Here is a 57,671-nt window from a genome sequence, read left to right as displayed (position 1 = left end):
AAGAGGTTCCGGCGGCATTTCGCGCAGGACATTCATGGGGCGCGCGGGGGCGGCGGTGGCCGCCGCAGCGGTGCGGCCGGCCTTGGGGGCGGCCCCCTCCGCGCCTGCCAGAAAACCGAACATCCTGTTCCTTATGGCGGACCAGATGCGGGGGGACTGCCTGGGCGTGTCGGGGAATCCCGTCATCCAGACGCCGCACCTGGACCGGCTGGCCGCCCAGGGCTTCCATTTCGCGCGGGCATACAGTTCGACCCCCTCCTGCACCCCGGCCCGGGCGGCGCTGCTTACGGGCATGTCGCCCTGGAACCACGGACAGCTCGGGTACGGCCGGGTGGCGGAGAAGTACCCGTATGAGAAGCCCCAGGCCCTGCGCGACGCCGGGTATCATTGTTACGCCGTTGGAAAAATGCACTTCACGCCCCAGCGGAACCTTCACGGCTACCATGAGACGGTTTTGGACGAGTCGGGCCGGGCGGAGTCGCCGGAGTTCCGCAGCGACTACCGGGGCTGGTTCCGGTCTCAGGCGCCGACGCTGGACCCGGACGCCACGGGCATCGGCTGGAACGACAACACCTCCGCGCCCTACGCCCTGCCGGAGGAGCTGCACCCCACGCGCTGGACGGCGGACGTGGCGGAGCGGTTTCTGGATTCCTATTCGGGAGACGCCCCCTTCTTCCTAAAGGTGTCCTTCGCGCGGCCCCACAGCCCCTACGATCCCCCGGCACGTTTCATGGACGCCTACCGCGACGCCCCCCTGCCAGAGCGGGCCGTGGGCGACTGGGCGGCGCGGCTCGCCACGCGCAGCGGCGACGGACCCAGCCTGTGGCACGGCGACCTCGGCCCGGAGGCGGCGCGCGCCGCACGGCAGGGCTACTACGGCTCCGTGTCCTTCCTGGACGAGCAGATCGGGCGGGTGCTGGCCGCGTTGGAGCGCCGCGGGGACTTGGAGAACACGCTGATCCTGTTCACCGCCGACCACGGCGACATGACGGGGGACCACCATCTCTGGCGCAAGACCTACGCCTACGAGGGCTCTGCGCGCATCCCCATGATCGTGCGCTGTCCTGCGGACTGGACCACGGCCCCGGCCGGGACGCGGCTGGACCACCCCGTCGAGCTTCGCGACGTGCTGCCGACGTTTCTCGATGCGGCGGGCGTCACCGGCGCCCCGGCGATGGACGGGAGCAGCCTGCTGCGGCTCGCCCGCGACCCGAAGGCGGACTGGCGTCCCTGGATTGACCTGGAGCACTGCCGGTGCTACGCGGAAAGCCACAACTGGACGGCCCTCACAGACGGGCGGATGAAGTACATCTACCAGTTCGAGGATGGCCGCGAGCAGCTTTTCGACCTGACGGAGGACCCGCGCGAGCTGCGGGACCTTTCCGGTGTCCCCGGCAGTGCCGGAGTGCTGGCGGAATGGCGCGGGCGCATGACGGAGCATCTGGCCCCGCGCGGGGAGGAGTTTGTGAAGAACGGCAGGCTCGTCACCCGGCCGCACGCGGTGCTGTATTCGCCGAACTACCCCGGAGGCCCACCCGCCCCGAAGGGGAAAAAGACCTGACGTCTTACCCGGCGGCCTCGCGCTCGCGGATGACCGGCGGGTTCTCCCGGAACGAGGCCACGCATTTCCGGATGAGGTCCACCGGGTCCGCGGAGAAGAACAGGCGCGATCCCGTCGGCTTCTCGATCACCGGGAGGATGTCGTCCACATGGTCCGCAAAACCGCCGGTGCCGGTGAGCACGCCGATCATGCGGCCCTCGTCGTAGGCGATGGCGAACTCGCCGAGGGTGCCGGAGCGCCCGCCGACGATGATGATGATGTCGCAGCTGCGCACGCCGACGATCTCGCGCCCCATGAGGCCCGCGCCGGTGTAGATCATGACGTCAATGTGGTCCGTGGGGCTGCCGTAGTGGTCCACATGCTCGCGCACGCTGAGGGCCGGGGATACGCCGATGGTGAGCCCGCCGGAAAGCTTGCAGCCGATGACGGCCTGGTGGGGAAGGCCCGGACATCCGCCGGTGAGGATGGCGCACCCCTCCTCCGCGATGGCCCGGCCCAGGGTGCGGCACCGCTCCTCAATCTCCGGGTCCATTTTTCCGCCCGCAGACCCCATGACGCCGATCTTGATCCTGCTGCAGTCCATGCCATGACTCCTTTACTTCTTTGATCCCATGTCCCGCAGCAGCGCGCGCGCGTGCTCCAGGGAAACGTCGGAAAGCGACCCGTCCAGCAGTCTGGCCAGCTCCCGCTCCCGCGCCTCGCCGTCCACGCGCGCCACGGCAGTCGCCGTGACGCCCCTGCGGACCTGTTTCTCCACCCGGTAATGCGCCTCCGCGGCGGCGGCGATCTGCGGCAGGTGGCTGATGCACAGCACCTGGTGCGACGCCGCCAGCGCCGCCATCTTCTCCGCCACGCGCCGCGCGACCACGCCGCCGACGCCGGCGTCTATCTCGTCAAAGACCAGCGTGGGGATGCGGTCCATCCCCGCGAAGACCGACTTGAGCGCCAGCATGATCCGGGACATCTCGCCGCCCGAGGCCACGGCGCGCAGGGGTTTCGGCTTCTCCCCCGCGTTGGCCGAAAGGAGAAACTCCACGCCGTCCACGCCGTGGGCGCACAGCGGGATGTCCGTGAACCGCGTCTCGAAGCGCGCGCCCTTCATGTCCAGGTCGCGCAGGGTCTCCGCGATCTTCTTGTCCAGGGCGGCGGCCGCCTTTCGGCGGAGGGCGGACAGGGCGTTCGCCGCCTCCGTCGCCTCGCCGCGCAGGCGCGCCTCCTGTCCGCGCATCTCCGCGAGCCGCGCGTCCCGGGAGTCGTACCCGGCCAGTTCGGCGGCGGCCCGGTCCCGGTAGGCCAGGATTTCGGCGATGTCCGCGCCGTATTTCCGCTTCAGGTCGTTGATCATCCCCTGCCTGCGGTGGAGCGCGTCCAGCTCCGCCGGGTCGTACTCGGCGTCGGAGAGGTTGCCGCGCAGGGTCTCCGCCACGGCCTCCACCTGCGCGCGCGCGTCTTGCAGGGGCGCGGACAGCTCCAGAAACTCCGCGCTGATCCCCCCCAACTCCGCGATGCCGGACAGGGCGCGGTCCAGCAGGTCCACGACGGAGGGCGCCTCGCCCTCGTAGAGGGCGGCATAGGCGGACTCGGACAGCCCGCGCAGTTTCTCCGCGTGGATGATGCGGTTCAGGCGGTTCCTCAGCTCCTCCTCCTCGCCGGGCTGGAGCCCCGCGGCGTCAATCTCCGCGATCTCATGGCGCAGAAAATCCATGCGCCGGGCGGTGTCCCGGTCGTTCGACTCCACGGCCGCGATCTCGCGGGCCAGCGCGTTGAGCGCGGCCACCTTCTCCGCCAGCGCCTCCGCCTGAGGGCCCGCGCCCGCGTAGGCGTCGAGCACCTCCCGCTGGAGGTCGGGGCGCAGGAGGGACTGGTGCTCGTGCTGTCCGTGGAGGTCCACCAGCTCGTCGCCGAGGGCGGCCAGCACCGCGACGGGCACCATGCGCCCGCCCGCGAAGGCCTTGCTCCTGCCGTCGGGCAGGACCGTGCGCGCCAGGATAAGGACGCCGTCCTCCAGGGGGATGTCGTGCTCCGCGAGCAGGGCTCGCAGGCGCGCGGAGGGCCGGTCGAGGGAGAACGCCGCCTCCACCCGGGCCGCGTCGGCGCCGGCGCGGACCAGGTCGGCCGAGGCGCGCGCGCCCAGCACGAGGTTCAGCGCGCCGACCACAATGGACTTGCCCGCGCCGGTCTCGCCGGTGAGGGCGTTGAATCCCGGGGAAAGCGCCACCTCCAGCCGGTCAATCAGGGCGTAGTTTTGTATGTGCAGGGCGTCCAGCATGGGGCGTTTAGGATACTCCGCCGGGCGTGTCGGGGGGCGCTGAAAACCGGTGGAGCCGCGCCAGAAACTCGCGGTTCCCCGAGGGGCCCAGCAACGGAGACGGTACCACATCCACGTCCCGGAATCCCAGCGCCGCCGCCGCCGCGCGCACGTCCTCCACCACCTCCGCATGGACGGCCCCGTCGCGGACCACGCCCCCCTTCCCCACCCGGCTGCGGCCCGCCTCGAACTGCGGTTTGATCAGGGCGACCCCCTCCGGATCGGGGCCCATCAGGCGGAGGGTGGCGGGCAGCACGAGCTTGAGGGAAATGAACGAGCAGTCTATGGTGAAGAAGACAGGGGGCTCTTCCAGCCGCTCCGGCTCCAGATAGCGGATGTTGCATCGCTCCAAAACCACCACCCGGGGGTCCTGCCGCAGTTTCCAGGCGAGCTGGCCGTAGCCCACGTCCACGGCGTACACCCTCGCCGCCCCGTGCTGGAGCATGCAGTCGGTGAACCCGCCCGTGGACGCACCGACGTCCATCGCGGTCTTCCCCGCCACATCGAGGCCGAAGGCCTCAAAGGCGCCCTCCAGCTTGTCGCCGCCCCGGCTGACGAAGCGCGGGGGCTCCCGAAGCACGAGCGGGGTGTCGTCCGGGTAGCGCGCGCCGGGCTTGTCCAGCGTGAGGCCGTCGGGAAGACACACCTGTCCGGCCTGGATGACCCCCTGCGCCCGCGCGCGGGTCAACCCGAACCTCGCCTGCACCAGCATGTCCAGCCGTTCCTTCGCCATGGGGGAAGTATAGCGGCATGCCCGCCCCTCCGGCCAGCGGCGGGGCCGCGAAAGGATGAAGCGGCCTTCCCGGTCTGCTATCCTTTCCCCATGCCCCACACGCACCGCTTCTACTGCCCCGGTATGGACGCCGCCGCCGGGGGGGAACTCTCCCTCCCCGATGCGGAGGCGCGCCATGCCGTGTCCGTGCTCCGGCTGCGGGCCGGCGACCCGGTGGAGGTGTTTGACGGCCGCGGGCTGGCGGGCGCGGGCGTCTTCCTGCGGGGAAGCCGCGCGGAGGCCGTGGTGGCCCTGGAGCGGATGACCCGGCGGGAAGCCCCGGCTGTCGCCGTTTTTCTGGCACCGGCCTGGCCGCACCGGGACAAGGTGGTGGATGAAATCGTCTGCCGGGGCACGGAGCTGGGCGTGGCGGGGTTCCACTTCTGGCGGGCTGACCGAAGCCAGCGGGCGCCGGGCGCCGTGGAGCGCTGGCAGAGGCACACCGTGGAGTCGTGCAAACAGTGCGGCCGGGACACCCTGCCGTTGCTGCGCGCCTGGGACTCTCTGGACGCCCTCCTGTCGGAGGAAACGGGCGCGGTGGTGGCCGCCGATCTGGACAGCGGCGCGGACGGGGCGGTTCTGCTGCCCCCCGAAACGACCCGCGTGCTGCTGCTGGCGGGGCCAGAGGGGGACTTCACGGGGCGGGAGCGCGGTCTAATCACCGCACAGGGGGCCCTCCGGGTGAGTCTTGGGCCGCTGGTTCTGCGGACCGAGGCGGCTTCCGCAGTGCTGGCCACGCTCGCCCTGAACGCGGCGGGGCAGCTCGGTGCCCGGCTGGCCTTTCCTTGAAGGCGGGAACGCGGAATGGTAGTCTGGGTATAGAACAGGCGGCGGGCGGTGTTTCCCCGTCCAACAAGGAGCGGTTTCATGGCTGAAGACACCATTTTCGGAAGGATCATCCGCGGGGAGATTCCCTGCGACAAGGTGTACGAGGACGACCGGTATTTCGCCTTCCACGACATCGACCCCGCGTCGCCAACCCATGTGCTGGTGCTCCCCAAGAAGCCGCTCCCCAAGGTGAGCGACGCGAAGGAGGCCGACGAGGCGCTGCTGGGGGGGCTGGTGCTCTGCGCCAACAAGGTCGCCCGCCAGCTGGGGATCGCCGAGGGCGGCTACCGCATGGTGATCAACTGCGGAAAGGCCGCCAACCAGGAAGTGTTCCATCTTCACCTGCACCTGCTGGGCGGCCGGGATTTCACCTGGCCTCCGGGCTGAGAGGGGCGCGGCATGGCCGAGGCGTTCGAAATCACCACGGAAACACGGCTCTGCGCGGTCATCGGCCACCCGGTGGCGCACTCCCTCTCCCCGGCCATGCACAACGCCGCGTTCCGCGCGGCGGGGCTGAACTTTGCCTATCTCGCCTTTGACGTGGAGGATGTTCCCGCCTTTCTCTCGGGAATGCGGGCGGCACCGTCCTTCCGCGGACTCAGCGTGACCATCCCGCACAAGGTGCGGGCGATGGCGTGCCTGGACGAGGTGGACGCGATGGCTCAGCGGGTGGGCTGCGTCAACACGGTGACCAACGAGAACGGCGTGCTGCGCGGCTCGGTCACGGACGGCACGGGGGCGCTGCGCGCCCTGGCCGAGGCGGGCGTCTCCCTGGCCGGCCGGCGCGTGCTGTTCCTCGGGGCGGGCGGCGCGGTGCGGGCGGTGGCCTTCGCCGCGGCCGAGGCGGGGCCGGAGCGCGTCACCATTCTGGGACGAAGCCGGGAGAAGGCGGTGGCCCTGGCCGCGGACCTTCGCCGCGCTGCGGAGGGCGTGGACGTGGGCGACGGGTCCCTCGTCTTCGAGCTGGACGAGGCGCTGGCCACCCACGATGTGATCATCAACGGGACCCCCCTGGGAATGCACGGGCACGACGTGGGGGCGAGCTGCGTGCCGCCGGAACGTCTCCGCCCGCAGCACGCGGTGTTTGACATGGTGTACCGGCCGCGCCGCACGCGTTTGTTGCAGGACGCGCTGATGGCCGGGTGTGCTACCATAGAGGGCATGGCGATGCTGCTGCATCAGGCGGTGCTTCAGTATGAGCTGTGGACCGGGCTTCCCGCGCCGGTGGATGTCATGCGCCGGGCGCTGGAGCGGGGTCTGGAATAGGAACGGCGGACGCCGGGTTCGGGAGCAGTGTGGCTGTTCCCGGCTTGCTGATAAAGAGAAGTGCGATGAGTGACGCAGACGCGAGGCCGGAAGAGCCGGCCGCCTTCAGCCTGGGATGCGGAATGGTCAACCAAGCAGAGAGGGGAAGCGCAATGATGAAAGTGCAGAGTTTTATCGGCAAGGTGAGCATCGGCGGCCTGCAGCAGATGGACCAGCAGATTAACGAGTGGATGAAACGGGCAAAGATCAAGCCGGCCTATGTGTGCCAGTGTTTTGGCACGGACATCCACCACGACGGGCGCGGCAACGAGCCCATCATCGTCGTCACGGTCTGGTATGAGGACACCGGCGATGTCATGAAGGACTTCTAGCCCTTCCCCCCCACACTCCGCCCTCCCCCCAAAAAGAAGAACCCTGCGCGTGCGGGCCGAAAGTTGGCGCGTGAACCTCATCCTCAGCAGGTGGGTGTTCTCACGGCGGCCGTCCGACGTCCACTCGAGGGAGGCATGCCGTAGGCCGCGCAGATATTGAACTCCCGTATCACGCGGAAAGGACAGGCGCATTACCCGGCGCGCACGGCAGGGAAAAAGCCATGCGTAAACCGTCCGACGGGAAAGCCCTGCCGCCGGACGCTATGTGCTGACGCCCAATCTTACCACACCCCGGAACAGCGCGCACAGCGTGGACAAAAAAGCACAGGAGTCTGCGGACGTTTGGGGGGGGGCGGAGCGGGAAAGGACGGCGAAGAATCCACCTTTTAGACCGGTTTCCGGGAAGAAACGGGGTTCCCGTGATGTTCCAAAGCGTGGAAAAGACGGCCTTTCCCCCGCTTCGTTGTTGCATTTGCGCCGGGAAGACCCCTATGATTCGGTCCCTGCAAAAAACCAGAACTTCGAGGTATGCCTGTGAGCAAGTGCGGTAAGACCGGGAAAGGCGGCCCTGAGGCCGCGGGCGGAACCAAGGAGCTGTTCGCCCTGACGCGCGATGTGCGGAAACGGCTCAAGGAGTGCTGCAAAGAGGGGGGCGAGAGCAGGCGCCAGGTGACGTACCTCTGGGTGTGCGTCTGCCCGCAGGGCATCGGTGAAAGCCCGGCCGGCGGCCATGAGTCCCAAAGGCTGACGCTCCAGGACTGGCTGAACGTTCTCGACGAGGCCGCCTCTCTCGGAGCTTGCTGGGTGGTGTTGTCCCTGACCACGCACCTTTCCCGCCACGAGGATGTCTGGGAGCTCTGCCGATGGGCGCAGGAAGCCCACGGCATGATGGTCGGCCTTCATCTGGTGGAGGACGATGTCACGCCCGAAGAGGCGGCGCGCCTCAAGGGGCTGGACGGGGACCGGCTCCGCCTGCTGGTGCGCCGCGAGTCGCTGGCAAAACTGAAGCCCCTGGAGGATCAGGGGTTTGTCCTGTGGACGGCGAACCCGCAGGAGGAGGACGGCGGGCGGCCCCGCTGCCAGGGTCCTGCCCGGATGATCTACGTGAACGCGGCGGGCGAGCTTTTCACCTGCGGACTGGTGGACGGGCTGGAGCAGTACCGGATGGGGAACGCGCTCCGCGAACGGCTGCATGACGTGGTGCGCGACCCCAGCCTGCCCCATGCCGTGGACGAATCCATCCACCGGATATGCTCCGGCTGCGACGGCTGCCCCTCCCTCATCGCGAACTTCTTCAGCGCCAACCTGTGACCCGCACCGCGCGCGACTAGTCCCGAACCTCCGGGATGCCGCCGAGCCCTATCTCATCCAGCACGCCGTTCAGGGAGTCCGTGTCGAGTTCCCCGGCCGCCGACCGCACCACGGCCTGCCGGTATTCCTCCTCCGAGAAGACGAGGCCTCTTTCCCCCGCCACCGCCACCAGCCCGGCCAACGCCTCCCTGCCGGTGAACTTGGCGAGCCTTCGCCGCACCCCGGGGCTTCTCCTGGCCAGGGCGAGGAACTTGAGCGCATTGTCCACCGACATGGGACACCCTCCGAAGATGTGGGCTGTTTCAGGCCGTTTCCGCCACGGCGGTCTGGGCCTGTTCGGCGGACAGCCCCAGGGAATACAGGGCATTCAGGCCCGCGTCGCTGATGTCCTCGTTAAAGGCGCCGTCCGGCCCCACGGACAACGAGGCGGCCAGGAGCAGGCAGGCCATGTCCTGATAATCCCCCGCCTCCTCGGGGTGCGTGTACAGGCGCACGCACTCTGAGATGATCGGGGGAATGCGCCACAGCACCAGCAGGCGCGCGCCCAACTCGTCCCCCCCGACACCGAACACCTGCTGTTCTGCCAGGGTGCGCGAGGCGCCGACAAGACGCCGGTCTATCTTCTTGGACTCCTCCGGCTCCAGAATCGCCAGCGCGAAACTTCCCAGGGAATGCAGGTATCCGGCGCTCTGAACGATGCTGGGCACGGAGCGTTCACAGGCCGCCGCGAGGAGGGCCGCCACGTTTCCCGTTTGGCGGGAATGACGGGCGACAATAGCCATCTGCTTCTCTGTCTGCGGGTTCGCCTCGCGCATGTTGGAGCAAAGCAGGCCCACGCCCTGGTCCCCGAGCAGGGCCGTGGCCAGGGCCAGGTTGTCCACCATGCCCGGCATCCCGTAGGCCGCGCTGTTGGCGGCGGAGAGCAGGGTGGCGACCAGCGGGGGGGACCAGGGGGCCAGTTCGCTCATTTTGCGCAGCCCCTCCCTGCCGTAGCCGACAAGAGAGGATATCTGCGTGGCGACACGGGGCGAGATTTCAAGCTGATCCAACTGTTCCATCCGGTCTGCGATGGAGGGCGGCGCCTCGACCGGCGCGGGGGGCGGGGCGGCCTCCTCCCTCGCAGCGGCTTCTTTTGCGGGCGCGGCCTTTTCCCCCTGCGCCGGCGGCGCCTGCGCCGGCGCCGCAGGGGCCCCGGCCGCAGCCTTGGCGCTTCCGGAGGCAGAAGACACGCCCGTCACGCCGTCGGGATTCCGCTTGATGTGGTAGTACTTTTCCACCACCTGGTAGAAATCGTCCAGGGAGCAGAGCACGGGCTTGACGCTCAGCCCCGTGTGGTTCTGGATTTCCGCAATGGCCTCCATGTCCAGCGGACAAACCATGGCGGCGGTCATCAGCTTCCCGAGGCGGTCAATGGGAAAGGCGAAATTGCGCAGGGCGATCTCGTGCGGCAGCAGGTTGACCATGTCCCGGTCCATGGCGATGTTCGCCAGATGGACCGCCGCGATGCCCGGCTGCCGGGAGAGAAGGCTGTGCAGGTCCTCGGCCTTCAGATGTCCCAGACGTATCAGGATTTCGTAGAGCTTGCCCCCCTGGGCCGTCTTGACGGCCAGCGCCTCCTCCACATGCTCCGGGGCCACCTTGCCGGACTGGCGGAAAAGCTGCATGAGCGGGTCAGAAACCTTGGCGCCGGGAGACTGGTCCCCACCGCCGCCCTCCTCCATCGCGTCCGGGTGGCCCGTGTCGCTTGCGGGAATGAGTCCGCCGCACTTCGGGCACTTGAAGAAACGCGCCGTGGCGACCTGGGGGACGCGCATGCGCTGTCCGCAGTGCTTGCAGGACACAATTCTGGTTGCGTTTTCCGATGCCAAAGCAGACCTCCTGACTCGCCAAGGCACTTCCACCCCCCTCATGACCGTCGGGGATGCGCCGCCTGACGTGTTATACTCGCATTTTGCCGAGATGGGAGTCAATTATGCACACCGAGGGCCACGAAACCGGGCAGGACAGCAGGATGGTGGACATTCCGCACCCCCCGGTCATTGAAAAGGCCGTCGCCGTGCGCGTTGTCCTGTCGCAGGAAAGCCCCGCGGAGGCCGAGGAGGCCCTGCACGAGTTGCGGGAGCTCGCGCGGACCGCCGGGGCCGACATCGTCTGCACGTTCGAACAGCACCGCTCCAGCCCCGACCCGGCCACCTACATCGGCGGCGGGAAACTGGAGTCCATCAAGGCGGCGATCGGGGAACTCGGCGCGGAGACGGTCCTTTTCGATGCGGACCTGGGCGCGGCGCAGGGCGTCAAGCTGGAAAAAGCGCTTGGTGTCAAGATCGTGGACCGCACGCAGCTGATTCTGGACATCTTCGCCGGGCGCGCGCAGACGCGCGAGGGCCGCATGCAGGTCGAGCTTGCCCAGCTTCAGTACCTCCTGCCGCGCCTCACGGGACGGGGCTCCATCATGCGGCAGCAGGGCGGCATCGGCGTGCGCGGGCCGGGCGAGCAGAAACTGGAGGTGGACCGCCGGGTCATCCGGGAACGGATCACCCGGCTGAAGGCCGAACTGGAGGAGGTGCGGAAGCACCGGCGCATCCAGCGGGACCGGCGGACGGCCCAGGGCATCCCCACGGTGGCCCTCGTCGGGTACACCAACGCCGGGAAATCGTCGCTGCTCAACGCCCTCACGGGCGCGGACGCCCTGGCGGAGGACAAACTTTTCGCCACCCTCGACCCCCTGGTGCGGCGCTGCTCCCTGCCCGGCGGCGGCGAGGCCCTGTTCGCCGACACCGTGGGCTTCGTGCGGCGGCTTCCCCACACCCTGGTCGCCGCGTTCCGAGCCACGCTGGAGGCTGTCAACGAGGCGGACCTGCTCCTCCTGGTCCTCGATGCGTCGCATCCGGCCATGGAGGAGCACCTGCGGACGGTGCGCAATGTGCTGGAGGAAATCGGCGCGGCGGCCATCCCCTTTGTCAAGGTGTACAACAAGGCCGACCTCCTCGATGAGGGCCTGCTGGCGGGCCTGACAACGGACCGGGCGCCGCACGCGGTCGTTTCCGCCCTGCGGGGCGACGGCCTCCGCGCACTGCTTGAGATGACCCAGGACCAGTTGCGGCGGGGGCGCACGCTGCTCCGGCTGCGGGTGCCGCAGAACCGGGCCGCCGTCCTGTCCCAGTTGCGCGCGCGCGCCCGCATTCTGGAAATCCGGTACGAGGGAAACGATGTGCTCGTGGACGCCGAGGTGGAGTCGGGCGCTGCCGGACGCTTCGCCGAGTGGGCGGAGATCGGCGAAGGAAGCGGGGCATGAGCGCGGACGGACCCAGGCTGCGCGTCGCGGCGCTGGTCATCCGGGACGACCGCGTTCTGCTGGTGCGCCATGTGAAAGACGGCGAGACACGCTGGCTCCTGCCCGGCGGCGGGGTGGACCGGGGGGAAACCCTGGCCGACGCCCTGCACCGCGAACTGCGGGAGGAGACCGGGCTGCAGGTCGCGCCCGGCCCGCTGGTGTCCTTCGAGGAGGCGGTGTCCCCGGACGGCGCGCGGCACGTGGTGCAGTTGGTGTTCCGCGCGGAGATCCTCTCCGGGGCGCCCCGCGCCACGGGGGACGACGCGCGGGTGGCGGAGGCGGTGTTCGTCCCTGTCGCGGAGCTGCCGAACCTGCGCCTGCATCTGTGCGCCGCAGGCCGACTGGCGGAACTGGCGCGTGAAAAGGAATCGCCGGGCATCCCCGGCGCGGGAAACCTCTGGAAACCCTGAGCACCGGAAGGGAGCATGTCATGAAGAGAACACGGGAATGTGCCGCTGTCACGCTGTGCCTGATTCTGGCCGCCGCGGCGGGAGCCGCCGCCGCCGGAGAAGGCGCCCTGCCTCGGGATGAGGCCAGGATCGCCGAAGTGGCCGCCGGTCAACGGACGGAGGCGGCAGCGTCGTGGTGGGGATTTGATCCCGCCGACGCCACGGAGTCCCTCCAGGCCGCGGTGGATTCGGGGGCGGCCCGGATCGTGGTGCCGTACACCGGCGCGCCCTGGGTGATCCGCCCCGTCCGCCTGCGGGGAAACCTGGAGCTGGTCTTCGAGCCGGGCGTGGTGGTGCTCGCCAAGCCCGGGGAGTTCAAGGGCGGGGGCGACAGCCTCTTCTCCGCGAAGGACGCGCAGAACATCACCGTGCGCGGGTACGGCGCGCGGCTGCGGATGCGCAAGGCGGACTACCAGTCCGACGCCTATGAGAAGGCCGAATGGCGGACCACGCTGACCTTCTCCGGGTGCCGCAACATCCGCGTGGAGGGCCTGTCGCTGGAGAACAGCGGCGGCGACGGCATCTACCTCGGCGCGACGGAGGCGCTCCCCCGCTGCGAGGAGGTGGTCATCCGGGACGTGCTGTGCTGGAACCACCACCGCCAGGGCATCAGCGTGATCAGCGCGAAGAACCTGCTGATTGAGAACTGCCGCTTTTTCGGGACCAAAGGCACGGCGCCGCAGGCGGGGATAGACCTGGAGCCCAACAGCGCGAACGAGTGCCTCGTGAACGTGACGGTGCGCAACTGCGTCATGGCCAACAACTGGGGCGCGGGCATCCTCGTGTACCTCAAGCCGCTCCGCAAGACCTCCGAACCCCTCTCCATCCTCTTTGAAAACTGCCATGTGCGCAGCGGGAACGACCAGGGCATCGGCGTGGGGGCGGTGGGCGACGACGGCCCCTCCGGCCTGATCGAGTTCCGCAACTGCACGGTCGAGAACACCCGGAACGGCGGCGCCTACGTCTACGACAAATCGGCGGAGGCCGCGCTGGTGCGCTTCAGCGGATGCAATTTCCGCAACACGGCGACGCGCTCCACGGAAAAGCACCCGTGGTGGCCCCTGGTCCTCTCGCTCAACCGGGACAGCATCACCCGGCGGCACGGCGGCGTGGAGTTTGTGGATTGCGCCGTGTATGACTGCCTGGACCGCGCGGCGCTCAAGACGGAGGAGGACCAGGGCGAAAAGGGCGCGGTGAATGTCACAGGAAACATCCGGCGGCGCGGCCCGGGCGCGGCGCGCGCGGAATTCACCCCGGAAAGCCAGGGCTGCACCCTGGAGGTGACGCCCTTCTAGTCCTCCTCCCCCTGCGCGGGGGGGGCGCCGAACACGTCGCCGATGACGGCGAGCAGTTCGCGGCGGCCCTGCCCCGTCTCGGAGGAGAACGGGATGATCAGGGCTTCGCGGTCCAGGCCCAGCTCGCGGCGGATGGCGGCCACGCCGGCGCCCTGCTGGTTGCGGGACAGCTTGTCCGCCTTGGTGGCCACGAGGACGGTCGGGCGCTCGTAGGATTCGAGCATCTCCACCATTTCGGCGTCCTGGGCGGAGGGCTTGTGCCGGATGTCCAGCAGCAGGGCGGCCAGTCTCAGGGACTCGCGCCCGCCCAGATAGTCGCGCATGAGGACCACCCATTCGTCACGCATGGACTTGGGGGCCTTGGCGAAACCGTAGCCCGGAAGATCCACGTAGTAGAAGCGGCCGTTCACGTCGAAGAAATTGACCAGCCGCGTCTTTCCGGGGGCGCTGCTCGTCTTGGCCAGCCCCTTGCGGCGGAGCAGGGTGTTGAGCAGGGAGGATTTGCCCACGTTGGACCTTCCCACGAAGGCCACCTCGGGGCGGCCGTCGCCGGGAAAGTGCTCCGGCAGGGAGGCGCTTTTCAGAAATGTGGCGCTGGTGATCTTCAAGAGGCTTTCCGGGGCTTCGCGGCGCGGCGTTTGGCCGGCGCGGCGGGAAACGCGGCCTTCAGCGCGTCGTTGACGTTGTCCACGAGCACGAAGCGGACCTCCTTGAGAACCTCGGCGGGCAGGTCGGGGAAGTCTTTCTCGTTGTCCCTGGGGAGGATGATGGTGCGGATGCCCGCGCGGCGCGCGGCGAGCACCTTTTCCTTGACGCCGCCAACGGGCAGCACCCGGCCGCGCAGGGTGATTTCACCGGTCATGGACAGGGCGTCCGCGGGGGCGCGGTTCACCAGGGCGGACATCATGGACACCAGAATGGCGACGCCTGCGGAGGGCCCGTCCTTGGGGATGGCGCCCTCGGGCACGTGGACGTGGAGGTCGTATTTCTTGTGGAAGTCCGCCGGAACCCCCAGCGCCTTCGTGTTCGCGCGCAGGTAGGTGTAGGCGGCGGCGGCCGACTCCTTCATCACCTCGCCCAGCTGCCCCGTGAGGGCGAGGCCCCCCTTGCCGGACATGACGCTGGTCTCAATGCGGAGAATGTCGCCCCCCGCCTGGGTCCACGCCATGCCCACGGCGACGCCCGGCTCGGCCACGGCCTCGGGGTGCACCGCGGAATAGATGGGCGGCCCCAGAAGGTCCCCGACGACTTTGGCGTCCACGGAGACATGGCCGCGCGCCTTTTCCTCGACGACACGGCGGGCGGTCTTGCGGCAGATGCCCGCAATGGAGCGCTCCAGCTCGCGGACCCCCGCCTCCTTGGTGTACCGCTGGATGATCTCGTCGAGCCCGGCGTCCTCGAAGGTGACCAGCCCGTCCGGAATGCCGTTCTCCGCGAACTGCCGGGGAATCAGGAAGCCCCGCGCGATGCGCGCCTTCTCCTCGTGCGTGTACCCGGGGATGCGCACGATCTCCATGCGGTCGTGCAGGGCGTGGGGGATGTCATACTCGCTGTTCGCCGTGGTGATGAAGAAGACCTCCGACAGGTCGAAGCCGACCTCCAGGAAGTGGTCGCTGAAATTCTTGTTCTGCGCCGGGTCGAGCACCTCCAGCAGCGCCGCCGAGGGGTCGCCGCGGAAGTCCATGCTCATCTTGTCTATCTCGTCCAGCATGAACACGGGGTTCCGCACGCCGACGGTCTTTATGCCCTGGATCACGCGCCCGGGCATGGAGCCGATATAGGTGCGCCGGTGCCCGCGGATTTCCGCCTCGTCGCGGACGCCGCCCAGGGAAATGCGGATGAACTTGCGGCCCATGGCGCGGGCGATGGACTGGCCGAGGGAGGTCTTGCCCACGCCGGGGGGGCCCACCAGGCAGAGGATCGGCCCCTTGGCGTTTTTGCTGAGCTTGAGGACCGCCAGGAACTCCAGGATGCGCTCCTTCACCTTCTCCAGCCCGTAGTGGTCCTCGTCGAGCACTTTGCGGGCGCGCTTCAGGTTGAGCGCGTCCTTGGTGCGCTTTGCCCAGGGCAGCTCGCACAGGGTCTCAAGATAGCCGCGGATCACGGCGCTTTCGGGGCTCATGAAGGGGAGCTTCTCGTAGCGGACCACCTCGCGCTCCGCGCGCTCGGCGATTTCGGCCGGCATCCCCGCCTTCTCAACCATCTCGCGGAGCTCGGCGGCCTCGCCGCCGCTCTCGTCGCGCACCCCCAGCTCCTGCTGGATCGCCTTGAGCTGCTCCTGGAGATAGTGGGACCGCTGGCCCCGCTCCATCTGCTCGCGCACGCGGCCGCGCACCTTCTGCTCGATGCGGGCGAGGTCTATCTCGCGCTCCAGGAAGACCGCCGCCATGTCGAGGCGGGCGCCCACGTCGAGGCACTCCAGCAGCTCCTGCCGCTCCGCCGTGGACACGAACAGGAAGGCGCAGATCGTGTCCGCGAACATGTCGGGGTCCTGCATCCCCTGGATGGCCATGAAGATTTCGGGGGCGATCCGCTGGGTGAGGCGGACGTACTCCTCGAACTGGTGGAGCACGGCGCGCGTCTTGCCCTCAAGCTCGATGCCCTTGGGAACGGACGACTCCACCTGCTCCACCATCGCCTCCCACGACTCGCCGCGCAGGTTGAAGCGCCGGACCCGGCCGCGGCCGAGCCCCTCCACCGCGATCTTCATGGAGCCGTCGGGCATGCGCAGGGCGTTGATGATTTTCGCGCCCGTGCCCACCCGGTACATTCCGTCGGCCTTCGGCTCCTCCTCCTCGCCGTTTTTCTGGGTGCAGAGGAAGAGCGCCGTGCCCGTGCGGATGCTTTCCTCGACCGCCGCCAGCGAGGCCGGGCGGCCCACAAACAGCGGCACGGTCATCCGGGGGAACACCACCGCGTCCTTCAGCGGCAGCAGGGGCAGCAGAACGTCTTCCGTCTTCTTTTTTCGGGTGATTTTGGGCATCAGCCAAGGGCTCCGTTGATTCCTGGTACGCGCGGGGGACGCCCCGTTGCGGCGGGCGCGCAGACTGCGCCGCCCCCCCGGGTCCCCCTTATGGACATTATACCGGTTTGGGCCGGTGTTCACAACGCCGCGCCGCCGCCGGGGATCACCCGGCGAGCTCCTCCCACTCCTCGTAGAGCCCCCGGAGGTCCTCCTTGAGGCCGTTGTACTCGTCCGTGAGCGCCTGGGCCGCCGTGAAATCCGCCGGGTCCAGGGCGGCGAACTTGCCCGTGTAGTCCGCGAGCAGGGCCTCCATGGCCGCGATGTCCGCCTCCACCTTGGCGAGGCGCTTCTGGCCTTTCCGGTCCTCGCGCAGGCGGGTCTTCTTGGCCTCGCGCTCCTTCTCGACGCGGCGGATGCGGAGAACCTCTTCGGCCGTCTTGTCCGAGACGTCCTCCTCGGCCTGGCCGGACTGGCGGTGGAAGTCCGCGTAGTTCCCCAGGAAGACCCGGGCCCTGCCGTCGCGGATGATGACGAGCTTCTCCACCAGCCCGTCCACCAGGGCGCGGTCGTGGCTGGCCAGCAGGATGCTCCCGCCGAAGGCGGCCAGCGCGCCCTCCAGCGCCTCGCGCGACGCGATGTCGAGGTGGTTCGTCGGCTCGTCGAGCAGCAGCAGGTTGGCCCCGCCGAGGATCATCTTCGCCATGGCCACGCGGGCCAGCTCGCCGCCGCTGAGGGTGGACACGGGCTTGAACACGTCCTCGCCCGTGAACAGCAGCCGGCCGAGAAAGCGGCGCGCCTGCTCCGGCGTGAAGTCGGGCCGCACCGAAAGCACCTCCGAGAGGATGTCGTTCGCCCGGTTCACGTTGTCGTGGTTCTGCTCGAAGAAGGACAGCGACACCTTGTGCCCCAGGGTCACCGCGCCGCCCGTGCCCGTGTGCATCCCGGCGATCTGGCGCAGGAGCGTCGTCTTGCCCGCGCCGTTCGGGCCGACAATCCCCACGCGCTCGCCCCGGCGCACGGTAAAGCTGATCCCGTCGTACAGGGTCAGGTCGCCGTAGGCCATGGCGGCGTCGCGCACGTCCAGCACCACCTCGCCGCTGCGCTCCACCTCGCCGAGGCGGAAGGCCGCCGTGTCCGCCTCCGGCGGTGGGGCCTCGATGCGCTCCATCTTGTCCAGCCGCTTGAGGCGGCTCTGCATCTGGCGCGCCTTGGTGTTCTTGTAGCGGAAGCGCTCGATGAGGGCCTCCTCCTTGCGGATGAAGTCCTCCTGCCGCTCGTAGGCCTTCTGGTACTGCTCGCGCACCAGCGCCTTCTGCTTGTGGTAGAAGGCGTAGTTCCCCGAGTAGTCGAAGAGCTGGCCCCGCTCCACCTCGACGATCCGGGTGGTCGCGTTGTTGAGCATCTGGCGGTCGTGCGAAATGATCATCACGGCCTCGCGGCAGCTCGTCAGGTACGACTCCAGCCACTCCCGGGCCTCCACGTCCAGATGGTTCTCCGGCTCGTCCAGCAGCAGCAGGTCGGCGTCGCGCAGCAGCGCCAGCGCCAGGCGCAGCCGCGTGCGCTGCCCCCCGCTGAGGGCGCGGAAGGGCAGCGAGAACTCCTCCGGCCGGAAGCCGAGCCCCTGGAGCACCTGCTTCACCCGCGTCCGGAACCCGTAGCCCCCCATCGCCGTGAAGGCGTGCTGCGCGTCGCTGTACTCCGCCAGCAGGGCGTCCCCCTCCGCCGCCATGCGCTCCTCCAGCCGCGCCAGCCGCGCCTCCAGCTCCAGAATCTCCGGAAAACTCTCCATCACGATGTCCTGGATCGTCTTCTCCTCCGCCACCCTCGGAAGCTGCTCCAGGCACGCCAGCCGCAGCCGCCGCATCCGCTCCACCACCCCCGAATCCGGGTCCACCTCCCCCGTGATCACCCGGAACACCGTGGACTTCCCCGTGCCGTTCCGGCCGATGAGCCCCACCCGCTCCCCCGGCTCAATGCGCAGGCTCACCCCGTCCAAGACAGGGCGTCCCAGATATGATTTGGTGATGTTTTCGAGACGGACAAGACTCATGACGCGCGTGCAATGCCTCTCGGAATGGAAGAATCGCGCGAAGTATAGCCAATTCCGGGGCCACCGTCCAACACCGCACCGGCTCACGCGGACCGACGCGGCAATTCCCGGCGCAAAACAGGGCCGCCTGGAGACCGGCGCCGCCCGCTTTGGTTTTCCGCATTTCTTGCAGTATCCCGCCGCGGGTTGCACGGGAGGAAATGCGCGGCTATACTACAAGCCTCTCCCGGGCGGGGCCTCAGGCACGCCGGGAGGGGTGCATTTCTGTCGGGTTCAAGGGCGCGGCGGTCCCCGCGCGGGGTCAACTTTTTCAGGAAAGGAATCAGGGCATGATGGAGTTCTGGCACGATCCCGGATGCGAGTTTCATCCGGCCAGCGCGATGGATTACCTGCCGGTGGAGCAGCTCCGGCAGCTGCAGCTGCACCGGCTTCATGCGGTGGTGCGGCGGGCCTACGAGAACGTGGCCCATTTTCGCGCGCGGATGGACGCGCGGGGCATGACGCCGAACGACATCCACTGCCTCGCGGACATCGCCCAGCTTCCGTTCACCGTGAAGACGGACCTGCGGGACACCTACCCGTTCGGGCTGTTCGCCAGCCCGATGAGCGAGGTGGTGCGGCTGCACGCGTCCAGCGGCACGACGGGGAAGCCGATCGTGGTGGCCTACACGCAGCAGGACCTGAAGGTCTGGGCGAGCGTGATGGTGCGGGCGTTTGCGGCGTGCGGGCTCCAGCGCGGCGACGTGATCCAGAACGGCTACGGGTACGGCCTGTTCACGGGCGGCCTGGGGGCGCACTACGGCGCGGAGGCGCTGGGGGCGACGGTGATCCCGATCTCCGGGGGCAACACGGACCGGCAGATCATGGTGATGAAGGACTTCGGTACGACGGCGATCTGCTGCACACCGAGCTACTTCCTGCGGATCATCGAGCGGGCGCGGGAGATGGGGATCGAGCTGCGCGACCTGCCGCTGAAGGCGGGGGTGTTCGGCGCGGAGCCGTGGACCGAGGAGATGCGCAAGCGCGTTGAGGCGGAGTCGGGCATCAAGGCCTACGACATCTACGGCCTGTCCGAGATCATCGGGCCGGGCGTGGGCAACGAGTGCGCGCACCAGAACGGGCTGCACATCTTCGAGGACCATTTCTACCCGGAGATCGTGGACCCGGAGACGCTGGCGCCGCTGCCGGACGGGCAGGAGGGCGAGCTGGTGCTGACGACGCTCAGCAAGCAGGCCATGCCCATGATCCGTTACCGGACCCGCGACATCACGTCCATCTTCGCCGAGCCCTGCCCCTGCGGCCGCACCATCCGGCGCATCCGCCGCATCTCGCGCCGCAGCGACGACATGCTCATCATCCGCGGCGTGAACGTGTTCCCGTCGCAGATCGAGGAGGCGCTCCTGTCCGTCGAGGGCACGGCGCCGCACTACGTCATCGTGCTGACGAACGACGGGACGATGGATGACATCGAGGTGCATGTGGAGATGACGCCGGAGATCTTCAGCGACCGGATCGCGGCGGTGGAGGGGCTGGCGAAGAAGATCAGCGCGGCCATCGAGCGCATCATCAACATCCGCGTGAAGGTGCGGCTCGTGGAGCCCAACACCATCGCCCGCAGCGAGGGCAAGGCCAAGCGCGTCATAGACCAGCGAAAGAAGTGACCCGCCGCGCCGCGCGGCCGGCGCCCGCGGAAACCCCGGCATTGAGAAACAAGAGCAAGGAGGTGACATGAAAATCCCGCAGTTGAGCATGTTCATGGAAAACAAGCCCGGCCGCCTGAGCGACCCCTGCCGGCGCCTCGCCGAGGCGGGCATCAACATCGTGACCCTGTCCCTGGCCGACACCCAGCAGTTCGGCATCCTGCGCCTGATCGTCCGCGACTGGAAAAAGGCGCGCGAGGTCCTCTCCCAGGCGGGCTGCGTGGTCACGGTCACCGAGGTGGTCGCCACGGAGGTCGAGGACAAGCCGGGCGGCCTGGCGACCATCCTGGAGGTGATCGAGAAGGCCGGGCTGAACATTGAGTACATGTACGCCTTCACGTTCCGTTCCGGGGACCGGGCGGTGCTGGTGTTCCGGTTCAACGACGCCGACGCGGCCATCCAGGTCCTGAAGGACAACGGGATCAACGTCATCGGCGGCGTGGAGCTCTACGACCGCGCCGGGGGCTGACCCCCGGCCCGCCGCCGTCCAAACCCGTCCGGCATCCCGGCCGGACCGGAGGTTGTTTCATGAGCACCGAGTTCGCCTACGAGAACCGCATCTTTGACCCCGCCGAAACCATGCCGCGCGCCGACCTGCACGCGCTGCAGCTCCATCGGCTCCGGGAGACTGTCGCCCGCGCCGGTCAGGTGCCGTTCTATGCCGCCCTCTTCAAAAAGGAGGGGATCACGCCGGAATCCATCAAAACGCTGGACGACCTGCGGCGGCTGCCGTTCACGAACAAGTCGGACATGCGGGAAAACTATCCCCTCGGCCTGTGCGCGGTGCCCCGCGCGGAGCTCGCGCGCATCCACGGGTCCTCCGGCACCACGGGCATGCCCACCTTCGTCGGCTACACGAAGAACGACCTGGACATGTGGGCGGGGCTCTGCGCCCGGTTCCTTGTGGCCGGGGGCCTGCGCCCCGAGCACACCGTGCAGGTGTCCTTCGGCTACGGCCTGTTCACCGGCGGGTTCGGCCTGCACTACGGCATTGAGCGGGTGGGCGCGGCGATCATCCCGGCGTCGTCGGGCAACACGAGCCGCCAGATCATGCTCATGCGCGACCTGCAGCCCGAGGTGCTCATCTGCACGCCAAGCTACGCCCTCAACATCGCCGAGGTCTGCCGCTCCATGGGCCTCGACCCCCGCGGGCTGAGCCTGAAGTTCGCCCATTTCGGCGGCGAGATGTGGACCGAGGACATGCGCGCCCAGATCGAGCGCGAGCTGGACATCCTCGCGTTCAACAATTACGGCCTCAGCGAGATCATCGGCCCCGGCGTCAGCGGCGAGTGCGCCGCGCGCTCGGGCATGCACCTCCAGGAGGACCACTTCCTGGTCGAGTGCCTGGACCCCGATACCCTGGAGCCCGTGGAGGACTATTCCTACGGGGAACTGGTGATCACGGCCCTCACCCGCGAGGCGCTTCCCATGATCCGCTACCGCACCCGCGACATCGCCGCGCTGGACACGTGCCCCTGCCCCTGCGGCCGCACGGGCCGCAAGATGGGCCGCGTGGTCGGCCGCACGGACGACATGCTCATCATCCGCGGGGTCAACGTGTTCCCCTCGCAGATCGAGGAGGCCCTCCTGGCCGTCGAGGGCACCGCGCCGCACTACCTCATCGAGGTGAGCCGCCCCCAGAACCTCGACGAGGTTTCGGTGAAGGTGGAGGTCCGCCCCGAGTTCTTCTCCGACAAGATGAGCGAGATGCAGGCCCTGCGCGACCGCATTGACCGGAAAATCCAGGCCTTCACCGGCATCCACGTCTCCGTGGAACTGGTCGCCCCCAAGACCATCGAGCGCTCCGTCGGCAAGGCCGTCCGCGTCGTGGACAACCGGAAGCTGCGGGCCTGAACCGGATGCCCCCTCGCATTCCCTGAAACTTCGCAAGGCCGGCCGCTGTGGATAGTCGTCAGGAAGCGTTGGGGGGCCGCCGAACGCGCCAAGATGGCGCGTCTACGTTTGTGCTCCCACCCCCTCTTTGCCCGATTCCTCACGCAAGTTCCCGGTAGGCTTTCGCAGTGAGCGCCGCCGTGCGCTCCCAAGTGAAGTGCGCCGCGCGTTTCACGCCCTCATTGGACAGCCGCTCCCGCAACGCCGCATCCCCCGCCACACGCCGCATCACGTCGCAGAGCGCCTCCGTGTCCAGCGGGTCCACCAGCAGGGCGGCGTCCCCGGCCACCTCCGGCAGGCTGGAGGTGCCGGACGTGACCACCGGCACGCCGCAGGCCATCGCCTCCAGCACGGGCAGCCCGAAGCCCTCCATGAGGCTCGGCCACACGAAGGCCGCCGCGCCGCCCAGCAGGGCGGGCAGATCGGCGTCGGGCACATGGTCCAGCCGCCTCAGCCGCTCCGGACACCGCACCCCGCGCAGGGCCGCCTCGATCGGCCCGGTCTTCCAGCCACCGCGCCCCGCGACAACAAGCCCCGGCATGTCCGGCTCCCCGGCGATGCGGTCCCAGGCCTCCACCAGGCGCGCCACGTTCTCGCGCGGCTCCAGGGTGCCCACGAAGAGGAAGTAGCGGTCGGGGAGCCCGAGACGCGTTTTCAGACGCGCGATGTCTTCCGGGTCGGGCGGGCGGAACCGCGCGTCGCAGCCCAGGGGCGCCACGCGGACCCGGTCCTCCGGCACGCGGAGAAGGTCGCGCACATCGTCCGCCGTGGCCTGGGAGTCCGCGAGAATCAGGTCCGCCCGCGCGGCGGCCCGGGCAATGAACACGCGGTAGTAGAGCGCCTTCGCGGCGGGGAACCATTCCGGGTGGCGCAGGAAGCACAGGTCGTGGACCGTGACCACGAGGGGGCGGGTCCGGGTGAGCGGTCCGGTGGAGGCGGGGTAATGGAGCACCTGCGGGCCGAAGCGCCGCACAAGGTCCGGGAACCCGCGCGCCTCCGACAGAAAACGGCCCGGGCCGCCTTCGGGAAAGGGCACGGCGGTCACGCGGGGATGCGCCGGGGGCGCGCCCGCCCCGGCGGGCCAGGCCAGCACCAGCTCCAGGTCCGCGTCGGCCGCGGGCAGGGCGCGGCAGAGTTCGGCGGCGTGGCGGCCCGTGCCGCTGCGGTTCCCAGCCTGGAGGGCGTTCAGCAGCACCCTCATGGCGCGAGCCTCCGGTAGACGTCCCCCGTGCGGCGGGCGGCTTCGGCCCAGGTGAACCGCGCGGCCTGCGCGGGGCCCATTGCCCGCAACCGCGCCGTCAGGTCCGGCGTGTCCAGCACCTCGCTGATCCGCTCCGCGAGGGCGTCCGCGTCCGCCGGCGGGAAATACAGCGCGGCGTCGCCGCCCACCTCAGGCAGGCAGGAACTCTCCGACGCCACGGCCGGGCAGCCGCAGGCCATCGCCTCGGCCAGCGGCAGGCCGAATCCCTCGTAGTGCGACGGCAGGACGAAGAGGTCCGCCGCCGAGTACACCGCCGCCAGATCCCCCCGCCGCGGAAGGTAGCCCGCCATCACCAGCCGGTCGCCGATGTTCTCGCGCGCCGCCGCGGCGTGGAAGGCGTCCATCCCCCAGCCCGGCGCGCCCACCAGCACCAGCCGGTGCGGGCGGCCCTTGCAGGCCTTCGCGAAGGCCCGCACCAGCGTTTCCAGATTCTTGCGCGGCTCCACCGTGCCCACATGGAGGACATAGGGGGCGTCGAAACCGAACAGCGCCGCCGCCCGCGCGCGGGCCGCGCCGCGCTCCATGGGGGCCAGCGCGGGGTCCGGCGCGCCGTGGGCCACGAAGACCTTCTCCGCGGGCACCCCGCACAGGCGGACAATGTCGTTCCGGCTGTGCTCCGAGCAGGTGATCACCGCGTCCGCCCGCGCCGCGAAATCCGGCACCCGCCGCGCGAACAGGTCCACCACCTTCGGGCTCGCCCAGCGCGGCTCCACAAGGAAAGCCAGGTCGTAGATGGTCAGCACCCGCCGCGCCCGGCGGACCGGCGGCAGGAAATAGTTCGTCGCGTGGAAGACGTCCAGCCCCCCCAGCAGCGTGTCCGGACACGGGAGACCGGCGGTGCCCCAGCAGGCATACACCGCCCGCGTCGGCAGGGGAACATGCCGGACCCGCATCTCCGGCGGCGCGCCGCACGGCGCATGGAGCCCCGTGGCCCAGCCCAGCAGCGCGTCCCCCGGCGCCAGCAGCGGCGGCAGATGCGCCAGCACCTGGCGGACATAATTGCCCACCCCCGAGGAACGCCGCGTCAGCGGCGTGATGTCCATACCCAAGCGCATGGCGGAAAGACCGCTCCTGTCCGCCGATGACTATACCGGAGGGGTTTACATTGGTGCCAGTCGCGCGGGATACGGCGGGGGGATGGGAGGTATGGGAAGTATGGGGGGAACGCTGTGCGGGGAGAAGACGGGGCCGGGTGCGTCTACCAGTTGAAACGCTCGAGAAGCGAGAACACCCGTTTCTCTTCCAAGAGATCACCGAGAAGGTTGTGAAAATCATTCTCACAAGCCTTGGTCGCGCGAAAAAACACCTTGTAACGCACAGGAAGAAGGGCGTTGCCGCCGTTTCTGAAGGCCATCATGCAGAAGTCAGATCGAGCCTGTATCTTCAGCAGGTCTCCCCACTGATGCGCAACCATTTCGTGTCCGTGCCGGACAACCACGAGCCGCTCGCGCTGAAAATGAAGCGCTCCGCGCCCCGGAAACCAGAAGGCCAGATATTTCATTCCGAAATACCCATTCCATGTGAGAAAGAACAGGCCAAGAACCCCAAAGGGTATTGCCATCGTGCATGGAAACCTTTCGGTCAGCATGCCGTACAGCACCAGGAAGAGAAACAGAACCATCAGAACCATACCAAGGGCGTGCCCCCAATATGTGAGCCGCGAAAGGGGAAGCACGATCTCCTTGACGTGTCCGTCATCATTACGGATTACCCGGCATTGTCTGCCATAGGTCTCTTGAAAGTCGTCCTCAAGTATCTTTTGGCCCTTGTCCATAGTCCGCCGGAAGACACCGTCTTCTGGGAGACGGAAGGGGGCTTCGATGAGGCGGCCAAAAAGCTGGCGAAAAGACTCCTTGTGGAAGGGGTATTCTCTCGTCCAGAAGAGCATGGGGAGGTGGACCCTCCGGCCTCCCTTGAAGACAAGGCATCTTCTGTCCGAACGGACCGACTCCAGCTGATCCCAGGGCAGAACCACTGAATCACACCCCTCGGGAGAGATGACCATGCGGTCGGAGCAGAAGGTTATCGTGGTCCTCCGGCGAAGGTAGGGCCATTGACGGAACGCCTCCACGGCAACCATTTCCGCCAGGACAACCAAGGTGGGCAACAAGATAACGGCGATCGCCAGGGATTTCCATATCCAAGCCTCATCGTAGGTGCTGGTGCCCGCAAGAGGGACGCTGCAAACTTGGGATACAAACCAGTACACTACGAGGATTCCCATGGCCACGACCGCGAGGTACGGGAACACCAGCAGGGCTTGCCATCGGCTTGGACGGTACCGGATGGCGACGCACTTCCCCTCCTCATCAAGCACCGGGCGGATGCGGGAGGGATGGTTCTTCGGTAGATTCATGCCATTATCCCTCGACCCATATTCTCCGGGAAAAGACTATAGCGGACATGGTTCTTTCCGCGCCAGTCGCGGGGGCAATGACCATCCGCGCGCGGCAGCCTGTTTGCGCGGTCGCGGTCGGATGGTGCATGATGTCCCCACCAGCCGCGCCCCTCCGGCGTGTGTTTTCCGGCGCGGGAAGCGGCCTGGCCCACCACTGAAAGGAACCTCCCCATGAAAGTGCCCCAGTATGTGCGCGGCGCGATTGCGCCGGTCTTCAGCGTGTTCCAGGAGAACGGCGCCCTGGACGAGGACGGCCAGCGGACCTTCCTGAATTTCCTGCTCCAGTCGGGGGATATCAGCGCGCACTTCGTGCGGTCGGGCATGGGGCTGATGTACACGTACTCAATGGAGGACACAAAGCAGATGGCGCGGGTGGCGTGCGCGCATCTGCGGGGCAAGGCGGCGGTGGTGGTGGGCTGCAGCGGGATCTGGGACCGCAACCTGGACCGGCTTCCGGACCCGGACACCTATCTCGCCCAGGGGATCGAGCTGGGGCAGTACGCCCTGGACCAGGGCGCGGACGGCGTGGTGTACACCGTGCCGGAGTGCCTGAAGCCGGCGGCCGGGCAGACGGAGTCAGACGTCATCCTGCGGTATTTCGAGGCCGTGTGCGCCCAGGTGAAGGGGCCGGTGCTCATCTACCAGCCGCCGGTGACGCCGAAGAACTATGAAATGTCGCCGGAGGTGATGGCGCGGCTGGCGGACATGGACAACATCGTCGGCGCGAAAATCTCCAGCGTGGACGGGTACTACCTCTACGAGCTGCTGCGGGCGGTGCGCGGGAAGGAGTTCGGGTTCATCATCGGCTGCGAGATGCTCTACTACGCGGGGCTCTCCCTCGGCGCGCGGGCCTGCATCGGCCAGGGCACGACGGTCAACCCGCAGCTCATCCGTTTCATGCTGGACGCCCATGACCGGAACGACTGGCAGGGCGTGCTGGAGGCGCAGGACGCGGTGAACCTGATGGTCCGGAAGAGCCCGAGCCCGGTGGACTTCCTGAAGACCTACGCCACGGAGAAGGGCTTCCCCACGCCGCTGCACAACCGCTCGCAGGCGAGCAACCCCTACATGAGCGACCGCGCCCCGATGACGCGGGAGGAGTACGACCGGTTCAAGCCGCTGTTTGAGGAGACGATCGCCCGTTTCTCCTGAGAGACGGGCCCTAACAGAAAGAAAACGCGCCCCGGCACCGGCCGGGGCGCGTTCCGTTTCAAACGGGGGACGGCTCAGCCGCCCATGATGCCGCCGACGAAGTCGGCCACGGTGCCCATGACCGGGGGGAAGGACCCCTGCATGAGCTGGGTCGCCTCCACGGCGGACCCGGCGGTGGCCAGACTGGGCACCGGCACATAGCGCAGGAACTCCACATGGCCGTCCATGTAGAGGACATTGCAGCCGCCCGGGATGTGGTTGAACAGGGGTTCCGACCCACCCGCGGAGATGGTGTCGGACATGATCCACAGGGTGCTCTGGGCCATGTTGGACGCGCCGGGGTTGTTGATGTCGGTGATCAGGAAACGCTCAATTCCCTCGCGGAGACGGTAGATGGTGCTTCCGCCGCCGTTCCCGGCGTAGCCGGCAAAGGCCGGCGTGAGGGGCGAATCCTGGTCCAGCACCCGGGCCAGCCCGTAGGGGTCTTCGGCCAGACCAAAGAGGCCCGCCCCCTCCTTTGCGGCCAACCCGTCGAGGGCGGCGCCGATCTGGACCGGCACCCACGGGTCGCCGGTCATGGTGCCGCCGAAGGCATCCAGGATGGCGGTGATGGTGAAGACGCTGGACCGTTCCGTCAGCTTGAGGTTGTCAAAGCACCAGCCAAGGTACATGTAGCTGGCGTCAATCTCCTCCGGCTCAAAGGAGAGGCGAGGCGTTCCGGGGACGCCGCCCTCGTTGTTGTCCGGCTGGAAAACCTGTTTCTTCTGGTGCGAACCCAGTTCCGGATCCGAGGGGCACAGTGCGATATTCGGGTCCGTCAGGTATTCGGGATAGATGGCATAGACCGCCGGGCCGGCCGCCAGCTCCACGGAAATGCCGTCGCTGTTCCACTGGGTGCGGTCGCGCACCACCTGCAAGGGGGGAAACGAGCCCTTGGCCTCGTTGCTGTACATTTTGAAAACGAGGCCCCACTGTTTCAGATTGTTCTGGCAACTGGAGCGCCGGGCCGCCTCGCGGGCGCGGGCGAGGGCCGGCAGCAGGATCGCCGCCAGGATGCCGATGATGGCGATGACCACCAGTAGCTCGATGAGAGTGAACCCTTTTCTGGACCTGCTCATGAATTCATTCCTCCTTCTTGGCCCTGCCGGGCCCGGGTTGAACGCCTGCCTACTTCCCACTACAGGAAAAGTGTATCCCTTTTCCATTGATTTGACAAGCCCTTCATGGGGAAGGTTTCACCTTTTTTACAGTATGAAACCGGGGTGCGAGGGCGCACAGTGCCGGGAAATGGACAGGGGAAACGAATCAGGCGAGAATGCCGGCGAGGGCGTCCCGGTGGTCGGTGATCCAGCGGCACAGGTCGCCGACAATGTCCGCCACGCCCTTCTCCGGCCGCCAGCCCGTGGCGGCGGTGATCTCGGCGTTGTCGGTGACATACCACGGCACGTCGGCCGCGCGGGTCTCCGGCACGGACCCGACGGGGATGCTGTTGCCCGTTGCCTCCCGGCACAGGCCGGTCAACTCAAGCAGCGAGGCGCAGGAGCCGGGGCCGCCGCCCGCGTTGAAGACCTGCCCGGCCCGGCGGCCGGGGTTTTCCGACTGGAGAAGCACGAGCCGGACCAGGTCGTCCACGTGCAGCATGTCGCGCACCTGCTTCCCGGCGCCGCCGTAGCCGATGTAGGCGAGGTTTCCCCCGTAGACATGCCGCGCGGCCCACAGCCCCGCCACCCCCTGGTCCACCCGGCCCATCTGCCAGGGCCCGGCGATCACGCCGCAGCGGTTGACCACGGCGGGCAGACCGTACATGTCCGCGTACTCCGCGATGAGCAGCTCGGCGCACAGCTTGGTCGCCCCGTAGAGGGACCGCGGCCCGTCCAGCGGGAAGGCGGTCGTGACGCCGTCCGGGGACACGCCGGGGAGCGCCTGCTCCGCCGCCGCCTCGAAACGGGTCTCCCCCTCGGAAAGCGATATCTGGTTCAGGCGCGCCACGGGGTACACCCGGCTCGTGGAAAGGAAGACCATCGCGGCGCCGTGGCGGCGGGCGTGCTCCAGACAGCGCACCGCCCCGGTGAGGTTTGTGTCCAGCACATAGTCGGGCGACCCGTCGTAGCCCGCGAGGACGGACGGCTCCGCGCTGCACTCGACCACAAGGTCCACGGGGCCGCAGGCCTCCAGGTCGCCGGGGGAGCGCACGTCGCCGTGCACGAACGACACGCCGCCCGCGGCGAGCCTCGGCAGGTTCAACTCCGACCCGCGGCGGCGCAGATTGTCCAGCGCGGTGACGGACACGTTTTCGCCGCCCGCCTTGAAGGCCAGCGCCAGCGCGCTTCCCACGAACCCGGCCCCGCCGGTGACGAGTATCTTCCGCACGGCTGCGTCCTCCGTTAACTGCGGCGCGAATGGAAGTCGCGCGCCCGTGTAGGGTACCATACACGCAATCACAAACGAACGCGCCGCCCCCGGCCTGCGCCCCGGGCACGCGCGGAGAGAGGCATTATCCATGAGCAGGATTCTCGTCACGGGCGGCGCCGGGTTCATCGGGTCGCATGTGTGCGACGCGCTGGTTGAGGCGGGGCACGATGTCGCGGTGGTGGACGACCTTTCCTCCGGGTGCGGGGACTTCCTCAACCCGAAGGCGTCCTTCTACGAGATGGACATCCGGGCGGCGCAGCTCGCCGAGGTCTTCGAGGAACGCCGCCCCGAGTATGTCTACCACTTCGCCGCGCAGATTGACGTGCGCCGCAGTGTGGAGGACCCGCTCTACGACGCGGACGTGAACGTCCGCGGCTCCCTCAACCTTCTGGAGATGTGCCGGGCGCACAACGTGAAGAAGTTCCTCTTCGCGTCCACCGGCGGCGCGATCTACGGCTCGCCGGAGAAGCTGCCCGCGCCCGAGACCTGCCCCGCCCTGCCCGAGTCGCACTACGGGGTCAGCAAGTACTGCGTGGAGCAGTACATCGGCCTCTACGGGCGGCTGCACAAGCTCCCGTACACCATCCTCCGGTTCCCGAACGTCTACGGCCCCCGGCAGAACCCCCACGGCGAGGCGGGCGTCTGCTCCATCCTCGCCGGGCTCATGCTGGACGGGACCGCGCCGGTGCTCTACGGCCAGGGCGAGCCCCTGCGCGACTATGTGTACGTGGGCGACATCGCGCGCGGCTGCCTGCTCGCCCTCAAGAAGGGCGACCGGGACATCCTGAACCTCGGCTCCGGCAAGGGCACCTCCGTCAAGGAGCTTTTCACGATCATCCAGAAACTCACCAAGTTCGAGGGAAAGCCCGCGCTCAAGGATTTGCGCGCCGGCGAGGTGCAGAAGATCTTCATCACCGGCGCGCGGGCCGCCGAAGTCCTCGGCTGGAAGCCCGAAGTGCCGCTCAAGGAGGGCCTCGAGCGGACCGTCGCGTTCATCGTGGAACAGCGCGCAAAGGCCGCCGAAGAAGGCTGACCGCGCGCAGGGGGCCCCATGGCAGACCGCCGCAAAGCCGCCGTCCTCGTTGTGGACCAGAATGCCAGGGCCGGCCGGGTCCTGGCCGACTGGCTCAACGACCGGGGCCACGCCGCAGTGGCCGTGGACAGCGGGGAGAAGGCCTTCAACCGTCTCGACGCCCAGCCGTGGGACGCCCTCGTCGCCGAGTTCGGCGCGCAGCGCGTCAACGGCGAGCGGCTCGCCCGCGTGGCCCTCTCGCGGTACCCCGACATGTGCGTCGTGCTCTCCGTCACGGAGGCGCAGGCGGGCCGCGCGCTGGCCCTGCTCGCCGAGGGGGTGCAGGACTACCTGGTCAAACCGGTGGACCTGCCGCGCCTCGACGCGGCGCTCCGGCGCGGATACGCGTTTCAGGACCTGCGGCGCGAGCGCGTCGAGCTGCAGCGCCGGCTGGACGAGCAGTTCGGCCTCATGCGGCTCACGGGCCGGTCCGGGCGCATGCTCGACGTCTACCGGCAGGTGCGCCACGCCGCCCCCCTCTCCACCCCCGTGCTGGTGTGCGGCGAGCCGGGCTCGGGCAAGGAAATCGCCGCCGGGGCCATCCACACCACCGGCCCCCGCCGCGACGCCCCCATGGTCAAGGCGGACGCCGCCGCCCTCCCCCCCGCCGAGCAGGCGCGCGCGCTCTTCGGCGAGGGGCACCGCGAGGGGCTCATTGAGACCGCCGAGGACGGCACCTTCTTCCTCGACAACGCGGAGGCCCTGTGCCCCGAGGCGCAGGAGCGCCTGACCCGCTGGCTGGCGTGCGGCAAACTCCAGCGGGCGGGAACGGCGCGGGAGGTTTCCGCCAACGCGCGCCTCATCGCCGCCACCCGCCGCAGCCCCGCCGGCCTGCGCGGCGGGGACGGCCTCTCCCCCGCCCTCGCCGAGGCCCTGTCCGCGCTGGTCGTGGAAATGCCGCCCCTGCGCCGGCGTCCCCAGGACATTCCCCTGCTCGTGCGCGAGATTCTCGACCGGCGCGCCCGCGCCGCCCAGTCGGAGCCCCGCACGGTCTCCCCCGCCCTGCTGGAACTGCTCGCCCGCTACGACTGGCCGGGAAACGTGCGGGAACTGGAGGCGGTGCTGGAGGGCATGGACCTGAGCGCCGCCCCCGGCCCCCTGGGCCTGGACATCGCCCCGCCGTATCTGAGGAAGGCCGCACGCCCCGCCAAGGGGGAGCTCCGCGTGCCCCTCGGCGTGCCCATGGCCGTCATCGAGCGCGCCGCCATCGAGGAAACCCTGCGCCACTGCGACTACGACAAGGCCGCCTGCGCCCGCATGCTCGGCATCGGCCTGCGCACCCTCTACCGCAAGCTCGCCCAGTACGGCGAAGACGACACCCGCGCCTGAAGACGCCAACCGATGAAGGAGTGTTCCGCATGAACCGTCGCGCGTTTCTTGCCGGAGTCAGCGCCCTGTCCCTGGGGCTTCCCCGCCTGTGCCGTGCCGCGGAGGACGGACCCCGTCTCCGGGTGGCGACCTACAACATCCACCACGCCGAGGGCACGGACGGCCGGCTGGACCTGGACCGGATCGCGGGAATCCTCCGGGAGCTGGACGCGGACGTGGTCTGCCTCCAGGAGGTGGACCGCAATCAGCCGCGCACGGAAAAGCTGGACATGCCCTCGCTCTTCGCGGAGAAGCTGAAAATGACGTCCGCCTACGGCGTCAACTACCAATTCTCCGGCGGCGACTACGGCGTGCTCACGCTGACCCGACTGCCGCTCCTCGCGCAGAAGAACACCCCCCTCGCCAACCCGGAAGGCGTCGCGGAACCGCGGGGATGCCTCACCGTGACGGTCCGCTGGCAGGACCGCGAGGTGGACATCCACAACACGCATCTGGGCCTGAGTCCGAAGGAGCGCGCCGCGCAGGTGGAGGACGTCCTGCCGCTTTTCCGTCCGGACACCCCCACCCTCCTGCTCGGCGACCTCAATGAAGGGCCGGACGGCCCCGCCGTGGCTCGGCTCCGGGAGAAACTCGCCGACACCTTCACAGGGCCGAAGGACGAGGGGTCGCTCCCGGGCGCGAAAAAGGCGCGCCGGATTGATTTCATCCTCGCATCCCCACATTTCCAGACCGTGGAGTCCGTAGTCCATGTGACCGGCACCACCCGCACCGCCTCCGACCATTTCCCCTGCCGCGCCGCGCTGGCGTGGCGCGACCCTGTGCCCGCAACGCCCTGAGAGGCCCGCCATGAAGCGCAGACTCGTCCCCGCTCTGTTGGCCGCCCTGGTTCTGTCCGCCGCCCTGCCCGCGCTGGCCGACACCCTGTCCGCGGGGCGCGGCCTGATCGCACGGGTGCTGCCGGAGAAGGCCGCCCTCTTCACGGTGGAGGAAATCCCGCAGGAGGCGGGCCGTGATGTCTTTGAGATCGAGTCTGCGGGGGGCACAGTCACCCTGCGCGGCTCGTCGGGGGTGGCCGTCGCGTCCGCCCTGAACTGGTATCTGAAGCACCACTGCAACGCGAATGTGTCGTGGCGCGGCACACAGACCGCGCTCCCGGACCCTCTCCCCGCCGTTTCGCCCAAGGTGCGCCAGTCCACCCCCCTCGACTGGCGCTACTGTTTCAATTACTGCTGTTTCAGCTATTCCCTGGCCTGGTGGGACTGGGCGGAGTGGGAGCGCATCATTGACTGGATGGCGATGAACGGCGTCAACATGCCCCTCGCCGTCACGGGGCAGGAGTCTGTCTGGGCGGAAGCCGGAAAGTCTTTCGGCCTCACGCAGGCGGACATGGACGCCTTCTTTGTCGGTCCGGGCTATCTGCCTTTCGGCTGGATGGGCTGCATGGACGGATGGGGCGGGCCGCTCCCGAAGGACTGGACCGCCCGCCACGCGGAGCTCCAGCGCCGCATTGTGGCGCGCGAGCGGGAGCTGGGCATGAAACCCGTCCTTCAGGGGTTCACCGGCCATGTCCCCGCCGCGCTCAAGGGCAAGTTCCCGGACGCGAAGTTCCAGCAGCTCCCGAGCTGGTGCGGGTTCCCCGGCACGCTCTTCGTGGACCCGCAGGACCCGCTCTTCGTCACCCTGGGCAAGGCCTTTGTGGAGGAGCAGACCCGGCAGTTCGGCACGGACCACCTCTACGCCGCGGACACGTTCATCGAGATGTCGCCGCCGAGCGACGACCCCGCCTTCCTCGACGCCATGGGCAAGGCCGTGTTTGAGGCCATGCGCGCGGGCGACCCGGAGGCGGTCTGGATCATGCAGGGCTGGCTCTTCGTGAACAACGCCGCCTACTGGAAGGCGCCGCAGACGAGGGCGCTCCTCACGTCGGTGCCGGACGACCGCATGACGGTGCTGGACCTCTGGTGCGAGGAGCGGCCCGCCTGGAAGGTCACCGAGTCCTTCCACGGCAAGCCGTGGATCTGGTGCGTCATCCAGGACTTCGGCGACGTGGTGGGCATGCACGGCGGCCTGCCCCGCATCGCTGCGGACCTTCCGGCGGCCCTCAACGACCCGGCGCGCGGCAGCCTGCGCGGCGCGGGCATCATCATGGAGGGGCTGGGCTACAACCCCGTGGTGAACGACCTCCTCAGCGACCTGTTCTGGGACCCCGTGTCCCCGGACCTCAATGAGTGGGTCACGGGTCATGCCCGCCAGCGCTACGGCAAGTCCCTGCCGAAGGCCGAAGCCGCCTGGACGGGATTCCTGAACACCGTGTACCGGCAGTCAGGCCGGGGCAGGTCGGTTGTCTGCATGCGGCCGGCACTGGACCCCAAGGAACTCTGGGGCGGCGGCCCCACGGCCTACGACCTCCCGGCGCTCGCCGCGGCCTGGGGCGACCTCGCCGCCTGCGCCCCGGAACTCAAGGACGTGGACGCCTACCGGTACGACCTGGTCCTCGTCACACGGCAGGTCCTCTCCGACCTCGCCGGAATCCGCCTCGCCCGCGCCATGAAGGCCCACGCCGCCAGGGACGCCGATCTCTTCCGCAAGGAGGCCAACGCCTATCTGGAACTCCTCGACGACCTCGACCGGCTCCTCGCCACGCGCGGCGAGTTTCTGCTGGGACGCTGGCTGGAGGACGCGAAGCGCTGGGGCGCGGACGACAAAGAACGCGCGCTGCTGGAGTGGAACGCCCGCACGCAGATCACCCTCTGGGGGCCGCCCGAGGGCGTGCTGCACGACTACGCCCAGAAACAGTGGGCCGGACTCGTCAGGGACTTCTACCGGCCCCGCTGGGAGCAGTTCCTCGCGCGATTGGAGGAATCGCTGGCGAACGGAAAGGACTTCGACGGGGAGGCTTTCACCAGGCAGATGCAGCTATGGGAGGACGCCTGGACCCGAAGGACAGACCCGCACGCATCAACGCCTTCGGGCGATCCCGTGACGGTCTCCCTCGAACTGTGGGAAAAGTACCACGCGGAGGTATCTTGGTCCCCCCTTGAGGGGGGTGGTTCGCGGTAGCGAACCGGGGGATGTTCTTGGGGTTTGGCATAGACCCATGTCGTGTTCTTGGAAAGCACCTCTAGATGTGATAGCTTGCAGAAGGCACCGAAATTCCGCTCTCTTCGCGCGCGCTATATACCGGAAGACACACACATGGCCGGACCACGAAAAAATCTTCCCTACCAACCGCATTTGAATGCCCTCGCGCGGGAACTGCGAAAGCATGGAACTCTGGGCGAGGTACTGCTCTGGCAGGCCCTAAAGAAGAAAGTTCTCGGCGTCGAGTTCCACCGACAGGTGCCTGTCATGGACTACATCCTGGATTTCTTCTGTCCGGAGAAAATGCTGGCGGTGGAGGTGGATGGAAGCACACACCGACACCCTGATGTCGGAGCACGGGACGTGGAACGCCAAGAGCGTCTGGAAGCCCTTGGCATCAGAGTGATCCGTTTCACCGAGACAGAGGTACGGCAAGATGCCGCTCGGGTGGTCGCCGCGATTGCCATCGCGTTGGAAAATCCGGAGTGAAGAACATCCCCCGGTTCGCTCCCGCGAACCACCCCCCTCTAGGGGGGACCAAGACAGGCGCCCCCTCATCCCTTTTAGAACTTCCCCGACTTGGGCGCTGAAACCGTGAAAACCACGCGCTCCCCCTGGGTGCCGAAATAGCCGCCCCAGCCGATGCGGATGTCACGGAGCTGCGCGAAATCCACCGGCCCCGCAGGACCGCCGCTCCAGCCCGCCCGCTGGAAGGCGCTCAGGGGCGCATAGACCCGCGTACGGCCCGCCCCGCCGAGGGGGACGCCCGTGTCAGCCAGCGCCTCCACGCCGCGCGCGTCGCGGACCACCACCAGCATCGTTGTGGCACAGGTCTGGGCGGCGGGCACCTCGGCGTCAAACACCAGGCATGCGGCTCCTGAAAGATCGACATCGGCCTGCCAGGAGAAGCACAGGAACTGAAACACGTCCACGCCGGACTTCGTCACGTCCGCCATCACGGTCCACGGGCCCCCGTCGGCGAGGCGGTGAATGTCGCCCCGGACATGTTCCCCGCCCAGCGCCACGGGCTCCGTGGGGGGCAGCGCCGCCACGGTCATGCCCGGCAGCCCCCCGTCCCGCGGTTCCCGCCATTCGGGTTTTTCGGCGCGGGAAAAGGTGAAGAGCATGCCGCCATAGGGGCCAAGGCTCAGGGAAATGTCCCGCGCGTCGGGCTCTTCCGCGCTCTGGCCGGTGGCGGGGTCCCAGCGCATCCCGTCCCCCTCGGCGCACAGGGACACGACTCCCGCCCACGCCTCCGGCCCGTCGTTGATGAGGAAGTACACCTCCTGGCCGTCTATCCGCCGGTGAGTCATCCGCAGGGGCGCGCCCGCAGGCATGGAAAGGTCCGGCGCCAGCACGCCGTCGAGCGCGCGCACCAGCAGCCCCTCCTGCCCCGCCGCTAGATGCAGCGCGAACCCGCCCTGGCCGTTCGTGCGCACTTCCCCGGACACGCCGTTGCCGAACAGTGCGTCCCGGATCTCTCCCGTCCGTTCGCAGGGGAACCCCTTGTCGCTGTTCACGGGCAGCGCGCCCAACGCCACCACACCGCCCCCGGCGCGCCAGAGGGCGTGCAGGTTCTCCCACGCCTTCAGCGGCAGGGTGTCCACGGCGGGCAGCACCACCACGCGCCACGCCAGCCCGTTCACGCGCAGCGCCCCGCGCCGCACGCGGGCCTCCGCCAGCGCGCGGCCGTCCACATAGGTGAAATCGCGCCCGGCGGCGAACAGCGCGCGCGACGCCTCGTTGTACACCTTTTGGATGCGCTGGACCCCGGCGGGCAGGTCGCGGGTCCACTCGCGCGACGGCGTAAAATGGGCCTTCAGCGTGTCCGCGGGGTAGGCCACCGCAAGGTCCGTCACCTGCCGCCCGCCCTTGAGCGCCATGCAGCAGCGGCCCGTCCACTCGTTCAGCCGGACCAGCGCGTCGTCCGGGAAATCCTTGAACCGGTAATAGCTCGTGAAGGTCGTGATCCCCGCGACCATCTGCCGGTTCAGCGAGCCGCGGATTTCGTCCTCCGTCACGGCATAGACGGGCCGCGTGTCTCCCGCGGCGCGCCAGCGCTGGCTGTGGTCCGACGCCTCGCTCATCGTGACCGCGCGCCCCTCCAGGTCCGCCGCGCTGGACACCAGCCGCGCCACCTGCCACGGCACCTCGGACGGGACGCTTGTCAGGCAGTCCATGCTCGGCGCGTCCAGGCGCCGCAGGCACTGGAAGAAGTCGCCGTAGAGCGGCGGGTGCGCCAGAACGGACTCCTCGCACAGCAGGTGCCCGCCGGACAGCACGTCATGGCGGTCGCACCAGTCCTGTATCTGGCCGAAATAATGCTCCGAAACGAGGTCGCCCACGGTGCCCCAGAAATCGTGCCGCGCCTTCTCCGCCGCCGGCCCCGCCCCCCACACCAGATGCGGCAGCACGGACGAGACCGGGTAGCCGTTGCGCTTCTCAAAGGCCTCTGGCAGGTTCGGCGACCACGGCAGCACCGACCACGGCTGTTTCCGCATGAAGATGCTCATGAGCGACGGCTCGTCGGTGAACGTGGAGACAAACCATTTCCCGAGGTCCTTGCCCAGCCGCGCCGCGTAGGCGTCGTGGTTCACCTCCAGAAAGCGCGCCGTCGGCTCCGGCATCAGCAGGTTGATGTACGGCAGCTTGTCCGCCAGGCTCACCGCCGCGTGCGTGCCCTCGTACAGCCGGTCCTCCGTAAGCACCAGCACCCGCCACGCCCCTGCGGGCGCCTCCCACGACAGTTTCCCGTCTTGAATCCGCGCGGAAAGGTCCACCGCCCCCGGCAGCTCCAGCGCGCCCCCCGCCACCGGGTACGCCGCCACGAGGACCGGCGCGCCCGGCGGACAGTCCAGCGACACCGGCCCGCCCGCCGTCTCCACCTGCGCGATCAGCAGCCCCCGGGCCTCCCATTCCGGATGCCCCTCCAGCGTCTGCCCGCCCGCCAGCCCCGACGGATACCCCCGCTCGTCATACAGCCACAGCGACATCCCCCGCCGCTGCGCCGCCTCCAGCCCCCGCCGGAACGCCGCCCAATGCTCCTCACTCTTCAGATAGTCCTTGAAATTCACATTCGTGGCCACCCCGCCGAAGCCCCGCGCCGCCGCCTGGTCAAACCACGCCTCCTGCCCCTCCGCCTCCCCCGGCATCGTGTGCAGGATCGGCAGAATCCGCTCCTCCGCCGGCGGCGAGGCAAACCGCTCCGCAAACGGGCGGTCCGCCCCCGGCAGCGCCACCGGGGCACCCCCCTCCCCTGCCACCGCCGAAACGGAACATCCCCATCCCAGCACCACGACCGAAGCCCAACGCAGCACGCTCATGAGAACCTCCATCAACCATGTGTCTGCCCCCCATTCTACGCACCCCGCCCCCGTTCAAGCGAACCGCAGGAAGCGTGCGATGGATGTGGGCAAACGCACCCTGGGACCACCACGCTCCAGCGTGGCATTCCTCGGGCCGAACGCATGCCCCTGATCCGCCACGCAGCGAGGCATTTAGAGCCCTGATTGCCGGATAAGGTGGGCGCGAGCCGAAGCGGCGGCGGGCACGAGATTGCTTCACTTCGTTCGCAATGACGCGGAAACACACGTCATTGCAGTGACGCGAAAACACACGTCATTGCGAACGAAGTGAAGCAATCTCGTGTCAGAACGGCCCAAGCCTGCCGCATCCCATGGGTGAACGGACATCTTCGCCGCCCAAGAGGCATTCGGCGTGAATTCACAAGGCGCGTTTTCTCTCACGTTAATCAACAGTCATTCCTTATCCGGCGATTCGGGTTCGGGGACGCTGCTTGAAAGCGCGCACTTGTCCCTTCGCACATACGGAGGTGTATAGTGCTGGCCGGAGTCGCAGTCAACGTAAGAGGCCACAGGGACGGAGCGCAGCATGAAAACGCATATCTGGACCGTACTGGAGAGTCTGGACAAGAAAAGCCGTGTTGCGCGGTTCTACGGCCTTTTCATGACAGCCCTGATTGTCTTGAATGCTGCGGCCGCCGTATTGGGAACGAATGGCGGTCTTGAAGCGCGTTATGGGACGTTGCTCAAATGGTTTGAATGGGGCAGCGTACTCATCTTCGTCATCGAGTACGCCGTGAGGGCTTGGGCCTGTACGTGCGACCCCCGTTATGAGGAAAGGCATGGCCGTCTCCGATACCTCTTTACCCCGCTGGCCCTGATTGATCTTCTGGCGATTGCCCCGTTCTTCTTCACATTCGTTTCCGTGGACCTGCGCACCCTGCGCCTTGTCAGGCTGATTCGGATTGCCCGCCTGGTCCGGCTGAAGGGATACCGCGTGGCTGCGGACGCCATACGGAACGTGGTGCTGGAACAGCGGGAGGAGTTGATCCTCTGCGTGGTTCTCTTTCTCATGCTTACCCTCATCAGCGGCTCCGCGATCTACTACTGCGAGAACCCGGTGCAGCCGGAAAAGTTCCCGGACGTCCCGACCTCCCTCTCGTGGGCCATTGGAACGCTGACCGCCTCCGCCTCTGCGGATGCGCAGCCCGTGACGACGGCGGGAAAATTCTGCGGCTACATGATCTCCATTCTGGGCATCCTCATGTTTGCCCTCCCCACCGGCATTGTCAGCGCCGGTTTCATGGAATACGCGAAGAAATCCAGGCGCGTTGAAAAAAAGCGGTGCCCCCACTGCGGCGTCTCGCTGGACGGCGATGGCAAAGTATAGAAGGATTCTAATCATGCGGTTTCTATTGAAAGGGAGGGCGCTCTGGAACTACACTCCCCTCAGAAGCGTGTCGCAATAGGAGGGTTTCGAATGCACCCCAGATACAGCCAGCGCGAACTCGACCATCTCCTGGAAAGGGATCACACCCTGTACAGCGGGGTTCTTTGGGGCCTGGAAGGCAGGCGCGTAGAACTTCGTGCCCGCGCCACATCCGTGCTGCCCGGCCCCTGTGACGTCATGTCATGCGTTCAGATAACCGGCATGGCAAAGGACATTATCAAGGAAAGCGCCCGGAGGATTGACGCCGCATTCAAAAAGCTCAAGATTCCGCAGTCACATGTCAAAATCTTGGTGGATCTGTCTCCGGCGGACCTTCCCAAGGGCGGGACTTGGCTCGATCTTCCCATAGCCATCATTTCATTGCAGGCCGCAGGGATTCTGCCTGACCTTAGAGAAGTCTCGGAAGAGCGTTTTCTGGTGATTGGCGAAATCGGAATTCATGGTGACGTCCGCCGCGTTCCGGGTGTGCTCTCCCTTGCAGGGCTTACCACGGCGGGTCAGGCGATTATCCTGCCCGCAGGCAACGAACGGGAGGCCTCTCTTATCACGGCCGCAGCCGGTCACGAGGGGACCGCTATCTGTCCGGTGTCCTCGTTGGAGCAGGTCGTGGATTACTTCAAGGGGGTGCACCCCCTTCCAAACGCATTGGCGCAGAAGATTGACTATGACGCCGTCGTCGAAAAAGCCCCAGACATAGGAAGGGTGAAGGGACAGAAGGAGGCCAAGGATGCGGCTCTGATTGCCGCGGCGGGGGGCCACAACATTCTTCTCATCGGCCCGCCAGGGGAAGGAAAAACCCTTCTGGCAAACGCCATTTCTGGAATCCTTCCAAGATTGTCCCGCAGGGAAGTCGTTGAAATCACCACCATCTATTCGGCCTGTGGCGAACTGAAAGAAGACGGCATGGTGGTGCATCGACGCCCCTTTAGAACCGTTCACCATACCGTCACCAAACCCGGCCTCGTTGGTGGCGGGGCGGGGGTCCCTGTCCCAGGGGAAATCACACGGTCCCACTTGGGGGTGCTGTTTCTTGACGAGTTGCCGGAGTTCTCTCCGTCCACCCTGGAAGCTCTCCGCCAACCGCTGGAGGATGGAGTCGTCCGCATTTCCCGGGTCGGCGCCAGCGTTGAGTATCCCAGCCGTTTCACGTTGGTCGCCGCAATGAACCCATGCCCCTGCGGATACTACGGAGATGAGCGCTGCCGGTGCTCCGAAAAGGATGTCAAGAAGTACCAGAGCCGGATAAGCGGTCCCATTCTCGACCGCATTGACCTGAAGGTGGAAATGCAGACGCTGAGCACGGAGGAACGCTTCGCCGAACCAGCCAAGGACCTTTCCACCGAATTCCGGGCACGCGTTGAAATCGCACGACGGCGGCAGGACAAGCGCTTTGAGGGAACCACCATTCCCTTCAACGCGGCCATTCCCGGCGGCCACATCATGGACTACTGTTCCTTCTCAGCATCGGCCGCGACCCGGTACAAGGAGCTTGTGGACAGCCATCGCATTACCACAAGGTCCATGGACCGGCTCGCGCGGGTGGCCCGCACCGTTGCGGACCTCTACAATTCGGACTCCGTCGAACCGCCCCATTTGGACAAAGCGGCCTCCTTCGTTTTGCCGGGGCTTCTCAAGGTGCTCTTCTGACTGCCAGTTGCCTCCCCCGCGCCGTTCCCCCGATGCTTCGCCTGCCAAAAAGACCCGCTTAAAAAGAAAATGGAGCGGGACACGGGGTTCGAACCCGCGACATCCAGCTTGGGAAGCTGGCCGCATGGAGATGTAAACGAATATCTATCAGTAACTTGCGCGGATGGAACACCCACACCTGCCCCACAACTTGCCCCAGATTTGGAGAAGGGGGCAACCACCGACCCCAAACAGGCCGCGCTCGCACTGTTTCGCTCACTTGACAGGGAAACGCTTCTCGCCGTCCTGGCGGAGGTACTGACAGGGCAGCCTCACGGGGAGGTTGGCAAGTGACTGCCCCATCCCGGATGTGTCTCCCCTATTCGCCCGCTGTCCGGCAGCCCTCGGGCCTCCGGCCGGGTGGCAACCCCCTGTCCAGATTCCAGGACGGCCTCACCCACGCCTCGTCGGGACACGACGCGCCCCCCCCGGGGGGGGCACGGGGGGGGAAACGGCAGGGACATCGCAATCAATCACCCCCGCTCACCGAGCACACTACTTTTTTTCACCCCCCACTGAAAGGATCCAAGAAATGAAGAAGCGACAGAATGAAGATCGTCCCGGGTCCCTGCCGACGACCCGCAGGCATGACGCCCTGATGGTGACGGAATCCGGGCTCAACGACCACAAGCGGGAAATCGCCCGCTTGTGCGCCATAGGACTCTCCTCCTCGGCCGTGGCCCGGCGGTTGGGCATGTCACCCGCCCTGGCGGCCCGGGTCATCGAGTCCGAGGACGTGCAGGAGGAGGTCGAACGCATCCTGGTGGAAAACGCCTGCGCACTGCTCGAGTCCCAGAAGATCCTCGGGATTGACGCCGTGACGGCCGCAGTCAATCTGCTGTACAAGGTGACCATCGGCGAGATAGACGCGCCCATCGAACTCCGGGTCCGGTGCTCCACGGCCATCCTGGACCGGGAACCCAGCCGCCGCTTCGCAAAAGGCACCAAAGTGGAGGTCACCTACAACCCGGCCAACCACTTCGACGTGGAGAAAGAGGCCGCCCTCGGCCGCAGGGTGTTCGGCATGGACCTTCCCCCCTCCGCCGCATTCGAAACCCTCCCGGAACCGGAGGTTCCCCGGGAACCCAGTGAAACCCCCCTCGGGTTCTACGCGCCGGACTTCGATCCTTCTTGAAAGGACACCCCGCCGTCCCGTTCTATGGGTATTCCCGTTTCCCTGCATGCCGCGGCATGCGGCGGAGAGAATCCTCAGCCGGGGGTGAATCAGCGTCATTGTCCCGGAAAAGGAACGGCGGAAGGGGCCGTTTCTTTTTTTTGCCGCATTTCCCACTGGTAAACGAACCCCCTTCTCGGTTGAAATAGCGCGCGGCCTGCGCTACCATGGGCGCGGCAAACGCAAACCGTCCACGGGGGAAGCAGCCAGCATGGACCAGGCCATCCACAACAAGATTGTGTCGTTTATCTGGGGAATCGCCGACGACGTGCTCCGCGATCTCTTCAAACGGGGCAAGTATCCCGACGTCATCCTGCCCATGTGCGTGCTTCGGCGGCTGGACGCCGTGCTGGAGCCGACCAAGCAGGCCGTGCTGGAAACGAAGCGGATGCTCGACGCGGCCGGCATCGTGGAGCAGCGCGCCGCCCTGGAGACCGCCGCCGGGCAGGCCTTCTACAACACCTCCTCCTTCACCCTGCGCGACCTCAAATCCCGCGCCACCCAGCAGAAGCTCCTGGCGGACTTCGAGGACTACCTGAACGGCTACTCCCCGAACGTCCAGGACATCCTGGAGAACTTCAAGTTCCGCAACCAGCTGCCCACCCTGTCCAAGGCCGACGCCCTCGGCACCCTCATCTCCAAGTTTCTCGACCCCGAGATGGACCTGTCCCCCGCAGGCATAGACAACCACGCCATGGGCACCGTCTTCGAGGAGCTGGTGCGCCGCTTCAACGAGGACAACAACGAGGAGGCGGGCGAGCACTGGACCCCCCGCGACGCGGTCCGGCTCATGGCGAACCTCATCTTTCTCCCCATCGAGGACCGCCTGAAATCCGGCTCCTACCTGCTCTACGACTGCGCCTGCGGCACCGGCGGCATGCTCACCGTCGCCGAGGAGACCCTCGCCGCCATCGCGTCCCGGCGCGGCCTCGAGATTGACTGCCACCTCTACGGCCAGGAGATCAACCCGGAAACCTACGCCGTGTGCAAGGCCGACATGCTCCTCAAGGGCGAGGGCGGCCACGCCGACCACATCGTCGGCGGCGCGGAATGGTCCACCCTCTCCCACGACGCCTTCCCCGCCCGCGAGTTCGACTTCATGCTCTCCAATCCCCCCTACGGCAAAAGCTGGAAGAAGGACCTGGAGGCCATGGGCGGAAAAGACGGCATGCGCGACCCCCGTTTCCGCGTCATGCACGGCGGCGCGGAGCTCCCCCTGGTCACCCGCTCCAGCGACGGCCAGATGCTCTTCCTCGCCAACATGGCCTCGAAGATGAACCACAAGTCCCCCCCCGGCAGCCGCATCGCCGAGGTCCACAACGGATCCTCCCTCTTCACCGGCGACGCGGGCCAGGGCGAGAGCAACATCCGCCGCTGGATCATCGAAAACGACTGGCTCGAGGCCGTCGTGGCCCTGCCCCTCAACCTCTTCTACAACACCGGCATCGCCACCTACGTCTGGGTCCTCTCCAACCGCAAACCCGAACACCGCAGGGGCAAAGTCCAGCTCATAGACGCCACCCGCTGGTTCAAGCCCCTCCGCAAGAACCTCGGCAAGAAGAACTGCGAGCTGTCCCCCGAAGACATCGAGCGCGTCACCCGCGCCTTCCTCGACTTCCAGGAAACCCCCGAATCCAAAATCTTCCCCAATGCCGCCTTCGGCTACTGGAAAGTCACCGTCGAGCGCCCCCTGCGCCTCCGGGCACAAATCACCCCCGGCGCCGCCGACACCCTCCGCTACGCCTCCGGCGACCCCGAACTCCGCCGCGAACTCCACGACCGCCTCGGCGACGACCTCTTCACCAACTTCCCCGCCCGCGCCAAAGATGTGGAGAAACACCTCGACGACTGGACCGACGACGAAACCGACGAGGACGAGGACAGCGCCGACACCGCCCCCCGCAAGGGACTCCCCGAGAAGCGCCGGAAGAAGCTCCTTGACCCCAAGACCTGGGAACGCGACGGACGCCTCGCCGACGCCGCCACCGCCCTCTTCGAGGCCCTCGGCGGCGCCCCCTTCGACGACTACAACGCCTTCCGCGACACCGCCGAGGAAACCCTCCGCCGCCTCGGTGTCCGCCTGTCCACCGTCGAGCGGCGCGCGCTCCTCAGCGCCCTCAGCCTCCGCGACGAGACCGCGCCCCCCGTCATCGCCCGCGTCCTCAAGCCGGGGAAGACCCCTCCCAACCCCCTGCGCGGACTCTTCGAGGCCGTCGTGGACGGCAAACCGGTCCTCGTCGAATACGAGCCCGACCCCGAACTCCGCGACACCGAGCAAATCCCCTTCCTCGAAGCCCCGCCCTCCGGCAACCCCGGCGGCCTGCCCACCGAAGCCTCCTCCAGGGAGGGCATAGACGCCTTCTTCCGCCGCGAAGTCCTCCCCTACACCCCCGACGCCTGGATCAAGGACGAGGACCCCAAAATCGGCTACGAAATCAGCTTCACCCGCCACTTCTACCAGCCCGCCCCCCTGCGGACGCTCGAGGAAATTGCCGCAGACATCCTCGCCGCCGAAAAGGAGGCCGAAGGGCTGCTGGACGGGCTCCTGAAGGGGAGCGCCGACGCATGAGAGGGAACCGGGCAACCCGCCGCGCACACGGCCTCTTTTTCGTTGCACCGGTGCAACGCCAGTTTGAATCTGTGCCAGTTTGTGGTATAGTAAGAGTAACAGCGCCCACCGCGCCTCGGTTTTCCTCCGGGAAAACTGCGAACCAGGGTGGGCCTTTCCTTTTTTCTCCGGAAGACGCGCCGCTATCCCAGCCAAAAAGCCTGTTGGCGCGTTGTATGGCAGAGGGGAGCCTGCCGTGAGCGCCAATGTCTTCTCCAAGCCGCCCCTCGCTTTGGCGGACCAGGTCGCCCTGCTGAAAACACGGGGCATGCTGATCGCCGATGAGAAGGCCGCTGAGAACGCGCTCCTGCATCTGAACTACTACCGGTTCTCGGGGTATGCCCTCCACTACGAGCTGTTTTCCGGCGGCCAGCGGACACACCAGTTTGCCGCAGGAACAAGGATCGAGGATGTCCTGTACCTGTATGACTTCGATTCCCGCCTGCGCGCGCTGCTGTTCCGGTTCATAGAACCCGTTGAGGTGGCGTTCCGGGCGGCCGTTTGCCATGAACTCTGCACGCGGACCAATGATTCGCACTGGCATCTGAATCCCGGCATGTACGACAACCGGTTTCATTTTGTCCGTTTGCGCACCGACTGCGAGGAGGAGTCGGAACGCAACAAGGACGAGGTGTTCATCCGCAGCTACCGGGCCAAATACGACGAGCCCCCGACCCCGCCCGCCTGGATGATGAGCGAAATCCTGTCCATTGGCCGCTGGTCAAAGATATACGCGCATCTTGCCAGTCACGAAGCCAAGAAGGCGGTGGCCGGCGTCTTCTCCACGAAGCCGTACCATCTCCAGTCCTGGATACACGCCCTCTCTGTGCTGAGAAACCTCTGCGCCCACCACTCCCGCATATGGAACCGCGACTTCAAGATCAGGCCGGCATTGCCCAATGCCTTCAAGGAATCAGGAAGCGGACATACCCGGCTCGCGGCCCAAGTGTTTGTGTTGAAATCACTCCTGACCCCTCTGGAGAAAGACGGGGAGTTTCGGCGTGAATGGAATGCCTTGATGGACGCCTTTCCCGGGGTTCCGAGGCGCAACATGGGTTTTGAGGGCGGCGGCGCACAGGCCGGAAAGCTGTGACCTCTGCTTTGGGAAATGACGGTACCGACAATGTCGAAAGGAAATTGACAGATGAAAGCCACTGAAGCCAAGCTGCTTGTGTTCCTGCAGAAGTCGCCGCAGTTTGTGATCCCGATCTATCAGCGCACGTACTCGTGGACCGAGAAACAGTGCCGCCAGCTCTGGGACGACATCCTGCGCGCCGGGTCCAGCGGCAATATTTCGGTGCACTTCATCGGCTCCATCGTCTACGTGGAGCAGGGGCTCTCCCAAGTCTCGCACCAGGCCCCCCTGCTGGTGATTGACGGCCAGCAGCGGCTCGCCTCGGTCTCCCTGCTCATGGAGGCGCTCGCCCGCGCCCTCGGCGACACCGAGCCGGAGGACGGATTCTCCGCCCCCAAGCTGCGTGAGTACTACCTCACCAACCGCCTTGAGAAGGGCGACCGCTTCTTTAAGCTGCTGCTCTCGCAGACGGACAACGCCACGCTCAAGTCGGTCATCCGAAACACCGAGCCGCCCGAGGAACCCTCGTTGCGCGTGATGCAGAACTTTGATCTGTTCACCGACCTCATCGCGGCGCGGAAGGACGACCTTGTGCCGGTGTGGCGGGGTTTGGCCAAGCTGGGGGTGGTGGACATCGCCCTCAGTGGGGAACATGACAACCCCCAGCTCATCTTCGAGAGCATGAACTCCACCGGCAAGGAGCTGAGCCAGGCGGACCTGATCCGCAACTTCATCCTCATGGGGCTCGAGCCCGACCTCCAAACCCGCCTCTATGAGGACTACTGGCGGCCCATGGAGCAGGACTTCGGCCAGGAGGCCTACGGCACCCAGTTCGACAGCTTCATGCGCCATTACCTGACCGTGCGCACCGGCGACATTCCGCGCGAGCGCGAGGTCTACGAGGCGTTCAAGGACCACTCCCGCACAAAGCCCGTGCTGGAGGCGGGCATCGAGGAACTGGTGAAGAACATCCGCGCCTTTGCCGGGTATTTCTGCGCCCTCGCCCTGGGACGGGAGAAGAACCGCGCCCTCGCTGCCGCCTTCCACGACCTGCGCGAGCTGAAAGTGGACGTGGCCTACCCCTTCCTCCTGGAGCTGTACCACGACTACATCGGCAAAACCCTCTCCGCCGCCGACCTCGCCGCCGCCGTGCGCCTGGTGGAGGCCTATGTGTTCCGCCGCGCCGTATGCGCCATCCCCACCAACTCGATAGGAAAGACTTTCGCCAACTTTGGCAAGGCGCTCAAGAAGGACCGCTACCTCGAAAGCATCCAGGCGCATTTCCTGTCCTTGCCCTCCTACCGCCGCTTCCCCCGCGACGACGAGTTCCGCCGCGACCTGCACACCCGCGACCTCTACAACTTCCGCAGCCGAAGCTACTGGCTGCGCCGCATGGAGAACCACAAACGCAAGGAGCGAGTGGCGGTGGACGAGTACACCATCGAGCACATCCTGCCCCAGAACCCCGACCTCTCCCCGGCGTGGCGGAAGGCCCTGGGCGATGACTGGCAGCGCGTCCAGCAGCAGTGGCTCCACACCCTCGGCAACCTCACCCTCACGGGATACAACGCCGAATACAGCGACAAGCCCTTTGACAAAAAGCGCGACATGACGGGCGGCTTCAAGGAAAGCCCGCTCCAGCTCAACAAAGCCCTGAAACAGGCGAAAGCGTGGAACGAGGCCGCCATCCAGAACCGCGCCGGACAGCTGGCCGACCTCGCCCTCCAGGTGTGGGCCGCGCCCCGGCTCGACGCCACCACTCTCGCCGCCTATAAGCCGAAAAAGGCCCCCGCGACCGGCGGCTACTCCATCAAGGACCACAAAGCCCTCGCCAAAGGCGGCATGCGCAACCTCTTCGAGGCCTTCCGGAAAGAGGTGCTCGCTCTGGACCCCTGCGTGGTCGAGGAGTTCCTCAAGCTCTATGTGGCCTACAAGGCCGAAACCAACTTCGTGGACGTTGTCCCCCAGGCCAAACAACTCCGCCTCAGCCTCAACCTGCCCTTCAACGAAATCAACGACCCCAAGAGCCTCTGCACCGATGTCACAGACCGGGGGCGCTGGGGAAACGGCGACGTGGAAATCGGCTTCAAGTCCCTCGATGACCTCCCCTACATCATGGGACTCGTCCGCCAGGCCCTCGAACGCCAGATGGGCGACGGAGGGCAGGCATGATCGCCGACCTCAAGCCCTACCCCGAATACAAGGACTCCGGGCTCCCGTGGGCGGGAAGCGTGCCGGGGCATTGGGAGCTTCGCCCAGCGTTTGGGGCGTATACGCCCGTTCTTGAGCGGAATCGCGGTCTAAGGGAGAAGACCGTCCTCTCTCTCAGTTACGGGCGCATTGTCGTCAAGCCAGCAGACAAGCTGCACGGGCTTGTCCCGGAGTCCTTCGAGACCTATCAGATTGTCAACCCCGGCGACATCGTCCTCCGAACCACCGACCTTCAAAACGATCACACGAGCCTTCGCGTGGGCATGGTTCATGATCGGGGAATCATCACCTCGGCCTATTTGGCCCTGCGAACAAAAGCGGGGATGGCGCCCTCTTTTGGCTTCCAGTTTCTCAATGTTTGGGACAGAAGCAAGGCCATATACGGCTATGGATCCGGACTCCGCCAAAATCTGGACTTCTCGCACTTCAAGAGAATGCCGGTAGCCCTCCCCCCGGCGGAGGAGCAGGCGGCGATCGTGCGTTTTCTGGACTGGGCGAACGGGCGGCTGGAGCGGGCGATCCGGGCGAAGCGGAAGATCATCACCCTGCTCAACGAGCAGAAACAGGCCATCATCCACCGCGCCGTCACCCGCGGCCTCGACCCCAACGCCCCCCTGAAACCCTCCGGCATCCCCTGGCTAGGGGACATCCCCGCCCATTGGGAGGTGAGGCGGATGAAGAACATAGCTCAGCTAAAGAGTGGGGACGGGATCACTTCTCAGGAGATTGAAGAAACCGGCCCCTACCCAGTGTTTGGCGGAAACGGCATGCGGGGATACACATCAAGATACACACACGATGGGCACTACGTGTTGATAGGTAGGCAGGGGGCGCTTTGCGGCAATATCAACTATGCTCAAGGAAAGTTCTTCGCCTCAGAACATGCGGTTGTGGCAACTCTGCGACCAGGAATATCTGTGCAGTGGTTAGGGGAGCTCCTCCGTACGATGAACCTCAACCAATACTCCCAGTCTGCGGCCCAGCCGGGGCTTTCTGTGGAGCGCATTAAGAACCTTGCCGTTCCCTTTCCCCCTGAGAGCGAAGGAGAGCTTATCGCCCGAGATCTTATTGGCGAGACAGCCCCGCTCACGGCTGCGATATCATGTCTGCTCCGTCGAATCACCCTTCTGCGCGAATACCGGACGCGTCTGACGTCGGACGTGGTAACGGGGAAGCTGGACGTGCGGGCGGCGGCGTCGCGTCTGCCGGCGGCCGCCGGGAGTCCCGAGCCCGACCCGTCCCCCGAGGAGGAGGAATTTGCCTCCCCGGACGAAATCATGGATGATGAGGGAGAATAAGGGAGGTCGCACCGATGGACAACGCGGACCGTGAAGAACATTACAGGAGCATTCTGTCCGGACAGCTTCCAGGTGCTGAGCTTGTTATCGGCTTGGTGGGTTCAGTGGGCGCGGACTTGGGGTCGCTTGTTCCGCGGATCAGCAGCTGTCTGGAGCGGTATGACTACACCACGGTGGTGATCCGGCTCTCGGAGCTGATTTCCCATGTGGTGGAGGTTCCGGACCTGGCGGGGGCGAGCGAATACACGCGCATAGACACCATGATGACGCTCGGGAACGAGGCGCGGGAAACATCCAAGGACAACGCGATTCTCGCCATGGTGGCCTCGGCGCAGATATACGGGGGCCGGACCGACTCCTCGCCGCGCCCCCGGCACGCTTTTGTGATCAACTCCCTGAAGCATCCGGACGAGGTGAACCTGCTGCGCCGCATCTATGGAAACGGGTTCTTCCTCGTCGGGGTCTATGTGGACCCCAAACAGCGCCACACCAACCTCCTCAAAACTAAAGACATGAAGGACTCGGAGGCGCGGGCGCTGATGCAGCGGGACGAGGCCGAGGGGGTTCCCTGCGGACAGCGGACGCGGGACACCTTTCATCTCAGCGATTTCTTCATCCACCTGGACCGGACGGCGCGGCAGTCCCTGACCCGCTTTTTTGACGTTGTCTTCGCGGACCCCTACCGCACCCCGCTGTTCGACGAATACGCCATGTTCATGGCCTTCGCCGCGGCCACCCGCTCGGCGGACCTCTCGCGGCAGATCGGCGCGGTGATCGCCCGGGACAATGAGGTGCTCGCAACCGGCGTCAACGAGTGCCCCTGCGCGGGCGGGGGCGCCTACTGGCCCCATGTCACCCCCTCCGGGGAGGTGCTCGACACGCCGCGGGGAAGGGACTACAGGCGGAAATGCGACAGCAATGACGCGGAAAAGGCGGAGCTGGTCAACAGCCTTGTGCGCGCCGTTGAGGGGGTGTGCGCCGCGTGCGGACAGGAGGGCAGGGCCGCCAGTGAAAAGGCCATACGGGAGGCCATCGGGCGCAGCCCCATAGACGACATCACGGAGTACGGACGCGTTGTCCATGCCGAGATGAACGCGCTAATGACCTGCGCCCGGAACGGCATCAACTGCAAGGGGGCGACGCTCTACTCGACCACCTTCCCCTGCCACAACTGCGCCAAGCACATCATCGCCGCCGGCATCACGCGGGTGGTCTACATCGAGCCCTATCCCAAGAGCAGGGCCTTGAAGTTCCATGACGACGCGGCCTTTCCGGGCTTCCAGCGCGACCAGAAGAAGGGCGGGCTTGTGGCTTTCGAGCCCTTCGTGGGGATCGGCCCCCGCCGGTTCTTCGATCTTTTTTCCATGAGGCAGGGGTCCGGATTCCCCTTGACGCGGAAGAACAAGGACACCGGCGCAACGGTGCCCTGGAACCGGAAGGCGGGAACCATAAGGATTCCCATGCTTCCCTCCAGCTATTTGCAACGGGAGGCGCTTGTTGTTACTATTCTCAAAACGCACCTGAAAGGAGACCCCGATGGCCAGCAACCCGGCGGAGCAGGTAAAAAAGCTTCATCTAAGCCCAAAGGAAATGCAGGAGGCCGTGCGAAGGGCGGCCAATGATGTCAAGACCCTTCCGGCTTGGAAAGACCCGAAGGCCCCCGTCAGCCAGAAGCCCAAGACCACGTAACAACGGCAAATCATGCGCCAGCGAGCCGTCGGCCAGTTAGGTCGGCGGCTTTTCTTCGTTTTGCCTGCAGGAAAGGCCGTAAACCCAAGGCTCTCATAAGGGGGTGGGCCAAAAGCGCAACGCGGCATGAACGGCCCGGGGAGGCTGGGTGGAACGGCTTGGAGCGTCTTTAGTTAAATCCGCCCCTGAACGCGCCATAGTCTATGGATATTATCTTGACCTTGCTATGGTCTTTCTTTCTCAACCCATTGCGCAGATACGTCTTACGGATTAGTTAATTTCCGGGCGGTTGGGAAGGTGTTGTGGAAGTATTAGCCAATCGGCGCGCCGGGAAAGAACCGGAGCGGGGCGTGAAGCGCGACGATGAGCACGGCGGGCCGACGACCGGAGAATCATATCGTACGATCAGGCGCTCACGAAGTGCTGGACAAGTCGGCGTGACGCCCCCGCGGCCCGGTTGCATTGGGAAACGGGTTGTGCCACCATGGGGGACGGTGCCGGTTGCCCCGCCCCCACGGGGAATGGCCGGAAGCAAAGGAGGGTATGCGAAACCGCCTTCGGCGAGCCCCGCAGCGGGCGTCTTCCCGCCGGGGAACGCCCGCCGATGGACGGATAGCACTTCATTTTTTGAAGAGCAAAGCCAATATCGCCGCACCGGGCCGTGAACCCGGAAAAATGCGGAGGCCCGGCGGCAACACCCGCCAAGGCGCGGGCGAAAACGAAACGGCGGATAGCGCGCGGTTTACCGGGAAAACACAAGGGGACACATGGCGTGACCACGGACATCACAGAGAAGGGCCTGGAGACGCTGATCATGCGCCACCTGACGGGGACGGACGGGTTGTCCGCCGGGTCGGGGGGCGCGGTGGGGGACTTGACGGCGGGGTATGCTTCGGGGGCGGGCTATCATGCGGGGAGCCCGAAGGACTATGACCGGGCGCACTGCCTGGACACGTTTCAGCTGTTCGCGTTTCTGAAGGCGACGCAGGAGGAGGCGTTTGAGAAGCTCGGCCTGGGGAATTACGGGGACCCGAACGACATCATCCGCATCAAGTTTCTGTCGCGGATGTCGTCGGAGATCACGAAGCGGGGGGTGATTGACGTGCTGCGGAGGGGCGTGGACCACGGGCCGCAGCATTTCACCCTGTTCTACGGGACGCCCTCGCCGGGGAATGAGACGGCGGCGGCGCTGCACGCGGAGAACCGGCTCTCGGTCACGCGGCAGCTGGCGTACAGCCTGGACGAGACGCGGCGCGCGCTGGACCTGTGCCTGTTTGTGAACGGGCTGCCTTTTGCCACCTTTGAGCTGAAGAACAGCCTGACGAAGCAGACGGTGGAGGACGCGGTGGAGCAGTACCGGCGCGACCGGGACCCCCGCGAGCCGCTCTTCGCCTTTGGCCGGTGCGCGGTGCATTTTGCCGTGGACGACGCGGAGGTGCGGATGTGCACGGAGCTGAAGGGCAAGGCGTCCTGGTTCCTGCCGTTCAACAAGGGCTGGGACGACGGCGCGGGAAACCCGCCGAACCCGGCCGGGCTGAAGACGGACTACCTGTGGAAGGACATTCTGACGCCTGCGGGCCTGACGGACATTCTGGAGAACTACGCGCAGATCGTCGAGACCAGGGACCGGAAGACGGGCAAGAAGAAGCGGGTGCAAATCTTCCCCAGGTACCACCAGCTGGACGTGGTGCGGAAGGCGCTGGCGGCGGTCCACGCGCACGGGGCCGGGGGGCGCTACCTGGTGCAGCATTCGGCGGGGAGCGGCAAGTCGAACTCCATCGCGTGGCTGGCGCACCAGCTGATCGGCGTGAAGCGCGGCGGGAAAGAGGTGTTTGACTCGGTCATCGTGGTGACGGACCGGCGGGTGCTGGACGACCAAATCCAGAAGACGATCAAGCAGTTCATGCAGGTGCAGGCGACGGTGGGCCACGCCGAGCACTCTGGGGACCTGCGGAAGTTCATCGAGCAGGGAAAGAAGATCATCGTCTCGACGGTACAGAAGTTCCCGTTCATCCTCGACGAGATCGCCGGGGAGGGCGGACGCCGCTTTGCCATCGTGATTGACGAGGCGCATTCCAGCCAGGGCGGGAAGACGAGCTCGGCCATGAACCAGGCGCTGGGCGGGGAGGCGGACGGCCCGGACCCGGAGGACGTGGTGAACGCCGCGCTGGAAAAGCGCATGGCGGCGCGGAAGATGCTCAGGAACGCGAGCTATTTCGCCTTCACGGCCACCCCCAAGAACAAGACGCTGGAGATGTTCGGCGAGGCGCTTCCGCCGGACGCCGAGGGCCGGGTGCGCCACCGCCCCTTCCACAGCTACACGATGAAGCAGGCGGTGCAGGAGGGGTTCATCCTCGACGTGCTGCGGCACTACACGCCGGTCGAGAGCTGCTACCGGCTGGTGAAGAAGGTGGAGGACGACCCGGAATTTGACACGAAGAAGGCGAAGAAGAAGCTGCGCCGGTATGTGGAGAGCCACGACCACGCGATCCGCCTGAAGGCGGAGATCATGGTGGACCATTTCCACGACCAGGTGCTGGCGTATGGAAAGATCGGCGGACAGGCCCGGGCCATGGTGGTGTGCTCCGGCATCGAGCGGGCCATCCAGTACTATCACGCGTTCCAGACGTACCTGCTGGAGCGGAAAAGCCCCTACCACGCCCTCGTCGCCTTTTCCGGGGAGCATGAATACGGTGGCGCGAAGGTGACGGAGTCGTCGCTCAACGGCATTCCCAGCGGCGACATCCCGGAGGCGTTCCAGGAGGACCCGTACCGCTTCCTCATCTGCGCGGACAAGTTCCAGACGGGCTATGACGAGCCGCTGCTCCACACCATGTATGTGGACAAGCCCCTGTCGGGCGTGAAGGCGGTGCAGACGCTGTCCCGGCTGAACCGCGCCCACCCGAAGAAGCACGACGTGTTTGTGCTCGACTTCCAGGACAACGCGGAGGCCGTCACCTACGCGTTTCAGGACTATTACCGCACGACACTGCTCGCCGAGGAGACGGACCCGGACAAGCTGCATGACCTCAAGGCCGCGCTGGACAATGCCCAGGTGTACTCGCCTGAGCAGCGGGACCGGGTGGTGGAGCTGTTTCTCACCGGGGCTCCCCGCGAGGAGCTCGACCCCCTTCTCGACGCCTGCGTGGCCGTTTACGTGGAGCGGCTCGACGAGGACGGCCAGGTGGACTTCAAGGGCAAGGCGAAAACCTTCACACGCGCCTATGACTTCCTCGCGTCGGTCATCACCTACACCAACCGCGAATGGGAACGGCTGTCCATCCTGCTCAACCTGCTCATCCCGAAACTGCCCGCGCCGCTGGAGCCGGACGGTGCCAAGGGCATCCTCGAAGCCATTGACATGGACAGTTACCGGGTGGAGAAGCGGGAGGTGATGAGAATCGCGCTGGCGGACGAGGATGTGGAGATTCCCCCCGTCCCCGTCGAGGGCGGCGGCATGAAGCCCGACCCGGAGTACGACCGGCTCAGCAACATCCTGAAAACCTTCAACGAGCAGTTCGGAACCCTGTTTGACGACGCCGACCGGGTGGCCCGGCGCATCCGCGACGACATCGCGCCGAAGGTGGCCGCGGACACCGTGTTCCGCAACGCCCTGGAAAACACCCCGCACACCGCCCGCATGGCCCACGACCAGGCCCTGCACCGGGTGATGCAGGGCCTCCTGCGGGATGACACCCAGGTCTACAAGCAGTTCGTCGAGAACGACGCCTTCCGCCGCGCGATCAGCGACATGGTGTATGCCATCACTTCCGTCTGACCGCCAGCGGGCTTCGCCGTCACCGGCAGGGTACAACGGCAGGGTACCAGCCCGGTCCGGCTCAGCCATGGGTTAATCCGAAGAAAGCGGCATATTGATACCCCACAGGCAATCTGCTAGGATTGAGGCGACAGGGGGCCGAGAAGCGGCCAAGTTGCCGCCCCCGCGTCATCCTGAGTTGAGCCGGTCCCTGTCCAAAGTGGGGGTGACCTCAGTAGTTTGTTTTTTAGGTGGCTGACACAAAGGAGAATCGCCATGAAAACCTGCTTGACTCAACGTATGTCCGTTGCCGTTCTTTTCCTTCTGGCAACCCTACTCATGCTGCCCACCACTGCGGCCAACGCCGCTGTCTGGTATGTCACCCCCGCCGGGGCAGGGGAACAGTCCGGGACTTCATGGGCCACGGCATGCGGCACCCTCCAGGCGGCCGTGGACAAGGCATCCTCCGGCGATGAAATCTGGGTCATGGCCGGGTCTTACACCGGAACTGGTGACACTGGTGTGGTCACGCTAAAATCCGGCGTGACCCTCTACGGTGGCTTCACCGGCGCGGAAACTGCCCGGGACGATAGAAGCTACACCGACAACGTCTCGATTATTAACGGGGAAGACGCCCGCCGCTGTGTGTACGCCATCTCCGGCGGTGCAGTGGATGGCTTCACCATGACCGGGGCAAAGCGACATATTCATCAACTGGAGGCCTCAACGGCGGGGGAATGTTCGGGGGGACCGCCACCAACTGCGTGTTCACTTATAACACGGCAACTGATGGGGCTGGGTTGTATCAAGGCACTGCCGTAAACTGTGCGTTTATTTTCAACACCGCAATTGGCGGTGGGGGCGGCATGTACCAAGGCACGGCAACGAGAAGCATATTTAGAAACAATCGTGCGTCTTCCGGGGGCGGGATGCACCAAGGTACGGCTATAAACTGTTTGTTCACGCTTAACAGTAGTGGGTTCTACGGCGGCGGGATGTACCAAGGCACAGCGATGAATTGTTCTGTGGCATATAACACGGCGCCGTTGGGCTCCGGGTTATATGAGGGCGCAGCGGTTAACTGTGTTATTTCGGGAAATACAGGGGCAAATTCACAAACATCGTCTACGCTTATGTCATACAGTTGTCTTCCCACCACCATGAGCGGCACCGGCAACATCGTTGGAGAGCCCAGTTTTATCAATCCCTCACTGGGTGATTTTCGTTTGCGGGCGGATTCCCCCTGTATTGACAGAGGCACCTCATCTGGGGCACCCCTCGTGGATTTGGTTGGCACAGTCCGCCCAAATGGCGTGGGTATTGACATGGGCGCTTATGAGTATGTGCCCTATTCTGTTTTTGTTCCCAGCGTGGAGGGGTATCTACAAGCAGTGGCCACCACTGCCATACGGGAGGCGGACTTGACACTAGGCGCAGTAACCCAAACCTTTGACAACTCCGTTCCATCAGGCACTATTATTTCCCAAGATCCAGCAGGCGGCGCGCAGGCGGTATCCGGTTCGGCGGTGGCCCTCTTGGTCTCCAAGGGGCCGGCGGTTGTGGTGCCCAATGTGGTAGGCCAGACACAGGCTTCAGCCACCACTTTGATTACCGGGGCCGGGCTCACCCTGGGCACGGTGACCGAGGCGTATAACGCCACGGTTCCGGTGGGCCAGGTCATCAGCCAGACCCCCGCTGCGGACACCAGCGTGTCCGCCGGTTACGCGGTGGACCTCGTGGTCTCCAAGGGTCCTCAGCCGGTTTCCGTGCCCAATGTGGTGGGCATGACGCAGAGCGCGGCCCAGACCGCCATCACGGGGGCGGATCTTGCGGTGGGCACGGTGACCGAGGCGTATAGCGCCACGGTTCCCGCGGGATCAGTGATCAGCCAAAATCCGGCGGCGGGCGCGCAGGCGGCCCCCGGCAGCTCGGTGTCCCTGGTGGTTTCGAAGGGACCGGACCCAGGCGAAGGCGAGGGCGAGCCGCCACTGGCCCCCACAGTGGAGGAGGTGCATGCCTTGTTGGCCGCAGGATTTAATGCTGCGGATACCAATGGGGACGGGCGCATCAGTTATGCGGAGGCCTTGGCCGCGATTCCAGGGCTTACCCTGGCCGTCTTCAATGAACTGGACACCGATGGCGACGGTGCGCTGGGCAGGGCAGAACTTGGCCTTGACGAGGAGGCCGGTTGTTTTGGATGCCAGAAATCCGGGTTCACACTGATGAACCTGAAGCGGCGTCTGGGCGATCTCTTTTTGGCGGGTCTGGCGTTGAGCCTGCTCGCGGTGGTTGGCCGCAGGAAAGCATAGCGTATCGTTTATCGCGGGCGGTCCCAACTGCGAGCGGATCCAATTTCGTCACTTGACGAAACACCGGCCTGTGCACACCAGGGCCTGATGGGCCTGAAAGCCTGGCAGAAGGCCGACAGGGCGCGCCGTCACCTTCAGGGTACAACGACGGGGTACCAGCCCGGTCATGGCCTCCTGAGCCGCACAGACGCCTTGAGGACAGCCGGCACTCGGGGGGCTTCTTGTCGGCCGGAAATGGGGCTGACTTTGCCCGGTCGCAGTGTGTACAATGTTTGACAGCCGCCCGGCATGAGGCAGGGCGGCG

General features: G+C 66.5%; 42 protein-coding genes, 1 other RNA gene and 1 pseudogene. 29 read left to right on the top strand and 15 right to left on the bottom strand.

Annotated features, from left to right (window positions below; all coding sequences use genetic code 11):
- The first annotated feature begins 16 nt into the window (after window positions 1-16).
- Complete coding sequence (locus GXY15_04945) at window positions 17-1,561, top strand: arylsulfatase (protein NLV40559.1); 1,545 nt, start codon at window positions 17-19, stop codon at window positions 1,559-1,561.
- Between the two features lie 4 nt (window positions 1,562-1,565).
- On the opposite strand, the gene GXY15_04940 is transcribed toward GXY15_04945, so the two are convergent.
- Genes GXY15_04940 through GXY15_04930 form a run of 3 tightly spaced genes read right to left on the bottom strand, consistent with a single transcriptional unit; the run spans window position 1,566 to window position 4,602 of the window.
- Window positions 1,566-2,144 (bottom strand): hypothetical protein, encoded by a 579-nt coding sequence (locus GXY15_04940; GenBank protein NLV40558.1) that lies wholly within the window; start codon window positions 2,142-2,144, stop codon window positions 1,566-1,568.
- Between the two features lie 12 nt (window positions 2,145-2,156).
- Window positions 2,157-3,830 (bottom strand): DNA repair protein RecN, encoded by a 1,674-nt coding sequence (gene recN / locus GXY15_04935; protein NLV40557.1) that lies wholly within the window; start codon window positions 3,828-3,830, stop codon window positions 2,157-2,159.
- Between the two features lie 7 nt (window positions 3,831-3,837).
- Window positions 3,838-4,602 carry a TlyA family RNA methyltransferase gene (locus GXY15_04930; GenBank protein ID NLV40556.1) on the bottom strand — a complete coding sequence of 255 codons (765 nt, stop codon included), beginning with the start codon at window positions 4,600-4,602 and terminating at the stop codon, window positions 3,838-3,840.
- A gap of 90 nt (window positions 4,603-4,692) precedes the next feature.
- Between GXY15_04930 and GXY15_04925 the strand changes: the two genes are divergently transcribed.
- The 4 genes from GXY15_04925 to GXY15_04910 all read left to right on the top strand — a co-directional run bounded on the left by GXY15_04925 (window position 4,693) and on the right by GXY15_04910 (window position 7,106).
- Window positions 4,693-5,430 (top strand): 16S rRNA (uracil(1498)-N(3))-methyltransferase, encoded by a 738-nt coding sequence (locus GXY15_04925; protein ID NLV40555.1) that lies wholly within the window; start codon window positions 4,693-4,695, stop codon window positions 5,428-5,430.
- Between the two features lie 78 nt (window positions 5,431-5,508).
- Window positions 5,509-5,856: a histidine triad nucleotide-binding protein gene (locus tag GXY15_04920; protein ID NLV40554.1), complete on the top strand. Its 348-nt coding sequence runs from the start codon at window positions 5,509-5,511 to the stop codon at window positions 5,854-5,856.
- 12 nt (window positions 5,857-5,868) lie between these two features.
- Window positions 5,869-6,735, top strand: coding sequence for a shikimate dehydrogenase (locus tag GXY15_04915; protein ID NLV40553.1), 867 nt, complete (start codon window positions 5,869-5,871; stop codon window positions 6,733-6,735).
- Window positions 6,736-6,887: 152 nt separating this feature from the next.
- On the top strand, window positions 6,888-7,106 hold the full coding sequence (locus GXY15_04910) for a hypothetical protein (GenBank protein NLV40552.1): 219 nt from the start codon (window positions 6,888-6,890) through the stop codon (window positions 7,104-7,106).
- A 36-nt stretch (window positions 7,107-7,142) separates the two neighbouring features.
- Here the strand turns inward: GXY15_04910 and ssrS are convergent.
- A non-coding RNA gene (ssrS, locus tag GXY15_04905) (6S RNA) lies at window positions 7,143-7,323 on the bottom strand.
- Between the two features lie 317 nt (window positions 7,324-7,640).
- On the opposite strand from ssrS, the gene GXY15_04900 reads away from it, so the two are divergent.
- Complete coding sequence (locus GXY15_04900) at window positions 7,641-8,417, top strand: hypothetical protein (GenBank protein NLV40551.1); 777 nt, start codon at window positions 7,641-7,643, stop codon at window positions 8,415-8,417.
- A 16-nt stretch (window positions 8,418-8,433) separates the two neighbouring features.
- Here the strand turns inward: GXY15_04900 and GXY15_04895 are convergent, their stop codons facing one another.
- Window positions 8,434-8,691, bottom strand: a complete 258-nt coding sequence (locus tag GXY15_04895; GenBank protein NLV40550.1) for a Nif11 family protein — start codon at window positions 8,689-8,691, stop codon at window positions 8,434-8,436.
- 28 nt (window positions 8,692-8,719) lie between these two features.
- Window positions 8,720-10,231 (bottom strand): HDOD domain-containing protein, encoded by a 1,512-nt coding sequence (locus GXY15_04890; GenBank protein NLV40549.1) that lies wholly within the window; start codon window positions 10,229-10,231, stop codon window positions 8,720-8,722.
- A gap of 158 nt (window positions 10,232-10,389) precedes the next feature.
- On the opposite strand from GXY15_04890, the gene hflX reads away from it, so the two are divergent.
- The 3 genes from hflX to GXY15_04875 are packed head-to-tail and all read left to right on the top strand — an operon-like array spanning window position 10,390 to window position 13,495.
- Window positions 10,390-11,712 carry a GTPase HflX gene (gene hflX, locus GXY15_04885; protein ID NLV40548.1) on the top strand — a complete coding sequence of 441 codons (1,323 nt, stop codon included), beginning with the start codon at window positions 10,390-10,392 and terminating at the stop codon, window positions 11,710-11,712.
- The gene (locus tag GXY15_04880; protein ID NLV40547.1) at window positions 11,709-12,161 is read left to right on the top strand and encodes an NUDIX domain-containing protein; all 453 of its coding nucleotides are present in this window, start codon (window positions 11,709-11,711) and stop codon (window positions 12,159-12,161) included. Before hflX ends, GXY15_04880 begins: the two co-directional genes overlap by 4 nt.
- A gap of 20 nt (window positions 12,162-12,181) precedes the next feature.
- Window positions 12,182-13,495, top strand: a complete 1,314-nt coding sequence (locus GXY15_04875; protein ID NLV40546.1) for a hypothetical protein — start codon at window positions 12,182-12,184, stop codon at window positions 13,493-13,495.
- On the opposite strand, the gene GXY15_04870 is transcribed toward GXY15_04875, so the two are convergent.
- The 3 genes from GXY15_04870 to GXY15_04860 all read right to left on the bottom strand — a co-directional run bounded on the left by GXY15_04870 (window position 13,492) and on the right by GXY15_04860 (window position 18,510).
- Entirely contained in the window at window positions 13,492-14,103 is a 612-nt protein-coding gene (locus GXY15_04870; GenBank protein ID NLV40545.1) for a YihA family ribosome biogenesis GTP-binding protein, read from the bottom strand. The two genes, GXY15_04875 and GXY15_04870, sit on opposite strands and share 4 nt — an antisense overlap.
- Window positions 14,100-16,478, bottom strand: coding sequence for an endopeptidase La (lon, locus tag GXY15_04865; GenBank protein ID NLV40544.1), 2,379 nt, complete (start codon window positions 16,476-16,478; stop codon window positions 14,100-14,102). Before lon ends, GXY15_04870 begins: the two co-directional genes overlap by 4 nt.
- 145 nt (window positions 16,479-16,623) lie before the next feature.
- Window positions 16,624-18,510 carry an ABC-F family ATP-binding cassette domain-containing protein gene (locus GXY15_04860; protein NLV40543.1) on the bottom strand — a complete coding sequence of 629 codons (1,887 nt, stop codon included), beginning with the start codon at window positions 18,508-18,510 and terminating at the stop codon, window positions 16,624-16,626.
- A gap of 329 nt (window positions 18,511-18,839) precedes the next feature.
- Here GXY15_04860 and GXY15_04855 point away from each other — a divergent pair, with 329 nt between their 5' ends.
- The 3 genes from GXY15_04855 to GXY15_04845 all read left to right on the top strand — a co-directional run bounded on the left by GXY15_04855 (window position 18,840) and on the right by GXY15_04845 (window position 22,064).
- Window positions 18,840-20,171 (top strand): phenylacetate--CoA ligase, encoded by a 1,332-nt coding sequence (locus GXY15_04855; GenBank protein ID NLV40542.1) that lies wholly within the window; start codon window positions 18,840-18,842, stop codon window positions 20,169-20,171.
- A gap of 67 nt (window positions 20,172-20,238) precedes the next feature.
- Window positions 20,239-20,679 (top strand): ACT domain-containing protein, encoded by a 441-nt coding sequence (locus GXY15_04850; GenBank protein NLV40541.1) that lies wholly within the window; start codon window positions 20,239-20,241, stop codon window positions 20,677-20,679.
- Between the two features lie 59 nt (window positions 20,680-20,738).
- A complete protein-coding gene (locus GXY15_04845; GenBank protein NLV40540.1) occupies window positions 20,739-22,064 on the top strand; it encodes a phenylacetate--CoA ligase in 1,326 nt (441 codons plus the stop codon).
- Between the two features lie 139 nt (window positions 22,065-22,203).
- On the opposite strand, the gene GXY15_04840 is transcribed toward GXY15_04845, so the two are convergent.
- The 3 genes from GXY15_04840 to GXY15_04830 form a co-directional block, all read right to left on the bottom strand.
- Window positions 22,204-23,304, bottom strand: coding sequence for a glycosyltransferase family 4 protein (locus tag GXY15_04840; protein NLV40539.1), 1,101 nt, complete (start codon window positions 23,302-23,304; stop codon window positions 22,204-22,206).
- Complete coding sequence (locus GXY15_04835) at window positions 23,301-24,419, bottom strand: glycosyltransferase family 4 protein (protein ID NLV40538.1); 1,119 nt, start codon at window positions 24,417-24,419, stop codon at window positions 23,301-23,303. Before GXY15_04835 ends, GXY15_04840 begins: the two co-directional genes overlap by 4 nt.
- A 143-nt stretch (window positions 24,420-24,562) precedes the next feature.
- A complete protein-coding gene (locus GXY15_04830) occupies window positions 24,563-25,720 on the bottom strand; it encodes a hypothetical protein (protein NLV40537.1) in 1,158 nt (385 codons plus the stop codon).
- A 213-nt stretch (window positions 25,721-25,933) separates the two neighbouring features.
- On the opposite strand from GXY15_04830, the gene GXY15_04825 reads away from it, so the two are divergent.
- Window positions 25,934-26,914 carry a dihydrodipicolinate synthase family protein gene (locus GXY15_04825; GenBank protein ID NLV40536.1) on the top strand — a complete coding sequence of 327 codons (981 nt, stop codon included), beginning with the start codon at window positions 25,934-25,936 and terminating at the stop codon, window positions 26,912-26,914.
- Between the two features lie 74 nt (window positions 26,915-26,988).
- On the opposite strand, the gene GXY15_04820 is transcribed toward GXY15_04825, so the two are convergent.
- Together GXY15_04820 and GXY15_04815 are read right to left on the bottom strand one after the other, a co-directional pair.
- Window positions 26,989-28,032, bottom strand: coding sequence for a DUF1559 domain-containing protein (locus GXY15_04820; protein NLV40535.1), 1,044 nt, complete (start codon window positions 28,030-28,032; stop codon window positions 26,989-26,991).
- Between the two features lie 187 nt (window positions 28,033-28,219).
- On the bottom strand, window positions 28,220-29,344 hold the full coding sequence (locus GXY15_04815; GenBank protein NLV40534.1) for an NAD-dependent epimerase/dehydratase family protein: 1,125 nt from the start codon (window positions 29,342-29,344) through the stop codon (window positions 28,220-28,222).
- Window positions 29,345-29,414: 70 nt separating this feature from the next.
- On the opposite strand from GXY15_04815, the gene GXY15_04810 reads away from it, so the two are divergent.
- From GXY15_04810 to GXY15_04790, 5 genes are all read left to right on the top strand, one after another.
- Window positions 29,415-30,359, top strand: coding sequence for an NAD-dependent epimerase/dehydratase family protein (locus tag GXY15_04810; GenBank protein NLV40533.1), 945 nt, complete (start codon window positions 29,415-29,417; stop codon window positions 30,357-30,359).
- 18 nt (window positions 30,360-30,377) lie between these two features.
- Entirely contained in the window at window positions 30,378-31,727 is a 1,350-nt protein-coding gene (locus GXY15_04805) for a sigma-54-dependent Fis family transcriptional regulator (GenBank protein NLV40532.1), read from the top strand.
- Between the two features lie 29 nt (window positions 31,728-31,756).
- Window positions 31,757-32,563, top strand: a complete 807-nt coding sequence (locus GXY15_04800) for a hypothetical protein (protein NLV40531.1) — start codon at window positions 31,757-31,759, stop codon at window positions 32,561-32,563.
- Between the two features lie 10 nt (window positions 32,564-32,573).
- Complete coding sequence (locus GXY15_04795) at window positions 32,574-34,787, top strand: alpha-N-acetylglucosaminidase (GenBank protein ID NLV40530.1); 2,214 nt, start codon at window positions 32,574-32,576, stop codon at window positions 34,785-34,787.
- Between the two features lie 135 nt (window positions 34,788-34,922).
- Window positions 34,923-35,297: a DUF559 domain-containing protein gene (locus tag GXY15_04790; GenBank protein ID NLV40529.1), complete on the top strand. Its 375-nt coding sequence runs from the start codon at window positions 34,923-34,925 to the stop codon at window positions 35,295-35,297.
- Between the two features lie 74 nt (window positions 35,298-35,371).
- On the opposite strand, the gene GXY15_04785 is transcribed toward GXY15_04790, so the two are convergent.
- Window positions 35,372-38,131: a hypothetical protein gene (locus tag GXY15_04785; GenBank protein NLV40528.1), complete on the bottom strand. Its 2,760-nt coding sequence runs from the start codon at window positions 38,129-38,131 to the stop codon at window positions 35,372-35,374.
- A 568-nt stretch (window positions 38,132-38,699) separates the two neighbouring features.
- Here GXY15_04785 and GXY15_04780 point away from each other — a divergent pair.
- The 11 genes and pseudogenes from GXY15_04780 to GXY15_04730 all read left to right on the top strand — a co-directional run bounded on the left by GXY15_04780 (window position 38,700) and on the right by GXY15_04730 (window position 57,367).
- Window positions 38,700-39,500, top strand: a complete 801-nt coding sequence (locus tag GXY15_04780; protein ID NLV40527.1) for an ion transporter — start codon at window positions 38,700-38,702, stop codon at window positions 39,498-39,500.
- Between the two features lie 90 nt (window positions 39,501-39,590).
- On the top strand, window positions 39,591-41,207 hold the full coding sequence (locus GXY15_04775; protein ID NLV40526.1) for a YifB family Mg chelatase-like AAA ATPase: 1,617 nt from the start codon (window positions 39,591-39,593) through the stop codon (window positions 41,205-41,207).
- A gap of 571 nt (window positions 41,208-41,778) precedes the next feature.
- On the top strand, window positions 41,779-42,381 hold the full coding sequence (locus tag GXY15_04770) for a helix-turn-helix domain-containing protein (GenBank protein ID NLV40525.1): 603 nt from the start codon (window positions 41,779-41,781) through the stop codon (window positions 42,379-42,381).
- Between the two features lie 250 nt (window positions 42,382-42,631).
- Window positions 42,632-44,989: an SAM-dependent DNA methyltransferase gene (locus GXY15_04765; GenBank protein NLV40524.1), complete on the top strand. Its 2,358-nt coding sequence runs from the start codon at window positions 42,632-42,634 to the stop codon at window positions 44,987-44,989.
- 235 nt (window positions 44,990-45,224) lie between these two features.
- On the top strand, window positions 45,225-46,121 hold the full coding sequence (locus GXY15_04760; GenBank protein NLV40523.1) for an Abi family protein: 897 nt from the start codon (window positions 45,225-45,227) through the stop codon (window positions 46,119-46,121).
- Between the two features lie 51 nt (window positions 46,122-46,172).
- Window positions 46,173-48,275, top strand: coding sequence for a DUF262 domain-containing protein (locus GXY15_04755; GenBank protein NLV40522.1), 2,103 nt, complete (start codon window positions 46,173-46,175; stop codon window positions 48,273-48,275).
- Window positions 48,272-49,612, top strand: a complete 1,341-nt coding sequence (locus GXY15_04750) for a restriction endonuclease subunit S (GenBank protein NLV40521.1) — start codon at window positions 48,272-48,274, stop codon at window positions 49,610-49,612. The genes GXY15_04755 and GXY15_04750 overlap by 4 nt, the downstream gene beginning before the upstream one ends.
- Window positions 49,613-49,626: 14 nt before the next feature.
- The gene (locus GXY15_04745) at window positions 49,627-51,234 is read left to right on the top strand and encodes a cytidine deaminase (protein NLV40520.1); all 1,608 of its coding nucleotides are present in this window, start codon (window positions 49,627-49,629) and stop codon (window positions 51,232-51,234) included.
- 839 nt (window positions 51,235-52,073) lie between these two features.
- The gene (locus GXY15_04740) at window positions 52,074-55,079 is read left to right on the top strand and encodes a type I restriction endonuclease subunit R (protein ID NLV40519.1); all 3,006 of its coding nucleotides are present in this window, start codon (window positions 52,074-52,076) and stop codon (window positions 55,077-55,079) included.
- A gap of 384 nt (window positions 55,080-55,463) precedes the next feature.
- Window positions 55,464-55,688, top strand: a pseudogene (locus GXY15_04735) (hypothetical protein).
- A gap of 530 nt (window positions 55,689-56,218) precedes the next feature.
- Complete coding sequence (locus GXY15_04730) at window positions 56,219-57,367, top strand: PASTA domain-containing protein (GenBank protein NLV40518.1); 1,149 nt, start codon at window positions 56,219-56,221, stop codon at window positions 57,365-57,367.
- Window positions 57,368-57,671: the final 304 nt, after the last annotated feature.

This window comes from Candidatus Hydrogenedentota bacterium (assembly GCA_012730045.1).
GTDB lineage: Bacteria > Hydrogenedentota > Hydrogenedentia > Hydrogenedentales > CAITNO01 > JAAYBR01.
Note: the sequence above shows the minus strand (reverse complement) of the source record. Positions and strands in the feature narration are given on the sequence as shown.

Bases quoted from the DNA above. Each gene is read 5' to 3' on its own strand.
- GXY15_04940 (NLV40558.1), bottom strand. From the start codon at position 2,144: ATGGACTGCAGCAGGATCAAGATCGGCGTCATGGGGTCTGCGGGCGGA.
- recN (NLV40557.1), bottom strand. From the start codon at position 3,830: ATGCTGGACGCCCTGCACATACAAAACTACGCCCTGATTGACCGGCTG.
- GXY15_04930 (NLV40556.1), bottom strand. From the start codon at position 4,602: ATGGCGAAGGAACGGCTGGACATGCTGGTGCAGGCGAGGTTCGGGTTG.
- GXY15_04925 (NLV40555.1), top strand. From the start codon at position 4,693: ATGCCCCACACGCACCGCTTCTACTGCCCCGGTATGGACGCCGCCGCC.
- GXY15_04920 (NLV40554.1), top strand. From the start codon at position 5,509: ATGGCTGAAGACACCATTTTCGGAAGGATCATCCGCGGGGAGATTCCC.
- GXY15_04915 (NLV40553.1), top strand. From the start codon at position 5,869: ATGGCCGAGGCGTTCGAAATCACCACGGAAACACGGCTCTGCGCGGTC.
- GXY15_04910 (NLV40552.1), top strand. From the start codon at position 6,888: ATGATGAAAGTGCAGAGTTTTATCGGCAAGGTGAGCATCGGCGGCCTG.
- GXY15_04895 (NLV40550.1), bottom strand. From the start codon at position 8,691: ATGTCGGTGGACAATGCGCTCAAGTTCCTCGCCCTGGCCAGGAGAAGC.
- GXY15_04890 (NLV40549.1), bottom strand. From the start codon at position 10,231: ATGCGCGTCCCCCAGGTCGCCACGGCGCGTTTCTTCAAGTGCCCGAAG.
- hflX (NLV40548.1), top strand. From the start codon at position 10,390: ATGCACACCGAGGGCCACGAAACCGGGCAGGACAGCAGGATGGTGGAC.
- GXY15_04880 (NLV40547.1), top strand. From the start codon at position 11,709: ATGAGCGCGGACGGACCCAGGCTGCGCGTCGCGGCGCTGGTCATCCGG.
- GXY15_04875 (NLV40546.1), top strand. From the start codon at position 12,182: ATGAAGAGAACACGGGAATGTGCCGCTGTCACGCTGTGCCTGATTCTG.
- lon (NLV40544.1), bottom strand. From the start codon at position 16,478: ATGCCCAAAATCACCCGAAAAAAGAAGACGGAAGACGTTCTGCTGCCC.
- GXY15_04860 (NLV40543.1), bottom strand. From the start codon at position 18,510: ATGAGTCTTGTCCGTCTCGAAAACATCACCAAATCATATCTGGGACGC.
- GXY15_04855 (NLV40542.1), top strand. From the start codon at position 18,840: ATGATGGAGTTCTGGCACGATCCCGGATGCGAGTTTCATCCGGCCAGC.
- GXY15_04850 (NLV40541.1), top strand. From the start codon at position 20,239: ATGAAAATCCCGCAGTTGAGCATGTTCATGGAAAACAAGCCCGGCCGC.
- GXY15_04845 (NLV40540.1), top strand. From the start codon at position 20,739: ATGAGCACCGAGTTCGCCTACGAGAACCGCATCTTTGACCCCGCCGAA.
- GXY15_04840 (NLV40539.1), bottom strand. From the start codon at position 23,304: ATGAGGGTGCTGCTGAACGCCCTCCAGGCTGGGAACCGCAGCGGCACG.
- GXY15_04835 (NLV40538.1), bottom strand. From the start codon at position 24,419: ATGCGCTTGGGTATGGACATCACGCCGCTGACGCGGCGTTCCTCGGGG.
- GXY15_04830 (NLV40537.1), bottom strand. From the start codon at position 25,720: ATGAATCTACCGAAGAACCATCCCTCCCGCATCCGCCCGGTGCTTGAT.
- GXY15_04825 (NLV40536.1), top strand. From the start codon at position 25,934: ATGAAAGTGCCCCAGTATGTGCGCGGCGCGATTGCGCCGGTCTTCAGC.
- GXY15_04820 (NLV40535.1), bottom strand. From the start codon at position 28,032: ATGAGCAGGTCCAGAAAAGGGTTCACTCTCATCGAGCTACTGGTGGTC.
- GXY15_04815 (NLV40534.1), bottom strand. From the start codon at position 29,344: ATGGTACCCTACACGGGCGCGCGACTTCCATTCGCGCCGCAGTTAACG.
- GXY15_04810 (NLV40533.1), top strand. From the start codon at position 29,415: ATGAGCAGGATTCTCGTCACGGGCGGCGCCGGGTTCATCGGGTCGCAT.
- GXY15_04805 (NLV40532.1), top strand. From the start codon at position 30,378: ATGGCAGACCGCCGCAAAGCCGCCGTCCTCGTTGTGGACCAGAATGCC.
- GXY15_04800 (NLV40531.1), top strand. From the start codon at position 31,757: ATGAACCGTCGCGCGTTTCTTGCCGGAGTCAGCGCCCTGTCCCTGGGG.
- GXY15_04795 (NLV40530.1), top strand. From the start codon at position 32,574: ATGAAGCGCAGACTCGTCCCCGCTCTGTTGGCCGCCCTGGTTCTGTCC.
- GXY15_04790 (NLV40529.1), top strand. From the start codon at position 34,923: ATGGCCGGACCACGAAAAAATCTTCCCTACCAACCGCATTTGAATGCC.
- GXY15_04785 (NLV40528.1), bottom strand. From the start codon at position 38,131: ATGAGCGTGCTGCGTTGGGCTTCGGTCGTGGTGCTGGGATGGGGATGT.
- GXY15_04780 (NLV40527.1), top strand. From the start codon at position 38,700: ATGAAAACGCATATCTGGACCGTACTGGAGAGTCTGGACAAGAAAAGC.
- GXY15_04775 (NLV40526.1), top strand. From the start codon at position 39,591: ATGCACCCCAGATACAGCCAGCGCGAACTCGACCATCTCCTGGAAAGG.
- GXY15_04770 (NLV40525.1), top strand. From the start codon at position 41,779: ATGAAGAAGCGACAGAATGAAGATCGTCCCGGGTCCCTGCCGACGACC.
- GXY15_04765 (NLV40524.1), top strand. From the start codon at position 42,632: ATGGACCAGGCCATCCACAACAAGATTGTGTCGTTTATCTGGGGAATC.
- GXY15_04755 (NLV40522.1), top strand. From the start codon at position 46,173: ATGAAAGCCACTGAAGCCAAGCTGCTTGTGTTCCTGCAGAAGTCGCCG.
- GXY15_04750 (NLV40521.1), top strand. From the start codon at position 48,272: ATGATCGCCGACCTCAAGCCCTACCCCGAATACAAGGACTCCGGGCTC.
- GXY15_04745 (NLV40520.1), top strand. From the start codon at position 49,627: ATGGACAACGCGGACCGTGAAGAACATTACAGGAGCATTCTGTCCGGA.
- GXY15_04730 (NLV40518.1), top strand. From the start codon at position 56,219: ATGAGCGGCACCGGCAACATCGTTGGAGAGCCCAGTTTTATCAATCCC.